The following is a 47,152-nucleotide window of genomic DNA, read 5'->3' as shown; positions in this document are numbered from 1 at the left end:
CCCCCCACCCACCCAGGGGCGCGGGGAACTGCGCGACCAGCCACGACGGACCCGCACCCGAAAGCGAACCGCTCAACTGGAGGAAGCTGTCAGAGACAGCAGATCCCGCGCCGGCCCCGCAGGCCGATGCCCCGTCGGCCACACCGCCCGCAGAGCCCGGCTGAGCCGCACATCCGCAACAGGGATCTCGACAAGGCGACGAGCGGACAGTTCCTCACCGAGGGCCAGTTCGCTCAGGACGGCCGGCCCCGCCCCGCTGACCGCGGAGGCCTTGACCGCCGTGGTGGAGGAGAGCTCGATCAACGGCCGAGCGAGCCCCCCGAGAGCCGCCTCCAGGACCTGGCGCGTCCCGGAACCCGTCTCGCGAAGAATCAGCGACGTCGCCGCCAGCTCCGCCGCGTCGAGCGGCCGACGCCGCCGCGCCCATGGATGCCCGGGCGCCGTCACCACGATCAGCCGGTCGTGGGCTATGACCGCGGAGTCGAGCCCGGTCGGCACGGACAGGCCCTCCACGAAACCGAGATCCGCCTCGTCCGCGAGAAGCCGCTCGGCCACGACGGCCGAGTTGCCGGCGAGCAGCGACACCGCCGTGTCCGGACGCTGGGTGCGCAGCGCGATCAGCCAGCCCGGCAGCAGATACTCGGCGATCGTCATGCTCGCGGCCACCCGCAGCCGTGAGTCTCGACGGTCACGCAACGCCTGGGCGCCGGCGTCGAACGCCTCCGCCGCCTCTACGATCCGCCGCGCCCAGTCCGTCACCAGTGCACCCGCGTCCGTGAGCTGCGAGCCCCGGGGCGAGCGGTCCACCAGGGCCACGCCCAGCTGCCGCTCCATCGACCGGATGCGGCTGCTGGCCGCCGGCTGCGTGATTCCCAGCTCGCGCGCTGCCCGTCCCAGGCTTCCCAGCCGTGCTACGGCGAGCAGGAGCTCCAGGGCACCGAGCTCGGGCACGCTGCGGGCCAGGCCGCCGCCTGTGCCTGGGAACTCCTGTTCAGCCACGCTCATAAGCTCACCCTATGCCTCCGGCGGTTGAGCGGTTGGGTTCGTTGTCGAGCGCGGGCTCGTTGTGGCTGGTCGCGCCCGCGCGGCGGAGCCGCAAATTGATACAGCCCCGCGCCCCTGGGTGGGTGGGGGGTGCGGGGCCGTGGGCCGGTGCGTCAGCCCGTCGCAGGGTGGGCATACGGCCCGGTGTCGGTACACAGTGCGGCTGACCTGAGACCGAACCTACGCGACGGGCATACGACGCACCGACCCACGCCCCCTCCCGCCGGTGGGCAAGTGGCGGGTGCGTGGTGGCTGAGGGCTCGTCTTTTGGCTTTTAGGGGCGCGGGGAACTGCGCGACCAGCCACAACGGCGCTGCAGCCGACAACGAACCCAACCGCTCAACCGCCGGAGGCCAGCGCCTTGCTGAGGAGGCGGGGCGCTTCCGCCAAAGAGGGCCCGTACCAAGTGAGATGGCGTCCGCTGACGAGCGCGCAGGGTCCGTCGAACGCCTCAGGGCCGTCGTCGGCCGTGAAGCGATAGGGCTCGTCGGGGAGCACGACGAACTCCGCGGTCCTCAACTCGTCGATGGGGACCCGCGGATAGCGTTCCGCGTGCGTGGCGTACACGTTGTCCACGCCGAGTCGGGCCAGTACGTCACCGGCGAACGTGTCCCGGCCGAGGACCATCCACGGGCGCCGCCAGATCGGCACGACCGCTCGGAGGCGGTGAGACGGCACCGGCAGGTCCGCCCACGCGGCCTCCGCCTCGTCCAGCCACCGTGGCCGGCCCCGGACCCCACATGCCCCGGTCACCCGCTCGAGCTGGGTAAAGGCTTGGGGCACATCCCGCACTTCTGTCACCAGGACCTCAAGTCCCGCTTCCCGCAGGGCGGTCAGGTCCGGTTCCCGGTTCTCCTCCTCGTTGGCGATCACGAGATCGGGCGCGAGCCGCACGATCCGCTCGACGTCCGGATTCTTCGTGCCCCCGACGCGTACGACGTCGAGGTCGGCCGGGTGGCTGCACCAGTCCGTCGCCCCGACCAGCGCTCCGGGCACGGACACCGCCACCGCCTCGGTCAGGGAGGGTACGAGCGATACGACCCTCACCGGCCCACGACCGGTCACCGCCGGGGATCCTCAACGGCTTCGATGTGGTCCGCGACGGCGACGACCAGCACGCGGGTGTCCGGCACGGTCGCCCGCCACCGGTGTCGTACGCCGCCCGTCATGTACAGCGTGTCGCCGCGTCCGAGCCGGTACGCGCGGCCCTCCGCCTCGACCTCGACGGCGCCGTCCGCGACGTACATCAACTCGTCGTTGCGGTGCTGGAACTCGCGGCCCTCGTCCTGGTCGCCGCTGAACTCCATGGCGTGCAACTGGTGGTGACCGCGCACCAGAGGGCGCACGCGGGGCTCGTGGGTGAACTCGGAGTCGTCGGAGCGCACGACGTCGACGCTGCGCGCCGGGTCGGCGGCGGCGAGGAGTTCGACGCAGGTCGTCCCGAGGGCGTCCGCGACGCGTTGGAGGGAGCGCATGCTGGGCCGGGCCCGCTCGTTCTCCACCTGGCTCAGGAACGGCACCGACAGACCGCTGCGCTCGGCGACGACGGCGAGGGTGAGCTCCAGTGCCCGGCGCCGCCGCCGGACGGCCGCGCCCACCCGAAGGGCATCTTTGCTGTCGTCCATCGCCTCGGCTCCCTCCTGGGCGTCGTCGGTGCATGAATCGGTGCGGGCGGTTCGGTGACGGCCCGGTGTCAGTACGTACGAGCCAATGTCTCCCGATGTTTTGTTTGCACCCTACGCATGTTCGGCAAACCGTTTCATGCGCCCGTCACAACGCCGTAAACATCGCCGTCTCGACCATGCCACGAAGCGTCACAGTACGTGCCGGTACGGAACGTCAAGGGGTCGGCACGGTCGGTGTCCAGGTCGTATGCGTGGCCCGGAAGCGCCGCGAGGGGTGGCCCTCGCCACGCCGGAATCGCTTGGTTCCCGCGGCGAAGTCCACCCCTCGGTTCGGCTGCTGCCGTGCTACCGCACTGCTATGGAGTCATCCGGCTCACCATGTCCGGGTGCTCCTTCAGCCATGCGTCGACGGCTTCCTCCTCCTTGCCCTGGCCGCGGTCCTTGATCTCCGCCTCCAGGGTGCCGAGTTCGTCCTCGCTCATCTTGAAGTTCTTGATCCACTTCGTGAGCTGCGGGTACTGCCCCGGGAACGCCTTGTTGGTGATGGTGCGGATCGTGTTCCCCTCACCGAAGGCCTTCTTGGGGTCCGCCAGCTTGGTGAGCTCGTACTCGCTGTAGGCCCAGTGCGGGGACCACAGGACGGCGATGATCGGCTCCTTCTTGGCGTACGCGCGCTTCAGTTCGGCGAGCATCGCGGGCGTGGAGCCGTCGACGACCTTGTACTCCTTGTCCAGGCCGTAGCCGGGCAGGACGTCCTTCTTGAGCAGGTTCATCTCGCCGGTGCCCGGCTCAATGCCGATGATCTTGCCGCCGAAGGTGTCGCCCTTGCCCTTGAGGTCCGCGAGGGACTTGACGTCCTTCACGTACGAGGGCACGGCGAGTTCCAGCGAGGTCGGCTGGTACCAGGTGCCCAGGTCTCTCAGGTTGTTCTTGTACTTGTCCCAGTAGTTGGCCTGGGCGTACGGCAGCCACGCGTCGAAGTTGACGTCGATGTCGCCGGTGGACAGGCCCGTGTAGACCGGGCCGACGTCCATCTGCTTGAGGTTGAGCGTGTAGCCGCGCCGGGCCAGGACGTTCTTCCACAGGTAGGTGACGGCGACGTTCTCGTCCCAGGGGAAGAAGGCGACGTCCACCGGACGCTTGGCCTCCGCCGGGCTGCCGCCCGTGGAGTTCTCGACCGGGGCCAGCTTGTCGACGACGCCGGGGTTCGCCTTCAGCCAGGCGCGTACGGCGTCCGGCTGCTTGCCCTTGCCGGCCTTGTTGATCTCCGACTCGAGGCTGGTGAGCTGCTTCTCGGTCATCTTGAAGTTCTTGAGCCACTCGCCGACGACCGGGTTGTCCTTGGCGAAGCCCTTGCGGGAGACCGTGTGCACGCCGTCGCCCTTGCCCCAGGCACCCTTCGGGTCCTTGAGCTTCGTCAGTTTGTAGTCGCTGTACGCCCAGTGCGGCGACCACAGCGTGACGACGATGGGCGCCTTCTTGGCGTACGCGCGCTTCAGCTCGGCCAGCATGGCGGGCGTGGAGCTGTCGACGACCTTGTACTCCTTGTCGAGCCCGTACTCCTTGAGCACCTTGCTCTTGAGCAGGCTCATCATGCCGGCGCTGGTCTCGATGCCGGTGATCTTGCCGCCGAACTCCGAGGCCTTGCCCTTGAGGTCCTCCAGGGAGTCGATGCCCTTCATGTAGGAGGGCACGGTCAGCTCCAGGGACGTCTGGCCGTACCAGGAGCCCAGGTCGTCGAGCTGCTTGCCGTACTTCTTCCAGTACTGCTCGTGGGTGGTCGGCAGCCAGGCGTCCGTCTGGAAGTCGATGTCGCCCTGGGCGAGCGAGGTGTAGATCGGCCCCGCTTCCATCTGCTTGGTCTCGACCTCGAAGCCGCGCTCCTGAAGGATCTCCTTCCACAGGAAGGTGGAGGCGACGCCCTCGTCCCACGGGATGTAGCCGATGCTGATCTTCTTGCCCTGGCCGACGTTCGTCGAGGCGGCGGCGGTGGTGGTCTCGGAGTTCGTACCGCCGAAGACGCCCATGCCGCCGGCGACCAGTGAGAGCACCACGACACCGATCATGGCCACGGCGGGCCGGGGGCGGTAGGACCAGATCTTCAGGCCCTGCGTGGCGCGCAGCCTGGCGAGGGCGCGGCGGCCGAGCGGCGAGACCTGGGTGCCCAGGGAGCTCGTCATGCGGTCGAGGTAGATCGCCAGGATGACGATGGCGACTCCGGCCTCGGAGCCCAGGCCGACGTTCAGCTGGCCGAGGGCCTCGTTCACGTCGCCGCCGAGGCCGCCGGCGCCGACCATGCCCGCGATGGCGGCCATGGACAGGCCCAGCATGATGACCTGGTTGACACCGGCCATGACCGTGGGCAGCGCCAGCGGCAGCTGGATGCGCAGCAGGGTGTTGCCGGGGGTGGTGCCGAACGCGTCGGCGGCCTCGACCAGTTCCTTGTCGACCTGGCGGATGCCCAGCTCCGTCATCCGGACGCCGGGTGCCAGCGCGAAGATGAGAGTGGCCACGATGCCCGCGGGGGCGCCGGTGCCGAAGAAGAGGATCGCCGGGATGAGGTAGATCATCGCGGGCAGTGTCTGCATGAAGTCGAGCACCGGCCGGACCAGGTTGCTCACCCGGTCGGAGCGCGCCGCCCAGACACCCACGGGTACCGCGATGACGAGCGCGATGATCGTCGCCACGAGGACGAGCGACAGGGTGATCATCGCGTTCTCCCACAGTTCGAGGGAGTCGATGAAGGCGAATCCCAGGAAGGTGAGGACGCCGGCGGCGGTGCCGCGCAGCCAGAACGCGATGACCGCGAAGATGCCCGCGAGGAGCAGCGGCTCGGGGGCCTGGAGGACGCCGTTGATGCCGTCGTAGGTGCCCTCGAAGATGGTCTTCAGGAAGTCGAAGAGCCAGGCCATGTGGGTGAGCAGCCAGTCGACCGCGTCGTTGACCCAGTCGCCGAAGGGGATCCTAGGCATCGGTCTTCACCGCCTTGACGACCTCGTCCCGCGGTGAGTCGCAGGCCCTGGGCTCGCCCTGTTCGTCGCCGAGGAAACCGATCAGCCGCTGCCGTGGGACGACCCCGACGAGTTTCTGTTTCTTGTCGACCACCGCCACCGAGTGCGGCACGCGGGCGCTGATCGCGCAGAGGTCCACGAAGGAGGTGTCGGGCCGCGCGGTCTCGCAGCCGCAGTCCGCTTCGTCGCCCCGTAGGTTCGTGTCCATGACGGCGTCGGCGGTCAGTACCCGGGAGCGGTCGACGTCCTTGGTGAAGGAGGCGACGTAGTCGTTCGCGGGGCGGACCAGGATGTCCTCGGCTGTACCGATCTGGACGATGCGGCCGTCGCGCATGACGGCGATGCGGTCACCCAGGCGCATGGCCTCGTTGAGGTCGTGCGTGATGAAGACGATGGTCTTCTGGAGCTTCTTCTGGAGCTCGATCAGCTGGTCCTGCATATCGCGGCGGATCAGCGGGTCGAGCGCGCTGAAGGACTCGTCCATCAGCAGCAGGTCGGCGTCGGTGGCCAGAGCACGGGCCAGGCCCACGCGCTGCTGCATACCGCCGGAGAGCTCGTCGGGCCAGGACTTCTCCCAGCCGGCCAGGCCGCACATCGCGAGGGCGTCGGTGGCGCGCGTCTCGCGCTCGGCGCGCGGCACGCCCTGTACCTCCAGGCCGTACGCGGCATTCTCGAGGACGCTGCGGTGCGGGAAGAGCGCGAAGTGCTGGAAGACCATGCTGATCTTCTTCGAGCGGACCTGGCGCAGTTCGTGGTCGCTCAGCGCGGTCAGGTCCTGGTCGTCGAAGAGCACTTGTCCCGCGGTGGGCTCCAGCAGTCCGTTGAGCATGCGCAGCAGGGTGGACTTGCCGGATCCGGACAGGCCCATGACGACGAAGGTCTGGCCCGGTTCGACCGTGAAGGACGCGTCGATCACCGCCGCGGTGGTGCCGTCGGCTCGCAGTTCCTCGCGGTCCGCTCCCTGACGGAGTCGCTCGACTGCCTTGTCGGGTCCTCTGCCGAACACCTTGAACAGGCTCTCGGCCTGCAGCCTGGATGACACATGTACCTCTCGGGTCGAACCTAAGACGGCCCGCCTCCCCCGCCGGCGGGCCGTGGAGCGACGCGGGTTCCGCCCGCATGTCCGGTCCGTATTTGTTCCGCATTTGTCATGTGTGGTTGAAAACGCGACCGGGTTCGCTCCGGGTCCGCGCCTGCCCCCGCTTATGTGGGCCAAACGCCGGAGTGCTCCAGTTCACACGGTGTTTACGTTTGACGAGTAGGGACGCTCGCCGTCGTCGGCAGTTGCTCCTGAGGGTCACTGTCAGTGGCATACGGCATGATGCGGAGCGTGACGCAGCAGACGCAGAATTCCCGCCGAATCATGCTTCTCGACACCGCCTCGCTGTACTTCCGCGCCTATTTCGGAGTGCCGGATTCAGTGAAGGCCCCGGACGGCACGCCGGTGAACGCCGTGCGGGGCCTGCTCGAATTCATCGACCGGCTGGTCCGGGACCGTCACCCGGACGATCTCGTGGCCTGTATGGACGCGGACTGGCGGCCGCAGTGGCGGGTCGACCTGATCCCCTCCTACAAGGCGCACCGCGTCGCGCAGGAGACCGAGACCGGACCGGACGAGGAGGAGGTGCCCGACACCCTGTCGCCTCAGGTGCCGGTCATCGAGAAGGTCCTGGACGCACTGGGCATCGCGCGCGTGGGCGTCGAGGGGTATGAGGCCGACGACGTGATCGGCACGTTCACGGGCCGCGCCACAGGCCCGGTCGACATCGTCACCGGCGACCGCGACCTCTTCCAACTGGTCGACGACAAGCGGCAGGTGCGGGTGCTGTATCCGCTCAAGGGCGTAGGCAGCCTGCAGCTCACGGACGAGGCGCTGCTGCGCGAGAAGTATGGGGTGGACGGACCGGGGTACGCGGATCTGGCGCTGCTGCGCGGCGACCCGAGCGACGGGCTGCCGGGGGTGCCGGGCATCGGCGAGAAGACAGCCGCCAAGCTGCTGGCCGAGTTCGGCGACCTGGCCGGGATCATGGCGGCGGTCGACGACCCGAAGGCCAGGCTCACGCCCTCGCAGCGCAAGCGCCTCGACGAGTCGCGGCCGTACTTGGCTGTCGCGCCCAAGGTCGTCAAGGTGGCCGACGACGTGCCGCTGCCGGTCGTGGACACCGCGCTGCCGCGCACGCCGCGCGACCCGGCGGCTCTGGAGGAGCTGGCGGTGCACTGGGGCCTGGGCGGCTCGCTGAAGCGCCTGCTGGTGACGCTCGGATCGTGAGCCGTCACATCCTGCACTTGTTTTTCGGACCCGACCTTTTGCCAGTTCAAAGATGTGGTCATCAACACTCCAAGCGTGGTCATCGACTTGTCGAGCGAGAGGTGTTAACTAGGGGAAGGTGCTAACTTAGGCAAGCCTTAGTGAACTTCGGGAGGCCGTCATGGCAGAGCGTCCGGCACGCAGGGTTCCCAAGCCCCACTCCGCGCGGGTCGTCCGCACGGAGCGGCTCACCCCGCATATGCAGCGCGTGGTCCTCGGCGGCGAAGGCCTCGCCGAATTCACCGCGGGCTCCAGCACCGACCATTACGTGAAGCTGCTGTTCGGGGCCGAGGGCGTGACCTATCCGGAACCGTTCGACATGACGCGGATCCGCGAGGAGTTCCCGCGCGAGCAGTGGCCGGTGACCCGTACGTACACGGTGCGTGCCTGGGACCCGGAACTGCGCGAGCTGACGCTCGACTTCGTGATCCATGGCGACGAGGGCCTCGCCGGGCCATGGGCCATGCGGGTCCAGCAGGGCGAGATCGTACGGTTCATGGGTCCCGGCGGGGCATACGCACCCGATGCCGGGGCCGACTGGCATCTGCTGGCCGGGGACGAGAGCGCGCTTCCCGCGATCGCCGCCTCCCTGGAGGCGATGCCCGACGGCGCGAAGGTGTACGCGTTCGTGGAGGTCGAGGGTCCGGACGAGGAGCAGAAGATCGCCTCCGACGTGGAGGTCGTCTGGCTGCACCGCGGCGACCGGCCCATCGGTGAGGCGCTGGTCGAGGCCGTACGGGCTTTGGAGTTCCCGGAGGGCCGGGTGTGCGCGTTCGTGCACGGCGAGGCGGGCTTCGTGAAGGAGCTGCGCCGGCTGCTGCGTGTCGAGCACCAGATCCCGCGCGAGGACCTGTCCATCTCCGGCTACTGGCGGCTCGGCCACAACGAGGACGGCTGGCAGGCGGCCAAGCGGGACTGGAACGCGCAGGTGGAGGCCGAGCAGGAGGCCTCCGGCGGTTGAGCAGGGCGCCTACGGGGAGGGTGGGGTCGGTTCGTTGGCGAGTGCCGGTTCGTTGTGGCTTGTCGCGCAGTTCCCCGCGCCCCTTACGGGGCGCGGGCCGTACGGACTTCACTCCCACTAGACCGAGCGCTGGTACGCCCTGAACGTGCGGATCGACAGCCATACCGCCGCCACCGCCAGTGCGAGCAGTGCCCCTCCCCTGGTCAGTACGTCACTCCAGTCCGGGTTCTCCGCCATGGCCGAACGGCCTGCAACCATCGCCCAGTCGAGCGGGTTGAAGTCGGCGATGTGCCGCATCCAGCCGGGCATCTGCGACGGCGCCATGAAGGCGGAGGAGAGGAACGTCAGCGGCAGCAGCAGGAACGTGTTGATGCCGATGATCGACTCCCGCTCGCGCACCAGCATCCCCACCGCGTTCGAGAGCGCGCCGAAGACCGTGCCCAGCAGTGAGGCCGCGACCACGAGGACGCCCAGGCCTGCGATCCCGCCCGGATAGTCCGCGCCGCCGAGCTTCCCGAGCAGGATGATCAGCACGGACTGCACGGCCGTGGTCAGCCCCTGCTGCACGACGTTGGCGTTCATCAGGGCGCCGCGGCTGACCGGAGTGGTCAGGAACCGGTTGAGCGTGCCGCGCTCGATCTCCTCCAACGTGCCCATGCCCGCCCACATGTTGGAGCTGAGCGCGCTCATCACGACGATGCCCGGCACGAGGTAGTCCAGATACGTGGACGTGCCGAAGCCGCCGAGCTCGACGACCTTCTTGAAGAGGTTGCCGAACAGGAACAGCCAGATCGCCGGCTGGATCAGCATGAAGACGACGTACGCGGGCTGACGGAGCACCGCCATCAGCTGACGCTGCGTCATGTACCAGGTCTGGCTGAGGGTGTTGGTGCTCTGGGCGAGGGTGCTGGTGCTCATCGGGCGCCTCCGGCGAGGGCGAGAGTCCCGGTCGTACGCGCCGCCGCTTCCGCCTCCGCGTAACGGCGGCCCGCGTAGCGCAGGTAGACGTCGTCGAGCGACGGGCGGGCCACGGTGGCCGCGGCGACGCCGACCCCGACGCGCTCCAGGGCGCCGAGCAGGGCGGGCACAGCGGCAGCACCGTCCCCGGCGCGGACGCTGATCCGGTGACCGTCGAACAGCACCTCGTGCACGCCGGGCAGTGCGGTGAGGGCGCCCGTCAGGAGCGTACGACCGGCTTCGCCGACCGCTGCGCGCAGTTCCACGTGCACGGCGTCGCCGCGGAGTTCGCCCTTGAGGACGTCCGGGGTGCCCTCGACGACGACACGGCCGCGATCGACGATGGCGATGCGCTCGGCGAGCCGGTCGGCTTCTTCGAGGTAGTGGGTGGTGAGCAGGATGGTCAGGCCCTCGTCACCCGCGAGGCGGGCGATCTCGTCCCACATCGCCGTACGTGCCTCGGGGTCGAGGCCCGTCGTCGGCTCGTCCAGGAACAGCACCTCGGGCCGGTGGACCAGGCCGAGCGCCACGTCGAGCCGGCGCTGCATACCGCCGGAGTAGCCCTTGACCTGGCGGTCCGCGGCGTCGGTGAGATGGAAGCGGGCCAGCAGTTCGTCGACGCGGCTCTTCAGCGAGCCGCCCCTCAAACCGTAGAGCCTGCCCTGGAGTCGGAGGTTCTCGCGGCCGGTGGCCACCGGGTCGGCGCCGGACTTCTGCGCGACCACGCCGATCGCGCGGCGCACCCGGTCCGGGTGGCGCAGCACGTCGTGGCCCGCGACGGTGGCGGTGCCCGAGTCGGGGCGGGCCAGGGTGGTGAGGATCTTGACGGTGGTGGACTTGCCGGCGCCGTTGGGGCCGAGGAGCCCGAAGACGGTGCCCGGCTCGACAGTGATGTCCATGCCGCTGAGGGCGGTGACGTCACCGGGATAGGTCTTGATCAGCTGGCGCGCCGCCACCGCGGGCGCATGGGTGTTCATGACGACAGCTCTCCTCAATGTGCGGATGACGACTGATCCGCGTGAAGAGCGCCGGGCTATCCTGGGTGTGCCGCACCTCGATCGCCCGGCCTGCTTCACCGCGGGTCCGGTCCGGGGTTCGAGACCCTGGCGGGGCTGCTGCAACAGCCCTGCCGGGGTCTTTCTCGTTCTGGCTGCTCTTCCTGACTACTCTTCGAAGTGACCGGCCTCCAGGTCCTGGAACTCCGGCGGCATCTCCCCTGTGTCGTGGAACGTCCGCCACTGTTCGACGCCGGGCAGCGTGCCCTCCTCGACCTCCTTGAGGAAGCCGCGGACCCACTCGGCCTGCGCCTCGACCATGTGCAACTGGTACTCGGTCTCCACGAGGAAGATCCGGGGCAGCGTCTCGTAGAGCTTCGCCAGACCGCCCCGCGCGCTCGCGGCCTGCACCTCCAGGGAGTTGAGCCGCTCTTCGAGCAGCCGCACCACCTCGTCGGGATGCAGGATCCCCATCAGCGAGAGCGCGGTCTCGAAGATCGGGTACTCGCGTGCCGGTACGGCCAGCAGATCGGACAGCCACTCCGACGCCTCCTCGCGCCCGGCATCCGTGATGCCGTAGAGCGTGCGCTCGGGCCGCCTGCCCTGCCGCTGCACCTCGGCGACCTCCACGAACCCGTGCTTCTCGAGGTTCTGCACAACGGTGTACAGCGAGCCGTAATTGATCTTCGTGGTGGTGTCCTTGCCGCGCCGCCGGAGCGTCTGGGCGATCTCGTACGGATGCATCGGCTTCTCCATGAGCAGCACCATCACGGCCAATGCCAGCGGATTGCCGAGCTTCCTGCGCTTGGTCGCCACCTGAGTCACCTCGCCTCCGAATATCCGTGGCCGAACATATCGCGAGTCGAGGTGAGCGTCAATACACACGATGTATCGCGATTCGGCGCCACTCGCAAGGGCGTGAGGACTTCGGCCCGTGGCAGACATGGCCGCGTCATGCGAGCGAAACAGCCGCTCCCTAATTTCTGTCAACCGACAGGAATTCCGCTCCCCTGTTTCCCCTGTGCCGAAGGCAGGTGCCGCCGTGACGACAACCGCCCCCTCCGACGTCCACTCCGATCCACCGCACTCCCCCGGCGACGGCTCCCTCGCCGAGTTCGGCTACCGCCAGGAACTGCACCGCAGTCTGGGCCGCTACGCCTCGTTCGCCGCCGGCTTCTCCTTCATCTCGGTGCTGACGACCGTGTTCCAGTTCTTCGCGTTCGGCTACACCTTCGGCGGGCCGGTGTTCTTCTGGACCTGGCCGGCCGTGCTGATCGGACAGTTCCTGGTCGCCGCGTGCTTCGCGGAGCTGGCCGCGCGCTATCCGATCTCCGGCGCCATCTTCCAGTGGTCGTCCCGGCTCTCCAACCTCACCTTCGGCTGGTTCGCCGGCTGGATCATGGTGATCGGGCAGATCGTGGTGGTAGCCGCCGCGGCGCTCGCCCTGCAGATGGTGCTGCCCGCGATCTGGTCCGGTTTCCAGCTCATCGGCGACGACCCGACACCGACCTCCGCGGACGGCGCGGCCAACGCGGCGCTGTTCGGCGTGATCCTGCTCGTCCTGACGACTCTCGTGAACATCATCGACATCCGCGTGATGTCAGTGATCAACCGGGTCGGCGTCACCGCGGAGATCATCGGCGCCGTCCTGATCATCGTGCTCCTGCTCACCCACTCCGAGCGCTCTCCCGGCATCACGTTCCACACCGGTACGGCCGCCCAGTCGGGCCTGTTCGGGGCGCTGCTGGTGGGTTCGTTCGCGGCGGCGTACGTGATGATCGGCTTCGACAGCGCGGGTGAGATGAGCGAGGAGACGCACCAGCCGCGGCGTACCGCGCCCCGCACGATCCTCACCGCCCTCGGTGCGGCGGGCCTGCTCGGCGGCCTCATCATCCTAGGCGGTCTGCTGGCCGCGCCCAGCCTGACCGACGGCCGGCTCGGCGTCGAAGGCCTGAGTTACGTCCTGACGAGCAGCCTGGGCGACGGCGTGGGCCGGCTGCTGCTCGCCGACGTCGTGGTGGCCATCGCGGTGGCGACCCTCGCGATCCAGACGGCGGCCTGCCGGATGCTGTTCTCCATGGCCCGCGACGGCCAGCTGCCGTTCTCCGGACGGCTCGCGAAGGTCAACCCGCGCACCGGCATGCCGAGTGCCCCCGCCCTGGTCGTCGGCGTCCTGGCCGCGGCCCTGCTGCTCCTCAACTTCGCCTCGCCGGAGGCGTTCCTCGCCATCGGCACCACGTGCATCGTGATGCTGTACCTCGCGTACGCGATGGTGACGGGCCCCCTGCTGTGGCAGCGCCTGCGCGGCAACTTCGACACCACCGGCACCGACGAGACGGGCCGCCCGTTCTTCTCCCTCGGCCGCTGGGGCGTCCCCGTCAACGCCCTCGCCCTCCTCTACGGCCTGTTCATGACGATCAACCTCGCCTGGCCGCGCGCCGAGGTGTACGACCCGGCGGGCGGGCACTGGTACTTCCAGTGGTTCACCGTGCTCTTCCTGAGCGTGACGCTCGTCCTGGGCGGCGCGTACCGGGTGTACAAGGCGCGTACGGCCGTCGCGGAGGCGCCCGCGTACGCCGCCTCAGCCTGACCGCGTGGCCTCCTGGCTGCCTGCCCGCCTGTTGACGTCTGGCTGCCTGACCGCCTGACGAGGCCTCTGCGTACCCTTGACCAGGTGAGACGTAGGACGACCCGGATTCCGCCCGCTCCCCTGCCACAGCGTGAGGGGGTGGATCCGGTGCGGGTCCGGCTGCCCGTGGAGGGGTCGTGGGGCACCGTGCGGGAGCATCTGGTGGAGCGGCTCGCGGTGGGGGCCGGGGTGATCGACGGGATGCTCGACGCGGGGCTGATCGTCGGTGAGGACGGGCTGCCGGTGGCGGCCGACGCGGCGTACGTGCCGGGGTTGTTCGTGTGGTTCCACCGGGAACTGCCCGACGAGGAGCCCGTGCCCTTCGACCTCGGCATCGTGTATCGCGACGAGCACATCGTCGTGGCCGACAAGCCGCACTTCCTCGCCACGACGCCGCGCGGCAGCCATGTCGCCCAGACGGCTCTCGCGCGGCTGCGGCGGGAGCTGGGCATTCCGACGCTCGGGGCCGCTCACCGGCTGGACCGGCTCACGGCCGGGCTTGTGCTGTTCACGGTGCGGCCCGAGGAGCGTGGCGCGTATCAGTCGCTGTTCCGCGACCGGCTCGTACGCAAGGAGTACGAGGCCGTGGCGCCGTACCGGGAGTCGCTGGTGCTGCCCCGCACCGTGCGCAGTCGGATCGAGAAGGAGCGCGGGGTGATGGCCGCGCGGGAGGTGCCGGGCGAGCCGAACGCCGTGAGCCGGATCCAGCTGGTCGGGCAGCGGGAGGACCGCGCGCGTTACCGGCTGGTTCCCAGCACCGGGCAGACCCACCAGCTGCGGGTGCACATGAACGCGCTGGGTGTGCCGATCCTCGGCGACCCCCTCTACCCGGTCGTGACGGGCCCCGTGCCGGCCGGTGACTTCCGGCGCCCGCTCCAACTGCTGGCGCGGGTACTGGAGTTCACCGATCCGGTCACGGGGCGAAAGCACTCGTTCGTGAGCGGACGAACGCTGGAGGCGTGGTCCGCGTACGAGGACTGGGCCGCCGGCGGCCCGGGCGGGTCGGGTCAGTAACCGCGCCACCAGCGTACGAAGCGCCGCCAGGCGCCGAGCCTGCGCTCCGGCACGGCAGCCGGAGCCGCGGGCTGAGGCTGGGCCGAGGCGAGTTCGCGCCGGGCAGCCGTCGGCTCCGGCTCGGGTGCCGTCGGCCGCGCTGCCGGGGCGGGTTCGGAACTCGGGGCCGGTGTGGTGACCTGCCAGTCCGGGCGGGGCTGCGGAGCGGGATGCGCTCCGGGCCGCTGCATGACGTCCTGCGCCGGTTTCGGCGCGAACGTGACCGGGAGTTCCACCAGATGCCGGGACGAGATGGACGCCGTCCAGCGCAACTCGTGTTCCTCGCAGGCGAGTTGGACGTCCGGCAGTCGCATGAGGAGCGCGTCGACGCCGACGTCGGCGATGGCGCGGCCGATGTCCTGGCCCGGGCACTCGTGGGGGCCGCCACTGAAGGCGAGGTGCGAGCGGTTGCCCTGCATGTTCGCCGTGAGGTCCGGGCGGACGCGCGGGTCGACGTTGCCCGGTGCCATTCCGAGCAGCAGTCCGTCGCCCTTGCGGATGCGCTGGCCGCCCAACTCGGTTTCCTGCTTGGCGAAGTAGCCCAGGACGGCACTGAACGGCGGCTCGTCCCACAGGGACTGCTCGACCGCCTCGGGCACCGTCATCTGGCCGCCGTTGAGCTGGGCGCGGAAGCGCGGGTCGGTGAGCACCATGCGCAGTACGTTGGCGATGAGGTTGGCGGTGGCCTCGTAGGCGGCGCACAGCACGAGGCGCAGGTGCTGGGCCACCTCGTCGTCGGTGAGCCTTGCCGGGTGCTTGATGAGGTGGCTGGTGAAGTCCTCCTGGGGATGGGCGCGGCTGCGGACGGTGAGCCGCGTCAGCACGCTCATGAGGTACTCGTTGCTGGCGATCGCAGTCTCAGTGCCCTTGATCAAGTCGCGGGCGGCGTGCACGATGCGGTCGTTGTACTCCTCGGGCATGCCGAGGATCTCGCACAGCACGGCCATCGGGAGGTGCTCGGCGAACTGGCTCACCAGGTCGGCGCTGCCCTCCTCGCAGAAGCGGTTGACCAGGAGCTGCGTCGAGCGGTTGATGTAGCGGCGGATACCGCGGTGGTCGATGGTCGACATGGCGCCGGTGACCGCGCCACGCAGCCGCAGGTGCTCGTCGCCCTCGGCCATGGCACAGATGGGCTGCCAGGCGAAGAGGGGCATCAGCGGGTGGTCGGGCCCGGCCGTGCCGTCCCGGACGGCGGTCCAGATGCGGCTGTCGCGGCAGTACTGCGAGGGCGTGCGCACCATGTGCAGGTTCTCGGTGTGGCCGAGCACCACCCAGATCGGCACGTCGTTGTGGAGCAGTGCGGGGGCCACCGCACCGTGTTCGGCGCGCAGTTTCTCGTACAGGGCTCCCAGGTCCTCCGCCTCGGGTCCGTACAGGCGGCGCAGTCCGCCGGGGCCCGTACCGTGGGCGGGGCAGCCCGGTGGCGGGCCGAGCGTGGGGTCGTCCGTGCCGGTTGGGGAGTGGGATTCAGGCGTCACGGCAGTCGCTTTCGAAGCTGAAGTGGTGAAGTGGAGATGTGGTGACGTGGTTTCGATGTCTGTCTTGGGGGTTGATGTCTGTCTGGGGAGTTGACGGGCGGGGTCAGGCGGACGCGGAGGCCATGGCGATCGAGTGCAGGAACCGCATCAGGGTCATCAGGACGTCACGGCTGGAGGCCCTGCGGCGCGCGTCGCACTTCACGATCGGGATCTCCTCGGGGAGATCGAGCGCCGAGCGCAGGTCGTCCATGGGGTAACGGGGCGCGTCCGGGAAGTCGTTGACGGCGACGACGAACGGCACACCGCGCTCCTCCAGGCGGCCGATGACGTCGAAGCTGACTTCGAGGCGGCGGGTGTCGATCAGTACGACCGCGCCCAGGGCACCCTCGAACAGGCCGTTCCACAGGAACCAGAAGCGCTCCTGGCCCGGTGTGCCGAACAGGTACAGCACCAGCTGTTCGGTGATGCTGATGCGGCCGAAGTCCATGGCGACGGTGGTGGCCGTCTTGCTGTCCGAGCCGTAGTTGTCGTCGACTCCGACGCCGGCCTGCGTCATGGTCTCCTCCGTGGTCAGCGGCCTGATCTCGCTGACGGAGCCCACCATCGTCGTCTTGCCGACCCCGAAACCACCCACGATCACGATCTTCACGGCGGCTTGCGCCGTGTGCGGAAGATGGTCCTCGGCGCGAGGGCCCGTGATGGTGTCAGAGCTTTTGAAGTCCATGCATCACCGCTTCGAGGAGGGAACGGTCGGGCAGCTCCGAGCGGACGATCGGGGCGCGCGCCTGTACCAGTTCAGCCGTCAGCAGCTCGGTCAGCAGTACGGTCACGACGCTGAACGGCAGATTGAGATAGGCCGAGAGTTCGGCCACGGACAGAGGGGTCTTGCAGAGCTGGAGCAGTGCCGAATGTTCCGGCTGGGCGGTGGGCGGCGTGTCGGCGCTCGCCACGATCAGGGTCACCAGGTCGAGCGGGGCACGATCACCGTCCTCGACCTGGCCGGTGAGGATGTACAGCCTGCCCGGGTGGGGCACCTCGCCCTGCCCCGCTCCTGCCGCCGGGGCATCCGCAGAGATCCCCTCCGGGATCTTCTCGGGGACGTGTTCCGGCGGTTCCTTGGGGAAGCGCCGTCGTCGTTGCGGAGGAGTCATACGGCCTGCCCGTTCCGCCGGGGCGGACTCGTCAGGTGGGCGCCGATCCGTACGACGAGGTCGCGCATGCGGTTGCTCATCAGCCCGGCGTCCACGGTCTCGTCCGCGAGCACGGCGAGATAGGCGCCCGGGCCCGCGGCCATCATGTAGAAGTAGCCGCCGTGGATCTCGATGATCACCATCCGCATCCGGCCGTCGGTGTCCGGGATCTCGGTGGCGACGGCCCCGGCCAGGCTCTGCAGTCCGGCGCAGGCGGCGGCGATGCGGTCGGCGGCGTCGGGGTCGCCGCCGTACCGGGCGATGCGCAGGCCGTCGGCAGAGAGCACGACGACCTGCCGGGTCCCGTGCACCCCGTCGGACAGCTCCTTGAGCATCCAGTCGAAGTTGGCTCGCTGCTGGATCACTTGAGGTCCCCCTCGTCGTCGGCCTCCGCAGGGGCCGGAGTGTTCGTCGCGCCTGGTGTCTTGTCCTTGCCGTCCTGGCCGTCCTGGTCGTCGTTTCCGCCCTTGAGGCCGGCCATGAACGCCTCGACCCACAGCCCGGGTTCGGGCTCCTCCTTCTTCGGGGCGGGCCGCGCCGCGGTGGAGGAGGCGGACCAGTCGATGACGGGGCGGCCGGCCTTGCGCGCAGCCTCCGCCTCCGCTTCGGCGGCCCGGGCCTCGGCGATCCGCTGGCTGAAGGGGATCTTGACCCGGCTGCGGCGCTGCGGCAGGCCGTTCGCCGTCCACTCGGTCACCTCGGGGACGTCGTCCTCCATCGCGGCCACCGAGTCGGGGATGCGGGGTCCTGTGGTGGGACGGCGCCGCTTGGGCTTGCGCTCCGGTCCCTCGACACCGCCGAAGTCCACCTTGGGCACGGAGGAGGCACCGATGCCGTGGGCGAGGCCGGGGGCGGGGACGGATTCCTCGGTGAGCATGTCGCGGGGTACGACGATCACGGCGCGGACACCGCCGTACGCGGACTGCCGCAGCGAGACCTGCATCTTGTACATCTGCGTGAGCCGGCCGACGACGGCCATGCCGAGCCGCGGCGTCTCGCCGAGGTCGTTGAGGTCGATACCGGCCTGGGCCTTGGCGAGCATGCCCTCGGCCCGCTTGCGTGCTTCCTCGCTGAGGCTGACGCCGCCGTCCTCGATCTCGATGGCGACGCCGGTCTGCACCTCGACGGCGGTGACGTGCACCTTGGTCTGCGGCGGCGAGTAGCGCGTGGCGTTGTCGAGGAGTTCGGCGGCGGCGTGGATGACGGGTTCGACGGACGGGCCGTTGACGTTGACCTTGGCGATCGAGTGCAGCTCGATGCGCCGGTACTCCAGGATCCGTGACATGGAACCGCGCAGCACGCTGTAGAGCGGTACGGGCTTGGGCCACACGCGGCCCGGGCGGGAGCCGCCGAGCACGGAGATGGAGTCGGCGAGGCGGCCGATCAGTGCGGTGCCGTGGTCGATGCGCAGCAGGTCGTCGAAGACCTCGGGGTTGCGCCCGTGGTCCTCCTCCATCTCGCGCAGTTCCTTGTTCTGCTGGTGGACGATCGCCTGGACGCGTCGGGCGATGTTGACGAAGGCGCGCTGCGAGGAGTCGCGCATCGCTTCCTCGTGGTCCACGATCGCCAGCATGATGCGCAACAACTCGCGCTGGGAGTTGGGGAGTTCACGGTAGGCGGGGTCGGCGTCGACGACTTGGCGGATCGACTCGTCGGGGGAATCGCCGCCGCGCAGCCGATACAGCGCGGCGGGCAGCAACTCCTTGCCGAGGTGGACGATCTGGTCGTCATGGGCGGCGATGCGCTGTTCCAGAAAGGCCGTCCGGTGCGCGAGTTCCGCGCGGACGGCTCGGATGACACGGCCGCGGCGGACCGCCTCGGCGGCGGTCGCGATCACCAGCAGCGTCGCGATGGCTCCGCACCAGCCGACAGCGATTCGGGCCGGTTCCGTCACGGCGGCGACGGCGGCCCCGGTCGCCGCGGCCATCAGTATGGCCGGCAGCAACAGCACGCGCGCGTAGGGAAGTTCACGGCCACCGGGAGGCGATTGAACACTCACCATGTATGCCCTCTAAGACAAATCGGCTGGGGATTTGGGGGGAGTTCTATGGATCTTCAGAACATTGGGGAACAAGCGCACGAATACACCGCAACTCGGTGCGCCGCGGGCGAGCTTAGTCCGACCGGATCATCGCTGAGTCATATTCAGCAAGCACCTGAAATCGCCCTGGCGACAGGAGTAATCTCGGCCCCATTTGCACGCTCGGAAGCCATTCGAACACGATGCGTAACTGCGTACGAGCACACGAAAACCCCTCGTCAGAAGGGGCGAGACCCGGCCCGTAGGGCGCGCTGAGGGGTCCCGGCTCAGATCCCCGCGATCCGCAGAGCCGCGTCCGCGGTGGCCTCGGCGAACGCCGAGACGGGCCGGTCGGGATCGGATCGGTGGACCAGGATGACACCCTCGATCAGACCGAAGACCAGATCCGTCCGCAGATCCAGCTCAGTCTTGGCGAGCGCGCCGCCCGCCGCGGTCGCGGCGAGCAACTGCCGGTAGGCGTCCTTGAGTTCGGCCCGTACGGCATGAAAGCCGGCGAAGCGTTCGGCGCGCACCTCGGGCAGCAGATAAAGGCCGCCGAGGTTGTGCGGACCGCCGCAGAGCAGCTCGACGTCCGTGCGGCACAGGTCCCACAGCCGGTCCTCCGCCGGAGTCATGTCCTCGGCGAGGAGCTGCCGTGCGTAGGCCAGCGAGGGCGTGACGGTGGACTCCAGGAGCTCGGCGAGGAGGTCCTCCTTGCCGGAGACGTAGTGGTACATGGACGCCTGACGCATGCCCGCCCGCTCGGCGACGGCACGGGTGGTCGTGGCCGCGTACCCACGCGTCGTGAACAACTCCGCGGCGGCCGTGAGGAGTTCGTCGCGCACCGAGAGACCACTGTCCGGCCGCCGCTCGGCGCGCGGCCTGCCCACTCGTCGTCCGCTGGTCCCCATGCGTTCGATCCTCGCACACGGCCCCGGACGCCGATCTCGGTGAGCCATCGGTAACCGCGCCGCAACGCCCGGGCAACGGCGCCGACCCGCCGGGCTCCTAATTTCTGTCGGGCGACAGAAATGACGTACACCGACAGACCGAAATGACCGACCACTGCCGAGCCGGAGGTCCAGCGATGGCGACAGCGACCACGTACGGAGCCCGGGCCCACGCCAGGGCCCAGGAAGGCACCAGCGCCGAGGCCATGCCCGTAGTCCCGGCGAGCGACTGGCCCGCACCGCCCTGCGAGGCGGGCCATCTGGTGTGGGCGGAGACGGTGGCGGGCGGCAACTACACGCACAGGGTGCTGGCCCGCGGCACGGAGCTGCGGCTGACCGACCTCAGGGGCGACGCCTGCGCGCATCTCCTGCTGTTCGCCGCCGACCGGCCCTGGGAGCGCCTGAACGTGGCGGACACGGTCAAGGTGCAGTGGAACGCCTACCTCGGCGAGGACCGGCTGCTCCTCTCCGACCAGGGCCGCGTCCTCGCCTCGGTGGTCGCCGACACCTCCGGACGGCACGACGCGCTGTGCGGCACCTCCACCCTCGTACGGAACACGGAGCGGTACGGGGACGGGACGCCGCAGTCCGCGTCCCCCGCCGGGCGCGAGCTGTTCAAGCTGGCCGCCGCGAAGAACGGCCTGACGGCCCGGGATCTGCCGCCGTCGCTGTCCTTCTTCCAGGGCGTGGAGGTACGCGACGACGGCGCCCTCGACTTCACCGGCTCGGCCGGTCCTGGCGCGAGCGTGACGCTCCGGGCCGAGCAGGACGTCACGGTGCTGCTCGCCAACGTGCCGCACCCGGCCGACCCGCGCGCCGACTACACCAGCACCCCGCTGGAGGTGCTGGCCTGGCGCGCCGAGGCCACCCCGCCAGGCGACCCGCTGTGGGAGGCCTCACCGGAGGGCCGCCGCGCCTTCCTCAACACCGCCGAATTCCTTGCCGCGAGGGGGATCGCATGAGCGACACAGCCACCGTCAAGTCCGTCGTCCCGGCCCGCTCCGCCTGGTCCGCGACCGTGCGGACGGGCGAGACGCTCACCCTCACCGACCTGCACGGCAACCAGGCCGTCGATTTCCTGGCGTACGACGCCCACGACACGGCCGTCCGCTACAGCGCGCCCGACACGATCCACGCCCAGGGCAACATCTTCCTGACCACCGGCAGCGTGCTGCTGTCCAACGAGCACACCCCGCTGATGACCGTGGTCGCGGACGACGTCGGCCGGCACGACACGGTCGGCGGCGCCTGCTCCAAGGAGTCGAACACCCTGCGCTACGGCCACCACACCTGGTCGCAGCACGCGTGCGTAGAGAACTTCCTGGCCGAGGGCTCCAAGTACGGCCTCGGGAAGCGCGATCTCGTCTCGAACATCAACTGGTACATGAACGTGCCGGTCGAGAAGGACGGCACCCTCGGCATCGTCGACGGCCTCTCCGCCCCGGGCCTGCAGCTCACACTGCGCGCGGAGCGCGACGTGCTCGTCCTCGTCTCCAACTGCCCGCAGATCAACAACCCCTGCAACGGCTTCGAGCCGACGGCCGTGGAGATGACCATCAGTGAGGCGGGCACTCGATGAGCGGCGGGGAAACGGCCGACGGCGGAGGAACGGCCTTCGACACGCTCCTCGTCGCCAACCGGGGCGAGATCGCGGTCCGGATCATCCGTACGGCACGTGAGCTGGGTCTGCGTACCGTCGCGGTGTACTCCGACCCCGACCGCTCGGCGCCCCACGTCCGGCTCGCCGACGAGGCCGTACGGCTCGGTCCCGCACCCGCCAAGGAGTCGTATCTCGACGCCGATCTCATCCTGAAGGCGGCGAAGGACACGGGCGCTGGGGCGATCCACCCGGGCTACGGCTTTCTCTCCGAGGACGCCGCGTTCGCACGGCGCTGCGAGGAGGCGGGAATCGCGTTCGTGGGGCCGACGCCGGAGCAGCTGGAACTGTTCGGGGCGAAGCACACGGCCCGGGCGGCGGCACAGGCGGCCGGGGTGCCGCTCGCACCGGGCACGGGTCTGCTCGCCTCCGTGGAGGAGGCCGTGGCGGCGGCGGACCGTATCGGCTATCCGGTGATGCTCAAGGCGACCGGCGGCGGAGGCGGTATCGGCATGTCGGCATGTCGCTCCGCCGACGAGTTGGCCGAGGCCTGGGAGCGAGTGCAGCGCGTCGCCGCCGCGTCCTTCTCCTCCGCCGGGGTCTTCCTGGAGCGGCTGGTCGAGCACGCCCGCCATGTCGAGGTGCAGGTCTTCGGCGACGGCACGGGCCGCGTCGTCACCTTCGGCGACCGCGACTGCTCCCTCCAGCGCCGCAACCAGAAGGTGGTGGAAGAGGCCCCGGCACCCGGGCTCCCCGCCCATGTGCGCGATCAACTGGCCTCCGCCGCCCGGGACTTGTGCTCCTCGGTCGGCTACCGCTCCGCCGGAACCGTCGAGTTCGTCTACGACGCGGCCCGCGAGGAGGCGTACTTCCTGGAGGTCAACACCCGGCTCCAGGTGGAGCATCCGGTCACCGAGGAGATCTACGGCGTCGACCTCGTCGCGTGGATGCTGCGACTCGCACGCGGCGACTCCGAGGTCGTACGCGACCCGGGCGCGCCCCGCGGGCACGCCGTCGAGGCACGCGTGTACGCCGAGGATCCCTCGCGCGAACACCGGCCCAGCGCGGGCCTGCTGACCCGGGTCGAGTTCCCGCCGGGCGTACGCGTGGACGGCTGGGTCGAGACGGGCACCGAGGTCACCACGTCGTACGACCCCATGCTCGCGAAGATCGTCGCGTACGGCTCCGACCGTGCGGACGCGCTGGCCCGGCTGGACGATGCGCTGGCCGGGACCCGGGTCGACGGCATCGAGACGAACCTGGGTCTGGTGCGTGCGGCGCTCGCGTCGGAGGACTTCCGGGCGGCCACGCACTCCACGGCGACGCTCGCGGGGGTGAGCGATCCGACGCCGCGCATCGAGGTCGTCTCCGGCGGAACGCTGACGACCGTCCAGGACTGGCCGGGCCGGATCGGCTACTGGCAGGTGGGCGTACCGCCGTGCGGACCGATGGACGACCTGTCGTTCCGGCTGGGCAACCGTGCGCTGGGCAACGACGAGGGCACGCCCGGCCTCGAATGCACTTTGCGGGGGCCGTCGTTGAGGTTCACGCACGAGACGACCGTGTGCGTGACGGGCGCTCCGGCACCGGTCACCGTGGACGGCGCGGCGGTCGCGCAGTGGGAGCCGGTGACGGTGCCGGCGGGCGGTGTACTGGAGATCGGTGCGCCTCGCGAGCACGGTCTGCGGACGTACGTGCTCTTCGCCGGCGGCCTGGACATCCCCGCCTTCCTGGACAGCGCGGCGACCTTCACGCTGGGCGGGTTCGGCGGGCACGGCGGGCGGGCGCTACGGACGGGCGATGTGCTGCACGGAGGCGCGATCGCGTCTTCGGGTGCGGCGGTCCCCGAGGACGAGCGGCCGGTGTTCGGCGCCGAGTGGCAGGTGAGCGCGCTCGAAGGCCCGCACGCCGCCCCGGAGTTCTTCACCGAGGACGACATCCACGACTTCTACGCGGCCGACTGGAAGGTCCACTTCAACTCGGCACGCACGGGCGTACGGCTCATCGGTCCGAAGCCCCGCTGGGCGCGCACCGACGGTGGTGAGGCGGGCCTGCACCCCTCCAACATCCATGACACGCCCTACGCGGTCGGCGCGGTCGACTACACGGGCGACATGCCGGTCCTGCTCGGCCCCGACGGCCCCTCCCTCGGCGGGTTCGTGTGCCCGGCGACGGTCATCAGCGCGGAGCGCTGGAAGCTCGGCCAGCTGCGCCCCGGGGACACGGTGCGTTTCATACCGGTGGACGTGGCGGGTGCGAGGCGGCCCGCGATCGTGGACGGGGGCGTACTCGCGCGGGACGGCGACGTGACGTACCGCCGCAGCGGCGACGACAGCCTGCTGGTCGAATTCGGGCCCATGCAGCTGGACCTGGCGCTGCGCATGCGGGTGCACGCCCTGATGGAGGCGGTGGCCGAGGCCCGCCTCGACGGGATCGTGGACCTCACTCCGGGCATCCGCTCCCTCCAGATCCAGACGGACCCGCACCGCCTCCCCCAGCACCGACTCCTCACCGCGGTACGGTCGCTGGTCGCGACGCTCCCCCCGACGGACAAGCTGGTCGTGCCGTCCCGCACCGTCCACCTCCCCCTCTCCTGGGACGACCCGGCCACCCGAGAGGCGATCGCCCGCTACATGGCGGGCGTGCGCGACGACGCGCCCTGGTGCCCCTGGAACATCGAGTTCATCCGCCGTGTCAACGGCCTGGACTCGGTGGAGGACGTGTACCGGACGGTCTTCGACGCCGAATACCTGGTCCTCGGGCTGGGCGATGTGTACCTGGGCGCACCGGTGGCCACTCCCCTGGACCCGCGCCATCGCCTGGTCACGACGAAGTACAACCCGGCGCGCACGTGGACGGCCGAGAACTCGGTCGGCATCGGCGGCGCGTACCTCTGCATCTACGGGATGGAGGGCCCCGGCGGCTACCAGTTCGTGGGCCGCACGACCCAGGTGTGGTCCGGCTGGCAACAGCGGGGCGCGTTCGAGCCCGGCTCCCCCTGGCTGCTGCGCTTCTTCGACCGCATCAAGTGGTACCCGGTGGAACCGGACGAACTGCTGGAGCTGCGGGCCGACATCAAGTCGGGCCGCTTCGTACCGCAGATCGAGGAGGGCGTCTTCTCACTCGCCGAGTACGAGGCGTTCCTGGCCGAGAACGCGGACTCCATCGCGGAGTTCAGGGCGGGCCAAGGCGCGGCCTTCTCCGCCGAACGGGACGCGTGGGAGGCGGCGGGCGAGTTCACCCGCGCCGAAGCGGCCGCCGCTCCGGCCACGGCCCCCGCGGAGGTGACGGTCCCGCCGGGCGGCCGCCTCGTGGAGGCCGAATTCGCCGCGTCGGTATGGCAGTTGAACGTAGCCCCGGGCGACGAGGTAACCACCGGCCAGCCCCTCCTCGCCCTGGAGGCCATGAAGATGGAGTCCAGAGTGCACGCACCGATGGACGGCGTGGTGATACAGATCCTCACCAAGCCGGGGGCCCAGGTGGAACCGGGCACGGCACTGCTGGTCGTGGGACCTACGGCTCCCTGAAACCAGCCTGGTGCTGTGTGGGCAGCCGTCCCGCCCGTCTGCGGACAGGCGTTCCGCAGGGCGGAACGGGTGGGCACAGACGGCCACCGGGCCGCACCCGACAACGAAACCCCAGAGCAAGGAGCACCGATGTCGCCCTGGTCCCAGACCCTGACCCTGACCCGAGTCCAGATGGCCTACGCCCGCATCGAGGCCGTCGACCGCCCCGAGATCTGGATCGACCTGCGCCCGCAGGCAGAGGTCGAGGCCGAGGCCCGAGCAATCGACGCCCGCCTGGCCACAGGCAAACAACTCCCCCTGGCGGGCAGCCTGTTCGCAGCGAAGGGCAACATCGACGTAGCGGGCCTGCCCACAACCGCCGGCTGCCCTTCCTACGCGTACCAGCCGAAGGCAGACGCCCCGGCGGTCGCCCGCCTCCGCGCGGCAGGCGCGATCGTCCTCGGCACCACGAACCTGGACCAGTTCGCCACCGGCCTCGTCGGCACCCGCTCCCCCCACGGCGCCGTGCGCAACGCCATCGACCCGCACAGAATCAGCGGCGGCTCCAGCTCGGGCTCGGCCGTAGCGGTAGCGCTCGGCATCGTGGACTTCGCGCTGGGCACGGACACCGCGGGCAGCGGACGCGTTCCGGCCGCATTCAACGGCATCGTCGGCCTGAAGCCCACCCGAGGCCTCGTCCCCACCGACGGCGTGGTCCCGGCCTGCGCCTCCCTCGACTGCGTAACGGTCTTCGCCCGCACCCTCCCGGAGGCAGAACAGGCTCTCACCCACATGATCTCCCCACCCGCCCGGGAACTCCCCGCGCTCCCGCAGCGCACACCGGGCCCGTGGCGCGTGGCCGTCCCGCCCAGGGAGCAGCTCGGCGAGCTGGACAAGGGCTGGGCAGAGGCGTACGAGGCAGCCGTGACCCAGCTGAGCGCATCAGGTGCGGAGTTGCGCACCATCGACCTCACCCCCTTCACGGAAGCCGCCGCGATGCTCTACGAGGGAGCCTTCGTGGCGGAGCGCTACACGGCCGTAGGGAGCTTTGTCGACAAATTGCTCTCCGAGGGCGGCGACGGCCTGGACCCGACGGTCGCCGGAATCATCACCCGCGCCCGGGACATCCCGGCCCACCAGCTCTTCGCCGACCAGGAGCGCCTGGCGTCCCTGCGCCTCCGCGCGCTGGAGTCACTCGGCGACGCGGACGCCCTGCTCCTGCCGACCGCGCCGGGACACCCGACCCTCGCCGAGGTCGCCGCCGATCCCCTGGGCACGAACGCCCGGCTCGGCCGCTTCACCAACTCCACGAACCTCTTCGACCTGGCCGCCGTGGCCGTCCCGGCGGGCCAGGTGGCGGGGCTCCCCTTCGGCGTCATGCTGATCGGCCCGGCCTTCACCGAGGAACGCCTCGCCCGGATCGCCCGCCCTCTTGAGGTGCCTCCGGTCCGGCTGGCCGTGGTGGGCGCACACCTGTCGGACCAGCCCCTGAACGGCCAACTCCTCGCGCTGGGAGCCCAGTTGGAACGTACGACCAGGACCGCACCCGTCTACCGGCTGCACGCCCTGGCCACCGACCCGCCCAAGCCGGGCCTGGTCCACGTGGACGCGGACGGGGCCGCGATCGAGGCCGAGGTGTGGCGGCTGCCCGCCGAGGGGCTCGGCCGCCTCACCGCCGCGCTCCCCCGCCCGATGGCGCTGGGCCGGGTCACGCTGGCCGACGGCAGCGACGTACCCGGATTCCTGTGCGAGCCGAGCGCGCTCGACGATGCGCGGGACATCACGGAGTACGGGGGCTGGCGCGCCTACCTGGACTCCCTCACCGGCTGATACGGGAACTGATCGCGCCGGGTCAGCCGACCGACGAGTACGCGACGACCCCACGCAGCAGCCCGTCCACGGCCTTCCGCGCGTTCTTCGCCACGGTCGACCCCTTGCCCGTCCCGGAGACCGGCGCCGCCGCCGATATCTGGCCGAGCACGTCGATGACCTGCTTGCACCACCGTACGAAGTCACCGGCGGGCATGTCGGCCTCGCGGAGCACCTCGTCGAGGCCCTTGCCGGAGGCCCACTCGTACGCCGCCCAGGCGAAGCCCAGGTCGGGTTCGCGCTGGCCGACGCCCTCGGTCTGACTGATCCGGAAATCCTCCTCCAGGGCGTCGAGGCGACCCCAGATGCGGACCATCTCGCCGAGCGCGGCCTTGGCCTTGCCGGACGGCAGCTTCGGCGCCAGCGCGTCGTCGCCGACTCGCGCCTCGTACACCAATGCCGAGACGCACCCGGCCAGTTCGGCCGGTCCGAGGCCTTCCCAGACCCCGGCGCGCAGGCACTCGCTGGCGAGCAGGTCCAGCTCTCCGTAGAGCCGGGCGAGCCGCTTGCCGTGCTCGGTGACCTCGTCACCGCGCAGATAGTCGAGCTCGGTCAGGAGCGCGACGATCCGGTCGAAGGTACGGGCGATGGTGTTCGTCCGCCCCTCGATGCGCCGCTCCAGCTGCGAGGTGTCGCGCAGCAGCCGGTGGTAGCGCTCGGCCCAACGGGCGTGGTCCTCACGGTCGTTGCACCCATGACAGGGGTGGGCGCGCAGCGCCGTGCGCAGCCGGGCGATCTCGCGGTCGTCGGCGGCCTCGGCCCGCCTCTTGCGGTGCCGGTCGGGCACGATGTGCCCGGCCTTGGTGCGCAGCGCGGAGGCCAGATCACGGCGGGACTGCGGCGAGCGCGGGTTGAACGACTTCGGGATGCGCATCCGCTCCAGCGCCTCGACGGGCACCGGGAAGTCGATCGACGCGAGCCGCTTGACCTGGCGCTCGGCGGTGAGGACCAGCGGCCGCGGCCCGTCGTGGTGCTCGAAACCGCGGTGGCCGTTGGACCGCCCGGCGGGCAGCCCTGGGTCCAGCACCAGCGCAAGCCCCGCGAACTTGCCGGTCGGCACGTGGATCACATCGCCGGGCTTGAGCTTCTCCAGCGCCACGGCCGCTTCCGCACGCCGCTGCGCCGCCCCCTGCTTGGCCAGCTCCGTCTCGCGGTCCTTGAGTTCGCGACGCAGTCGCGCGTACTCCTCGAAGTCCCCCAAGTGGCAGGTCATGGAGGCCTTGTAGCCCTCAAGTCCCTCTTCGTTGCGCTGCACCTGGCGGGAGATCCCGACGACCGACTTGTCGGCCTGGAACTGCGCGAACGACGTCTCCAGCAGCTCGCGCGAGCGGTGCCGGCCGAACTGCTCGACGAGGTTGACCGCCATGTTGTACGACGGCTTGAAGCTGGAGCGCAGCGGGTACGTGCGCGTGCCCGCCAGGCCCGCGAGGTGCTCCGGGCTCATGCCGCGCTGCCACAGCACCACGGCGTGGCCCTCGACATCGATGCCACGGCGCCCTGCACGGCCGGTCAGCTGGGTGTACTCGCCGGGGGTGATGTCGGCGTGCTGCTCGCCGTTCCACTTGACGAGCTTCTCCAACACCACCGAGCGGGCGGGCATGTTGATGCCGAGCGCGAGGGTCTCGGTGGCGAACACGGCCTTGACCAGACCGCGTACGAACAGCTCCTCGACGACCTCCTTGAAGGTCGGCAGCATGCCCGCGTGGTGGGCCGCGATGCCGCGCTCGAGACCTTCGAGCCACTCGTAGTAGCCCAGGACGTGGAGATCCTCGGCCGGTATGGAGGCCGTACGCCCTTCGACGAGCGCGCGGACCTTGTGGCGCGCCTCGTCGTCGTTCAGCCTGAGGCCCGCGTACATACACTGCTGGACGGCGGCCTCGCAGGCCGCGCGGCTGAAGATGAACGTGATGGCGGGCAGCAGCCCCTCGGCGTCGAGCCGCTCGATGACCTCGGGCCGCCCCGGCGTCCACACGCGCGATCTCTGCCGCCGCTCACGCTCGCGGTCGGCCTCGCGCATGTTGCGGCCCCGTCTGCGGTCCTGGTACGAGGGGCGGGTCGCCTCCATGCGTGCCAGACGTGTGAGGTCGGGGTTGACGGCCTTCTTGTGGCCCTCACCCTCCTCGAAGAGGTCGTAGATGCGGCGTCCGGCCAGCACGTGCTGGAACAGCGGCACGGGACGGTGCTCGGAGACGATCACCTCGGTGTCGCCGCGGACGGTGTCGAGCCAGTCGCCGAACTCCTCCGCGTTCGACACCGTCGCCGACAGCGACACCAGCGTCACCGACTCGGGGAGGTGGATGATCACTTCCTCCCAGACGGCGCCACGGAAGCGGTCAGAGAGGTAGTGCACCTCGTCCATGACCACATAACCGAGTCCGAGGAGCGTCTGCGAGCCCGCGTACAGCATGTTGCGCAGGACCTCGGTGGTCATGACGACCACCGGTGCGTCGGAGTTGACGCTGTTGTCACCGGTGAGCAGGCCGACCTTCTCGGCGCCGTAACGACGGGCCAGATCGGTGTACTTCTGGTTCGACAGCGCCTTGATGGGCGTGGTGTAGAAGCACTTCTTGCCCTGCTGGAGGGCGAGGTGGACGGCGAACTCGCCCACGATCGTCTTGCCCGAGCCGGTGGGCGCGGCCACCAGCACACCCTTGCCCGCCTCGAGTGCCTGGCAGGCCTCGATCTGGAAGGGATCGAGGCCGAAGTCGTACATCTCGCGGAAGCCCGCGAGCGCGGTGGCCTGCTCGACAGCGCGCTGCCGCGCTGCCGCGTACCGCTCGGCCGGTGAGAGATCCTCTGTCATCGTGCTTTCGAGCGTACCGGGAGCCACTGACAACAGGACGATCAATATCCGGATCGTTGGGTTCGTTGTCGGCTGCAGCGCCGTCGTGGCTGATCGCGCAGTTCCCCGCGCCCCTAAAGGGGCGCGTCCCCGAAGCCCTCAGCCACCACGTGCCCGCAACTTGCCCACCGGCGGGAGGGGGCGTGGGCCGGTGCGTCGTATGCCCGTCGCGTAGGTTCGGTCTCAGGCCACCCGCACCGTGTACCACCACCGGGCCGTATGCCCACCCTGCGACGGGCTGACGCACCGGCCCACGGCCCCGACCCACCCACGAACCCAGGGGCGCGGGGAACTGCGCGACAAGCCACAACGAACCCGCACCCGACAACGACCCCTCAGGTCACATCGTCATAACCGTTAACGCGATCCCGATCGCGTTCCCCGGCGGAGTCGGCCTGCGCCGGCAACGCCCGACTAGCCGACACAGGCTCGATCTCACCGACGTCCTCAGGCGTGAGGTCGAGCTCGGACGCCTCGTCATCGCCAGGACCCGCGGCCTCACGACGAGCCCTACGGCGGTCGTTGATCAGAGAGAAGGCGATCGCCGCAAAGTACAGGACCCAGATGGGAGCGGCGAGCGCGATCATCGTCAGCGGGTCCGTGCTGGGCGTGGCGATCGCGGCGAACAGCGTGATGCCCATGATCATGCCGCGCCACCAGCCGGCCATGCGCTTGCCGGAGATCGCCCCGGTGATGTTGAGCATCACCAGGAGCAGCGGCAGCTCGAAGGAGAGACCGAAGACAAGCACCATGCGCGTGACGAGGTCCAGCAGATCGTCCAGCGGCAGCAGGTTGTCGATGTCGGACGGCGTGAACTCGATCAGAACCTTCGCGGTGGTCGGCAGGACCATGTACGCAAAGAAGGCGCCGCCGAGGAAGAGCGGGACTCCCGTGCCGACGAACGCGTAGGCGTACTTCTTCTCGCCCTTGTGCAGTCCGGGCGCGACGAACGCCCAGAGCTGGTAGAGCCAGATCGGCGAGGCGAGGACGACGCCCGCCATCAGGGACACCTTCAGCGCCAGGGTGAAGGGCGTGATCAGACCGTTGATGGTGATCCGCGCGCAGGGGTTGCTGTCCTCGGACGCCCTCGCCAGCTGCTCGAAGGATTCCGCGCAGCCGACCTCTTTGAGCATCGGCTCGGTGAAGAAGTTGATGATGTCGTTGTAGAAGAAGGCGGCGACGACCGTGACGAGGACGATGGCCAGCATCGCCTTCGCGAGCCGGTTGCGGAGCTCACGAAGGTGCTCCGCGAGGGGCATCCGCCCCTCCGGATCCTTCTCTTCCTTCTTGCGGGCAGACTTGAGCAACCCACGTTCCCATCTCGTGCAGCGGGCCGGAGATCACCGGCCCTGCGTCAGCGCTTCGTCGTGTCCGTCGGCTCGGTGACCGGACGGGAGCTGGTCACATCGCCGGGCGCGGCCTGGATGGTGCGCTGAGCCGGGGGCTGCTGGTCGTCGTGCGGCGGACCGGCCGGAGTGGCGCTGTCGTCCTTGCCCTCCGTCTTCATCGCCTTGGCCTCGCTCTTGAGGATGCGAGCAGACTTGCCCAGGGAGCGGGCCATGTCCGGAAGCTTCTTCGCGCCGAACAGCAGGATGATGACGACGAGGATGAGAATGATCTCGGGAGCTCCGAGCCTTCCGAACATAAGTCTTTACCTTCTCACCGAGGCGACGTGGGCGGGGTGCCGTCCGACCCGTCGGACGTCTGTCCGAGGGTCGTGCTGACAGCGATCGTAACGCTCAGGGGTGAACGCGAGGCAATCCCTGTGCGTACTCCCGGTTTGCGGCCCGCGCCTCGTTCTCCGGGCCGCGTCCAGCAGCGTACCTGCCGATACTGCGAAGTTGACAGGTCAGAGTGACTCAAAGCGCCCGTCCGCGGCGACTCACAGCACGTCCGCAGAGCGTGCCGCGGCCGCGGAGGCCCGTTCCAGATCCTCGGCGGCGTGGTTGATCCGCCGAGCGGAATCGGCGACTTGCCTGCTCAGGCGCTCCGCCTCCAGGAAGACCCGGACGGCGAGCACGCCGAGAACGGCGATTCCCAGAAAACTCACAGCGATCGCGAGCATCGGCCAGAACATGCGCCGAGCCTAGACGGTGGAGTGCAGCCGCAGGGTCCGCACCCCTCCGCCGGTAAGGAGTTCGACGATCCGCTCGCCGGCCGGCTTGCGCACCGCCGCGCCGCATTCCGGGCAGGTGAAGGAGTAGAAAGTGGTCCGAGGTGTGGCGCCGATCGCCAGCCGCAGCGCGTTCGCGGGGAGTTCGAGCCGGGCGCGGCAGTCGGGGCAGGCGGCCTTGAACACCACGGGATCCACTCTCGTCATGCCCGAGAACGCGGACGTCACGGACATTCCCTGGGTGCCAGACATCGCCGACCTGCTCACAGCCCTTGCTCCTGCCTGCCGTACAGCCCGTCCTGAACTCCGTGCGCTCCCTCGTGCGCACTCGCCTCCCCCACTCTCGGCTCTGCTCGAGCGGGGGGACCCCCATCATCGGCCGGTGCGTCGTACGCCGCGAGCGCCTCACGCGCCGCCTTCTGGGCGCTGTCCGCGACCTCCCGCGGCGACACGATCCGGCCGTCCCGCCCGAGCCGCAGCGCAAGGCGCCGCAGCGAGCCGGGATCGGAGGCACGCAAGGTGATACGCAGACCGCCGTCGGGAAGTTCATCGGCGCTGTCGTGCGGGTAGTACTCGGCAACCCAGCGCCCGCCAGGACCGACCTCGACGACCACCTCAGGATCCTCGGCGGCGGGCTGCACCAGCCCCTCGGACAGGTCTCGCAGCTCGATCTCGGGCGGCGCGGACGGCTCGTCCAGGATGCGGATCTCCGCGACCCGGTCCAGCCGGAAGGTGCGCCGCGCCTCGGAGCGGCGGCACCAGGCCTCCACGTAGGTGTGGCCGACGCTGACCAGGCGGATCGGGTCGATCTCGCGCTCGGTGAGTTCGTCGCGCCCGGGCGAGTAGTAGCGGATCCACAGCCGGCGCCGCTCGGAGATCGCCCGGTCGACGTCCGCGAAGACCCCGCCCTCGGACTCGAACGTGACCGAAAGCCGGGCACTGGCGCCCGCGGCCTCGCCCGATGCGGCCTCCACCTTGGCGGTGGCCCGCAGCAGCGCCTGCCGGTCGCCCTCACGCAGTCCGGGCAGGGTCGCCACGGCCCGGGCGGCCACCAGCAGCGCGGTCGCCTCGTCGGCAGCCATCCGCAGCGGCTCGGCCGCCTCCGCGCCGAGGGCGCCCGGATTGCGCCACCAGATCCGTTCGCCGTCGGTGTCGATGTCCAGCAGATCGCCGCCGCGGAAGCTGGTCCCGCACAGCGGCAGCACGTCGAGGTCGGAGATCAACTCGTCCTCGGTGATCCCGAAGGCCCGGGCGACATCGCCGACCCGGGCGCCGGGACGCTCCCGCAGATACGTCACCAGGGACAGCATCCGCCGGGTCTGGTCGATGGCGCTCACGGTCCTGACCGGTTTTCCCACCACTTTCTTACGCCCCCTCAGCCCTTGGCCACGGCGCGCAGCCGGTCCACGACATCGGCCCGCAGCTCGGCGGGCTCCAGGACCACCACATCGGGCCCGAACTCGACGAGCCAGGCGTCAAGGCCGTGCCCGTACGGGATCTCCAACTCGTCCCAGCCGTCGCCCAGTTCCCGTACGGAGACGGCCTTGGCGCGCAGTGGGTAGCCCGCGCCCGTACGCAGCCGGATCAGCGCGGAGCGGTCGGCGGTCTCTCCGGCCCAGCTCGCGACGGTCTCACGCACGGTGACGACGTCGGGCACCTCGGCCGTGAACTTCCCGCTCCGGGTACGGACCTTGCCGGTGATCCGCGACAGCCGGAAGACGCGCTCGGCGCCCCGGTCACGGTCCCAGCCGGCCAGGTACCAGTGGCCGCGCCAGCATTCCAGCGCCCAAGGCTCGACGATGCGGGGCTCGGGGTGGGCGGCGGTGGCCTTGCGGTAGTCGAAGGCGACGGGGCGGCGGTCGCGGCAGGCCAGCATCAGCGGTTCGAAGGCCGCCTCGTGCACGGGGATGTGCGGTTCCAGGGCGCCATGGGTCTCGTACGGGTCGACGTCCTCGGGCAGTCCGGCCGCGCGCAGCTTCTGCAGGGCGCCGCTCGCCGCACCCGCGAGGCGGGCCTGCTGCCAAACCTTGGCGACCAGGCCCAGGGCGGCGGCCTCCTCGGCGTCGAGCGCGATGGGCGGCAGGCGGTTGCTGTCGCGGCGGGCCAGATAGCCGATCTCGCCGTCGAGGCTCTCCACCGTCTCGATGACCAGGCCGAGCTCCCGCAGATCGTCCTTGTCGCGCTCGAACATCCGGTTGAAGGAGTCGTCCGAACCGGCTGCACCACTTCCCGGCCTGAAGGCCTCGACGTAAGCCTCGATGGAATCGCGCAACTCGCGCTTGCTGAGCGGCCGCCGCGTCCCGAGCAGACACAGCGCCAGGTTCATCAGCCGCTCGGCCTTGGCAATGGCCATCGACGCCCTTCCCTATGATGCTTCCGATCGATGACCGTACCGCTCCGGAGTGTCGTGGCAAAAGCCGAGGGCCCATGCCCGGACAGGCATGGGCCCCAGGTGATCGGGTCCGGTCGGACCACGATCACACGGCGTACGAGGACCGGGCGGCGAGCCGATCGCGGCCGGACCTCGCGCAGATCAGACGGCGACCAGGTCGCAGACGAAGATCAGCGCCTCGCCGGGCGCGATACGGCCGCCGCCGGCACCGCGGTCGCCGTACGCGAGGTGGGAGGGGATGGTCAGCTGACGGCGGCCACCGACCTTCATGCCCTGTACGCCCTGGTCCCAGCCGGAGATGACCTGGCCGACACCGAGCTGGAACTCCAGCGGCATACCGCGGTTCCAGGAGGCGTCGAACTCCTCGCCGGTGGAGAAGGCCACGCCCACGTAGTGGACCTTGACGAAGTCACCGGCCTTCGCGACCGGGCCCTCGCCCTCCCAGATTTCCTTGATCTCGAGGTCCGCCGGGGGCTCGCCGCCCGGGAAGTCGACCTCGGGCTTGTCGATGCTCACTTCATTACTCCTTGTTACGCGGCCTGTGTCCCGGACGGTGTCATCGGCACCGTGGTCAGACCGTTCCGAGAATATCCACGACGAAGACCAGCGTGTTCTTCGCCAGTTCACTGCTGGGGGTGGCGCCGTAGCCGAGCGAGGGCGGGATCACCAGCAGGACGCGGTCGCCCACGTTCTTGCCGACGAGCCCCTGGTCCCAGCCCTTCACCACGGATCCGTTGCCGATCTGGAAGCCGATGGCACCTCCATGGTCCCAGGAGGAGTCGAACTTCTTGCCGTCCTCCCACTTGACCCCGGTGTACTGGGCGATGAGCCCCTGACCGGCCTCGACCTTGTCACCACTGCCCTTGATCAGCACCTGCTGTTCGAGGCCCTTGGGAGCCTTGGCGCCCTTGGGAACGGTGATGGTCGCCGCCTTCTGCGAGGGAGCCTTCACCTCGGGCAGGCCGGCCTTGGTGGCGGCCTGCTCGCCCTTGACCTCCGCCTTGGAGGCGACGGAGGCGGTACCGACCGTGTCGATCACCCAGACCAGGACGTCCTTCGGAGAGATGCCCGCCGAAGTGTTCAGCGTGTCGCCGAACAGGTCACCGGCCGTGCCCTGCACCAGGACCCGGCTGCCCTGCTTCTTGCCCTTGACGGCGTCCAGCACCTTCGCGGGCATCTGCTGACTCTGCTGGCCGATCCGCTCCACGGCCTGCCTACGGGGCGTCCCGCCCTCCGCGGCCCAGGTACTGCCGAGTTCCTGGCCGCCCTCCCACTTCTCGACCGTCCAGTCGAGGCGCACGAAGTCGGAGTTCTTGATCTTGGCGCCGTCGCCCGTCGAGAGGGCCTTGGTCACCGTGGTGGCCGACGGCTTCGCGTCCTTGGGGACGGAGATCTCGGGCTTCTCCCCGAACTTCCCCTCGACTTGGGCGACACCGCTCGTCGTGTCATCACCGCTGTCGTCGTCCGATCCGCACGCGGCGGTGAACAGCAGGGCGGGCACGGCCAGCAGCGCGACGGCACGGCGCTTCACGTTGTAGATCATCAGTCCAACTGGGGGATCGGGGCCAGGGCAATGGCCGCCACTCTACGGCGTGGGCGCGGCCGTGTACGGATTGCCGCCACACACGCCTACCCCGCCTGCCAGGGCGCCGGCGCCTGAGCCGCGGTTCCCGGCAGCTCAGGCGCGGGGACACCAGGAAACGCCCGATGCCCGGAGGCAGTACTGCCTCCGGGCATCGGGCGTTTCCTGCCGACGTTTCCTGCCGACGCGGCGCCTGCTCACATTCCGGCGATGAGCTTCTCCACCCGGTCGTCCACGGAACGGAACGGGTCCTTGCACAACACCGTGCGCTGTGCCTGGTCGTTCAGCTTGAGATGGACCCAGTCGACGGTGAAGTCGCGACGCTGTTCCTGCGCCCGCCGGATGAAGTCACCGCGCAACCGGGCCCGAGTGGTCTGCGGCGGCACGGACTTGCCCTCGAAGATCCGCAAGTCGTTGCAGATCCGGGCGGCTTGCCCCTTCTTCTCCAGCAGGTAGTACAGACCCCGGCGACGGTGAATGTCGTGGTAGGCGAGGTCTATCTGCGCGACGCGCGGATGCGACATCGTCATGTTGTGCTTGGCGCGGTACCGCTCCAGAAGCTTGTACTTCATGACCCAGTCGATCTCGGTACCGATCCGGTCGAGGTCCTCGGCCTCGATCGCGTCCAGCGTGCGGCCCCACAGTTCCAGGACCTGCTCGACGGTGCCGGTGCGGATGCCGCGGCGCTCGCAGAAGTCCACGGCCTTCTCGTAGTACTCGCGCTGCACTTCCAGGGCCGAGGCCTCGCGGCCGCTGGCCAGGCGCACCTTGCGGCGGCCCGTGATGTCGTGGCTGACCTCGCGGATGGCCCGGATCGGGTTCTCCAGGGTCAGGTCGCGCATCACCGTGCCCGCCTCGATCATGCGCAGCACCAGGTCGGTGGCGCCGACCTTGAGCAGCATGGTCGTCTCGGACATGTTCGAGTCACCGACGATGACGTGCAGCCTGCGGTAGCGCTCCGCGTCCGCGTGCGGCTCGTCCCGGGTGTTGATGATCGGCCGGGAGCGGGTCGTCGCCGAGGAGACGCCCTCCCAGATGTGCTCGGCCCGCTGACTGACGCAGTACACCGCGCCCCGCGGGGTCTGCAGCACCTTGCCGGCACCGCAGAGAAGCTGCCTCGTGACGAGGAACGGAATGAGGATGTCCGCGAGCCGGGAGAACTCCCCGTGGCGGGCCACCAGATAGTTCTCGTGGCAGCCGTACGAGTTGCCCGCCGAGTCGGTGTTGTTCTTGAAGAGGTAGACGTCGCCCGCGATTCCTTCCTCGTGCAGGCGTCGTTCGGCGTCTACCAGGAGTCCTTCCAGAATGCGCTCGCCGGCCTTGTCGTGGGTGACAAGTTCTGTCACGTTGTCACATTCCGGTGTGGCGTACTCCGGATGTGACCCCACGTCGAGATAGAGGCGGGCGCCGTTTCGCAGAAAGACATTGCTGCTGCGGCCCCATGACACGACACGGCGGAAGAGGTACCGCGCCACCTCGTCGGGAGACAGGCGCCGCTGTCCCCTGAACGTACACGTGACGCCGTACTCGTTCTCCAGCCCGAAAATGCGGCGGTCCATGACTGAACATTACGCCTGATGCCCGGTGCTGAAACGGGGTTCGGCTGCACCGTTTCGATCATTTTCCGATGCGGCTTCAACCACCGCACCGCTGCCCGTAGCTGCGAGGACCCGCCCCGTGGCCAGCAGAACAAGCAGCGCGGCGGCCCCCGCGACCCCCGGCAGAGCGAAGCCCCACACCGCTCCGCCCCACTCGACGACCGGGCCCGCGATACCCGTTCCGACCGACGCACCCACCGTGAACGTCGTCACAAGCCAGGAGAACGCCTCGGTGACGGTGCCCCTCGGCGCATGCCCGTCGACGAGGACGAACGCACAGGCGATACAGGGCGCGAGGAAGACTCCGGCAAGCACGGTGAGCGCCGTCATGGCCACCACGCCGGGCATGAGCGTCAGCGGCACGTAGAACACCGCCAGGAGCGCCACGAGCACACGCAGTCGCCGCTCCGGCGCACCACTCCACTGCCGCGCCCCGTACGCCGTACCGCCGACGAGCGCACCGAGCCCGATGGCCGCCATCAGCCAGCCGTACGTCGCGTCCCCGCCGTTGTCGTCCGCGTACGACAGACCCGCGACCGTGATGGAACCCAGCGCGATACCGACGAAGAGGAACGCGCCCAGCAGGGCGAGCAGCCCGGGCGAACGCAGCGCCCCGAGCCAGTGCGCCTCGCGCGGCGCCGAACGCCACGCGCGCGAGGGCCGCGAGACCACCACGGACAGCGCACCCAGGACGCCTATGACGTTCAGCACCAGCAGCGCGGCCTGCGCGGACCACAACGACACGCACAGCGTGACGAGCAACGGCCCGACGGTGAACATCACCTCCTGCGCGACGGCATCCATCGCGTACGCCGTGTGCACCTGGTCCTCCCTGCGCAGGACAGCGGGCCACAACGCCCGCAGACCGCCCTCCAGAGGCGGCGTGAAGAACCCGGCGACCACCATCAGGACGTACGCGAGCGGGAGCGCCTCCGTGCCCGTGAAGGCGAAGACGGCCATACCGAGGGCGGAGACGAGCGCGGCGGGCAGTTGCACACGCGGCTGCCCGTAGAGATCCACCAGACGGCCCAGCACCGGCTGTCCCACGGCATTCGACACCCCGTACGCCGCGGCGAGCGCACCGGCCAGGCTGTAGGTGCCGCCCTCCGCGCGGATGAACAGCACGACGGCGATCGCGGCGGTGGCGCTCGGCAGCCGCCCCACGAGGGTGCCGACCAGCAGTCGTGCGGCGTGTCTCGTCCTGAGGATCTCCAGGTAACGCGCGGCCATGCCATGCCCTTCTTGTAGCCCGAAGCAGCTGAGGTTTTACGTATAACTTCCTCGGTCATACGTACCATGTGCCCAGTCCGCGAGTCCAGCAAGAAAGAGCAGGCCGACGGTGGCACGAAGCAGCACGCGCCCCACGAGCCGTGACGTCGCCCAGGCCGCCGGGGTGTCACAGGCCGCCGTCTCACTCGTACTGGGCGACAAATGGCGCGGACGCGTCTCCGAGGCCACGGCGGAACGAGTACGCCAGGCAGCGCGGGAACTCGGCTACCGGCCGAACCTCGCCGCCCGCAATCTGCGCCTCGGCCGCACCCGGACAGCCCTCCTGGTCGTACCCGCACTGACCAACGAGTTCTTCGCAGCCGTCTACGAAGGCGCAGCCCGCGTCGCCGCGAAACACGGCTTCGGCGTCGTCCTCTACCCCTCACCCGAAGGCATCGGCCCCGCCCCGGACCCGTTCCCCTCCGCCCGCGCCGCCCTCGACGGCGTCATCGCCTCCTCGATGGCCTCCGACGCCCTCACCACAATCCGGGGCGACGACCTCCCCCTCGTCATGCTGGACAGCGACCCGGCGAACAGCCTGGGCGCCGCAACCGTCAACCTCGACATCACAGACGGCATGCGCCAGGTCACCGAACACCTGCTGACACTGGGACACCGCCGGTTCCTGCACCTCGCCGCGGACATCGACTCATGGACCTTCGACGTCCGCGCCCGGGAACTCGCCGCCCGCGTCGGACAAAGCACGGACACCGAGGTACGCACGGCGAAAGCACCGATCACCATCCAAGGTGCCCTCGCAGCGGCCGAGGACGCACTCAACGGCCCCGGCCCCCGGCCGACCGCCCTCATCTGCGACGACGACAAACTCGCCGTCGGCGCCTACAAAGCCGCCCGCCGCCTGGGCCTGCGCATCCCCGACGACATCTCCGTCACCGGTTTCGACGACCTGGCCCTCGCCACGGCGATCGAACCAGAACTCACCACCGTCCGCCTCGACGCCGGCCTCTTCGGCGAGCGCGGCATGGCAGCCCTCCTCGCCGTCCTGGAGGGCGACACACCACCGGAGGGCGACATCCCCGTAGAACTGGTCGTACGGGGCTCCACAGCGCCACCACGCCCCTCCTGAACGTCCTGCGCCCCGGTCCGCCTCCTCGAGGCGGACCGGGGCGCAGGACGTTCAGAGCGGGACTACTTCTCGTCAGACCCGTCCGACCCATCGGACTCGTCCGACCCATCGGACTCGGCAGCCTGCGCGGACCCGTCCCCACTGCCCCCCGCCAACAGACGGGACAACTGGCCGCCCACAATCCGCTTGAACTTGCGCTGCTGCGGACGCGTACGATCCAGAACCGCCACCTCCAGGCGCTCCGCGGGGATCTCCCGCTCACTGCCATTGGTGTCGCGGGACAGAGCCTGAACAGCCAGCTTGAGCGCCTCAGCCAGCGTCATGCCCTCCCGGTGACGCTGATCGAGATAAGTGCTGATCTGCTCTGCATTGCCGCCGACCGCGACCGAACCGTGCTCATCCACGATCGACCCGTCATGCGGCAGCCGATAGATCTGGTCACCGTCGGGCGTCTCCCCGACCTCGGCAACCACAAGCTCCACCTCATACGGCTTCTCAGCCGCGCTGGAGAAGATCGTGCCGAGCGTCTGGGCATAGACATTCGCAAGACCGCGGGCGGTCACATCATCACGGTCGTAGGTATAGCCCCGCAGGTCGGCATAGCGGACACCGCCGATCCGGAGGTTCTCGTACTCGTTGTACTTGCCGGCGGCCGCAAAGCCGATCCGGTCATAGATCTCGCTGAACTTGTGCAGCGCACGGGACGGGTTCTCGCCGACGAAGACAATGCCGTCGGCATACTGCAGCACGACCAGGCTGCGGCCACGGGCGATGCCCTTGCGCGCATACTCCGCCCGGTCGGCCATGGCCTGCTGGGGTGAGACATAGAACGGCGTCGACACCGGCTATCCGTCCCTTTCTGTCGAAGTCACTGGATCACCTGAAAAAGAGGGGCCTGGAAGGGCCGTAGTCAGAGCAGCGCGGCCCGCGGGCCGTCGGGCTGCTCCAGGCGCCGCTCCAGAATCGAGCGGGCAATCTCGGAGGACTCCTCATCGGTGAGCCGACGGAACCCCTCATCGGTGATCACGGTGACGAGCGGGTAGATCCGGCGGGCGACATCGGGGCCACCGGTCGCCGAGTCGTCGTCAGCCGCGTCGTACAACGCCTGCACAACGAGCGTCGTCGCCTGCTCCTCGGTCATGTCCTCGCTGTACAGCTTCTTCATGGCCCCACGCGCAAAGACCGAACCGGAACCCGTGGCAGCGAAGCCGTGCTCCTCCGAGCGGCCACCCGTGACGTCGTACGAGAAGATACGGCCCTTCCCGCGGTCCACATCGAACCCCGCGAAGATCGGCACCACGGCCAGGCCCTGCATGGCCATGCCGAGATTGGACCGAATCATCGTCGACAGACGATTCGCCTTGCCCTCCAGGGACAGCTGAGCACCCTCCACCTTCTCGAAGTGCTCCAGCTCCAACTGGAAGAGCTTCACCATCTCGACAGCCAGACCCGCCGTACCGGCGATCCCCACCGCCGAGTACTCATCCGCCGGAAACACCTTCTCGATGTCCCGCTGCGCGATGACATTGCCCATGGTGGCCCGCCGGTCACCGGCGAGCACGACGCCACCGGGGAACGTCGTGGCCACGATCGTGGTGCCGTGCGGCGCCTCGATCACTCCCTTGACGGGGGGCAACTGCCGGTTCCCCGGCAGCACTTCGGGCTGGTGCGCGGACAAAAAGTCCACGAAGGACGACGACCCAGGCGTCAGGAAGGCAGCCGGTAGACGCCCGGTGCTACGAGTGTTGGCTTCCACGCGTTTCCTTCCAGGTAGTCGGCAGCTCGGTTGATCGCTTCGGGGTCATCCCTCAACAGGCCGAGGCCGGAATTGCAGTTGAAGCACAGTACGCCACGGACCCTACCCGTCTTGTGGCAGTGATCCACATGAACGGCCGGAGCCTTTAGACAGATCGCGCAGAGCCCCATCTGGGAGGCGATCAACTCGTCGCGCTCGGCTTCGGTCATGCCGTACTTACGCAACAGGTGCCGTGCAGGCGCGACGGCCGCTTTGCAAGCCTTGCAGCGGCTGGCCATGCCACCGCCCTTCCGATGCCACTCCCTGAGCGGCTTCGCTTCGCCGCACCCACGGCAACGCTTATGCCCTGCGGGGCGAAGGCTGCGCGCGGCCTGTACTCACCGCACCGCACGCAACGCTTCACGGCCTCTTCGCTCGACATCCCGAGGACCCCCCGTCACCTTCGATTCGAAGGTTACTCGCCGCCTTTCTGAACGAAACTACGAACGAAGTCCTCCGCATTCTCCTCGAGGACATCGTCAATCTCGTCCAGGACGGAGTCCACGTCGTCGCTCAGCTTCTCCTGGCGTTCCTTGAGGTCTTCCGATGCCTGCGCGTCCTGCGCAGTCTCCTCGACCTCCTCGGTGGAACGCGTTGCCTTCTGCTGTCCGCCGCCGGTGTCCTTGGTCGCCATAACCCTCACCCCGCTCGGTTCGACGTTCTTGATCAGACCCTACAAGCAGGGTCCGACATCGGCCCCGCAGTTGCTACAACGTCCGGGCACCACCTTCATGATTCCCGGACGCTGTCTTTTTCCACCCTGCCCGGCCCGTTCCGCTGGTGGGGCCGGCCTGGCCCGTTCAGCCGCCTGACAGGACCCTGACCAGGTCTTCTGCGGTTCGGCAGCGGTCCAGGAGCTCCTTGACGTGATTACGCGTTCCGCGAAGCGGCTCGAGGGTTGGTACACGCTGGAGGGAGTCCCTGCCGGGCAGGTCGAAGATGACCGAGTCCCAGGAGGCCGCGGCGACGTCGTCGGCGTACTGCTCGAGGCAGCGTCCGCGGAAGTAGGCGCGGGTGTCCTCCGGGGGCTTCGTTCGAGCCCGTTCCACGTCCGCGTCGTCGAGGAGGCGCTTCATCTTGCCGCGTACCGCGAGGCGGTTGTAGAGGCCTTTTTCGGGGCGTACGTCGGCGTACTGGAGGTCGACGAGGTGGAGTCGTGCCGCGTCCCAGTCGAGGTTGTCGCGGCGTCGGTAGCCTTCCATGAGTTCGCGTTTGGCGACCCAGTCGAGTTCGCCTGCGAGGCTCATGGGGTCGCTTTCGAGGCGGCCGAGGACGTCTTCCCAGCGGGTGAGTACGTCCTTGGTCTGTTCGTCCGCGTCGGAGCCGTACCGCTCTTCGACGTATTTGCGTGCGAGTTCGTAGTACTCCATCTGGAGCTGGACTGCGGTGAGTGTCCGTCCGCTGCGGAGGGTGATCAGGCGTTTGAGGCCGGGGTCGTGGGAGACCTGGTGCAGGGTGCGTACCGGCTGGTCCACGGCGAGGTCGACGGCGATGAAGCCGTCCTCGATCATGGACAGGACCAAGGCGGTCGTGCCCAGCTTCAGGTATGTGGAGATCTCCGACAGGTTCGCGTCGCCGATGATCACGTGGAGCCTGCGGTATTTCTCGGCGTCTGCGTGTGGTTCGTCGCGTGTGTTGATGATGGGGCGCTTGAGTGTGGTTTCCAGGCCTACCTCGACTTCGAAGTAGTCGGCGCGCTGGCTGAGCTGGAAGCCGTGTTCGTGGCCGTCCTGGCCGATGCCGACGCGGCCGGCGCCGGTGACGACCTGGCGGGACACGAAGAAGGGTGTGAGGTGCCGCACGATGTCTGAGAAGGGGGTTTCCCGCTTCATCAGGTAGTTCTCGTGGGTGCCGTAGGAGGCGCCTTTGTTGTCGGTGTTGTTTTTGTAGAGGTGGATCGGCTGGGCGCCGGGGAGCTGGGCTGCGCGTTCGGCGGCTTCCGCCATGATGCGCTCGCCGGCTTTGTCCCACAGGACGGCGTCTCGTGGGTTGGTGACTTCTGGTGCGCTGTATTCCGGGTGTGCGTGGTCTACGTACAGTCGTGCCCCGTTGGTGAGGATGACGTTGGCGAGGCCGATGTCCTCGTCGGTGAGCTGGCTGGCGTCGGCGGCCTCGCGGGCGAGGTCGAAGCCTCGTGCGTCCCGCAGCGGGTTCTCCTCCTCGAAGTCCCACCGGGCGCGGCGCGCCCGGTGCATCGCCGCCGCGTAGGCGTTGACGATCTGGGACGAGGTGAGCATGGCATTGGCGTTGGGGTGGCCGGGTACGGAGATTCCGTACTCGGTTTCGATGCCCATTACTCGCCGTACGGTCATGCGGCCCTCCTTGCCCGGCGGCGCCCTCGGTCGGGGGCGCAGCTCAAGTACCGCTGGTTCTCCGGTGCGTGTGCGGTGCCCGTCCCCGCACTGCGCGACTCGGCGGTATGGAAGAGCCTAGAACGCCTTTGCGCTGGTGGGGAGATCATTTGCGTCATTGCTCCGCTCCGGCTTTGCCCTGAAAAACAGTCGACTGCGGGTACCCAGTGTGGGCACCCGCAGCCGCCCTGTCTTTTACAGGTACTGACCGGTGTTCGCCACCGTGTCGATGGAGCGTCCGGTGTCTGCGCCCTGCTTTCCGGTGATGAGGGTGCGGATGTAGACGATCCGTTCGCCCTTCTTTCCGGAGATGCGGGCCCAGTCGTCCGGGTTGGTGGTGTTCGGCAGGTCTTCGTTCTCCTTGAATTCGTCTACGCAGGCCTGGAGCAGGTGGGAGACCCTGAGGCCCTTCTGGTTGTGCTCGAGGAAGTCCTTGATGGCCATCTTCTTGGCGCGGCCGACGATGTTTTCGATCATGGCGCCGGAGTTGAAGTCCTTGAAGTAGAGGACTTCCTTGTCGCCGTTGGCGTAGGTGACCTCGAGGAAGCGGTTTTCCTCGGACTCGGCGTACATCTGTTCCACGGCGGTTTGGATCATGCCCTGGACGGTGGACTTCTTGTCGCCTCCGTGCTCGGCGACGTCGTCGGCGTGCAGCGGGAGGCGTTCCTTGAGGTATTTCCCGAAGATGTCCTTGGCGGCCTCGGCGTCCGGGCGCTCGATCTTGATCTTCACATCGAGTCGTCCGGGGCGCAGGATGGCGGGGTCGATCATGTCCTCGCGGTTGGAGGCGCCGATGACGACCACGTTCTGCAGGCCTTCCACGCCGTCGATCTCGGCGAGCAGCTGCGGGACGATGGTGTTCTCCACGTCCGAGCTGACGCCGGAGCCTCGGGTGCGGAACAGGGATTCCATCTCGTCGAAGAAGACGATGACGGGTGTGCCTTCGCTGGCTTTCTCGCGTGCGCGCTGGAAGACGAGGCGGATCTGCCGCTCGGTCTCGCCGACGTACTTGTTGAGAAGCTCGGGGCCCTTGATGTTGAGGAAGAAGCTCTTGCCTGCGGCTTGGCCGGTGACTTCGGCGACCTTTTTGGCCAGCGAGTTGGCGACGGCCTTGGCGATGAGTGTCTTGCCGCATCCGGGGGGCCCGTAGAGCAGCACGCCCTTGGGTGGCCGCAGTTCGTGTTCCCTGAAGAGGTCGGGGTAGAGGTAGGGGAGCTCGACGGCGTCGCGGATCATTTCGATCTGGCCGCCCAGACCGCCGATCTGTTCGTAGCCGATGTCCGGGACCTCTTCGAGGACGAGTTCCTCGACCTCGCTCTTGGGAACGACCTCGTAGACGTAGCCGGAGCGGGGTTCGAGCAGGAGGGCGTCGCCGGGGCGGATGGTGACGTCCATCAGGGGCTCGGCGAGGCGTACCACCCGTTCCTCGTCGGTGTGCCCGAGTACCAGGGCGCGCTCGCCGTCCTCGAGGATCTCCTTGAGGGTGACGATGTCCCCGACCCGCTCGTACTCCATGGCTTCGACCACGTTGAGCGCTTCGTTGAGCATCACTTCCTGGCCGCGCCTGAGCTCTTCGAGGTCGACGCTGGGGCTGACGTTCACCCGGAGCTTGCGTCCGCCGGTGAAGATGTCGGCCGTGCCGTCCTCGTTCGCCAAGAGGAAGACGCCGAAGCCGGCCGGCGGCTGTGCGAGCCGGTCGACTTCTTCCTTGAGGGCCACGATCTGGTCGCGGGCCTCGCGGAGTGTGTTGGCGAGCCGCTCGTTCTGCGCGGACACGCCGGCCAGGTTGGTCTGCAGCTCGACGATCCGCTCTTCGAGAATCCTCGTGTGTCGCGGAGAGTCGGCGAGCTTGCGTCGCAGGACGGCGATCTCCTGCTCAAGATAGGCAATCTGCCCGGCGGGGTCGTCGGACCCTCGTCCCGGGCGGATGCCGCGGTTCATGTCGTCGTCGTGGGCTGCCACGGTCCTCACCTCCTCCAAGGGGAGCTGGACGCTTCCAGACCCTACCTGGGTGGGTGTCGATTGAAACCCCTAGATCACAAAGACTGTCGGGGTGTGTCCGATCTTCACCCTTGCGCTCTCCCTCACGCCAGGGAAATACCCACCGAACATGATTGGGAAGCGGGCGCAGGTAGGGTCGAAGTGTTCAACACCCGTCAGAGCTGCGCCGACTTACGTTTTATTCCGGTTCGCTCGGCACAGGAAACGGCAGGAGTCATGAGCGTTCAGCAAGAGGCCGGCGTCGGCGGCGAGGACCTGGAGGTCTGGATTGATCAGGACCTCTGCACCGGCGACGGCATCTGCGCCCAGTATGCACCTGAGGTCTTCGAGCTCGACATCGACGGTCTGGCCTATGTGAAGGGCTCCGGGGAGGAGTTGTTGCAGGCTCCGGGTGCCACGACGCCCGTTCCTCTGACGCTTCTGCGTGATGTCGCCGACTCCGCGAAGGAGTGTCCGGGCGAGTGCATCCATGTGCGTCGAGTTTCGGACAAGGCGGAGGTGTACGGCCCGGACGCGGAGTAGTTCGATGGTCACGTCAAGTCACTTTGCGTTCCGGGCCGTTCCGCTTTGTCTGTTTGGTCACACGCTCTGGGCGCCAGGGGGGACAGAACGGACGAATGTGCCGTTTTTCCACTGCCACTTGGCGCGTTCGTCCACGTCGGGGCAGCAACGCGGGACGTCGGGCGAGGAGTAGCCGAGCAGGGTGGCGGTGACGGATGCGTCACGTACGGCGAAGTCTGTGACGGTGATGCGGTCTTTCGGGTCGACCAGGGTGGCCACGATGCGGGGTTCGGTGGCGTCGGCGGCTTCCTGCTGCGCGCCATCGGCGACCACGGCATGCTGCACAGCTACGAACGCCGCGAGGACTTCGCCGAGATCGCCCAGGCGAACGTGGAGCGCTACTTCGGCGGCCCGCACCCCGCCTGGCA

At 69.0% G+C, this 47,152-nt stretch carries 41 protein-coding genes and 2 pseudogenes; 11 read left to right on the top strand and 32 right to left on the bottom strand.

Going from position 1 to position 47,152, the window contains the following annotated elements; genetic code table 11:
- Positions 1-72: 72 nt before the first annotated feature.
- From G5C60_RS21725 to G5C60_RS21705, 5 genes are all read right to left on the bottom strand, one after another.
- Positions 73-1,005 carry a LysR family transcriptional regulator gene (locus G5C60_RS21725; protein ID WP_165261783.1) on the bottom strand — a complete coding sequence of 311 codons (933 nt, stop codon included), beginning with the start codon at positions 1,003-1,005 and terminating at the stop codon, positions 73-75.
- A gap of 378 nt (positions 1,006-1,383) precedes the next feature.
- Entirely contained in the window at positions 1,384-2,091 is a 708-nt protein-coding gene (locus G5C60_RS21720) for a helical backbone metal receptor (protein ID WP_165261791.1), read from the bottom strand.
- 14 nt (positions 2,092-2,105) lie between these two features.
- The gene (locus G5C60_RS21715; protein WP_165261781.1) at positions 2,106-2,669 is read right to left on the bottom strand and encodes a helix-turn-helix domain-containing protein; all 564 of its coding nucleotides are present in this window, start codon (positions 2,667-2,669) and stop codon (positions 2,106-2,108) included.
- A 356-nt stretch (positions 2,670-3,025) separates the two neighbouring features.
- Positions 3,026-5,641 carry an ABC transporter permease/substrate binding protein gene (locus G5C60_RS21710; protein WP_165261779.1) on the bottom strand — a complete coding sequence of 872 codons (2,616 nt, stop codon included), beginning with the start codon at positions 5,639-5,641 and terminating at the stop codon, positions 3,026-3,028.
- Positions 5,634-6,722 (bottom strand): betaine/proline/choline family ABC transporter ATP-binding protein, encoded by a 1,089-nt coding sequence (locus G5C60_RS21705; RefSeq protein ID WP_165261777.1) that lies wholly within the window; start codon positions 6,720-6,722, stop codon positions 5,634-5,636. The genes G5C60_RS21710 and G5C60_RS21705 overlap by 8 nt, the downstream gene beginning before the upstream one ends.
- Before the next feature lie 279 nt (positions 6,723-7,001).
- On the opposite strand from G5C60_RS21705, the gene G5C60_RS21700 reads away from it, so the two are divergent.
- Complete coding sequence (locus tag G5C60_RS21700) at positions 7,002-7,949, top strand: 5'-3' exonuclease (protein WP_165261789.1); 948 nt, start codon at positions 7,002-7,004, stop codon at positions 7,947-7,949.
- 160 nt (positions 7,950-8,109) lie between these two features.
- A complete protein-coding gene (locus G5C60_RS21695; protein ID WP_165261775.1) occupies positions 8,110-8,949 on the top strand; it encodes a siderophore-interacting protein in 840 nt (279 codons plus the stop codon).
- A 117-nt stretch (positions 8,950-9,066) separates the two neighbouring features.
- On the opposite strand, the gene G5C60_RS21690 is transcribed toward G5C60_RS21695, so the two are convergent.
- The 3 genes from G5C60_RS21690 to G5C60_RS21680 all read right to left on the bottom strand — a co-directional run bounded on the left by G5C60_RS21690 (position 9,067) and on the right by G5C60_RS21680 (position 11,717).
- On the bottom strand, positions 9,067-9,867 hold the full coding sequence (locus G5C60_RS21690; RefSeq protein WP_165261773.1) for an ABC transporter permease: 801 nt from the start codon (positions 9,865-9,867) through the stop codon (positions 9,067-9,069).
- Entirely contained in the window at positions 9,864-10,883 is a 1,020-nt protein-coding gene (locus G5C60_RS21685; protein ID WP_165261771.1) for an ATP-binding cassette domain-containing protein, read from the bottom strand. Before G5C60_RS21685 ends, G5C60_RS21690 begins: the two co-directional genes overlap by 4 nt.
- Positions 10,884-11,069: 186 nt before the next feature.
- Positions 11,070-11,717 carry a helix-turn-helix transcriptional regulator gene (locus G5C60_RS21680; RefSeq protein WP_165261769.1) on the bottom strand — a complete coding sequence of 216 codons (648 nt, stop codon included), beginning with the start codon at positions 11,715-11,717 and terminating at the stop codon, positions 11,070-11,072.
- 226 nt (positions 11,718-11,943) lie between these two features.
- Between G5C60_RS21680 and G5C60_RS21675 the strand changes: the two genes are divergently transcribed.
- A complete protein-coding gene (locus G5C60_RS21675; RefSeq protein ID WP_165261767.1) occupies positions 11,944-13,491 on the top strand; it encodes an amino acid permease in 1,548 nt (515 codons plus the stop codon).
- Positions 13,492-13,575: 84 nt separating this feature from the next.
- Positions 13,576-14,544, top strand: a complete 969-nt coding sequence (locus tag G5C60_RS21670) for a pseudouridine synthase (RefSeq protein ID WP_165261765.1) — start codon at positions 13,576-13,578, stop codon at positions 14,542-14,544.
- Here G5C60_RS21670 and G5C60_RS21665 read toward each other — a convergent pair.
- The 6 genes from G5C60_RS21665 to G5C60_RS21640 all read right to left on the bottom strand — a co-directional run bounded on the left by G5C60_RS21665 (position 14,538) and on the right by G5C60_RS21640 (position 20,182).
- The gene (locus G5C60_RS21665) at positions 14,538-16,061 is read right to left on the bottom strand and encodes a cytochrome P450 family protein (protein ID WP_165261763.1); all 1,524 of its coding nucleotides are present in this window, start codon (positions 16,059-16,061) and stop codon (positions 14,538-14,540) included. The genes G5C60_RS21670 and G5C60_RS21665 overlap by 7 nt on opposite strands.
- 103 nt (positions 16,062-16,164) lie before the next feature.
- On the bottom strand, positions 16,165-16,785 hold the full coding sequence (locus G5C60_RS21660) for a GTP-binding protein (RefSeq protein WP_165261761.1): 621 nt from the start codon (positions 16,783-16,785) through the stop codon (positions 16,165-16,167).
- Entirely contained in the window at positions 16,766-17,212 is a 447-nt protein-coding gene (locus G5C60_RS21655; protein WP_165261759.1) for a DUF742 domain-containing protein, read from the bottom strand. Before G5C60_RS21655 ends, G5C60_RS21660 begins: the two co-directional genes overlap by 20 nt.
- Positions 17,209-17,616: a roadblock/LC7 domain-containing protein gene (locus tag G5C60_RS21650; protein WP_165261757.1), complete on the bottom strand. Its 408-nt coding sequence runs from the start codon at positions 17,614-17,616 to the stop codon at positions 17,209-17,211. The genes G5C60_RS21655 and G5C60_RS21650 overlap by 4 nt, the downstream gene beginning before the upstream one ends.
- Positions 17,613-19,253, bottom strand: a complete 1,641-nt coding sequence (locus tag G5C60_RS21645) for a sensor histidine kinase (protein WP_165261755.1) — start codon at positions 19,251-19,253, stop codon at positions 17,613-17,615. The genes G5C60_RS21650 and G5C60_RS21645 overlap by 4 nt, the downstream gene beginning before the upstream one ends.
- 305 nt (positions 19,254-19,558) lie before the next feature.
- Positions 19,559-20,182, bottom strand: a complete 624-nt coding sequence (locus G5C60_RS21640) for a TetR/AcrR family transcriptional regulator (RefSeq protein ID WP_165261753.1) — start codon at positions 20,180-20,182, stop codon at positions 19,559-19,561.
- Positions 20,183-20,358: 176 nt separating this feature from the next.
- Here G5C60_RS21640 and G5C60_RS21635 point away from each other — a divergent pair, with 176 nt between their 5' ends.
- The 4 genes from G5C60_RS21635 (at position 20,359) to atzF (ending at position 27,154) form a co-directional block, all read left to right on the top strand.
- Positions 20,359-21,183 carry an urea amidolyase associated protein UAAP1 gene (locus G5C60_RS21635; RefSeq protein WP_165261752.1) on the top strand — a complete coding sequence of 275 codons (825 nt, stop codon included), beginning with the start codon at positions 20,359-20,361 and terminating at the stop codon, positions 21,181-21,183.
- A complete protein-coding gene (locus G5C60_RS21630) occupies positions 21,180-21,800 on the top strand; it encodes an urea amidolyase associated protein UAAP2 (RefSeq protein WP_165261750.1) in 621 nt (206 codons plus the stop codon). Before G5C60_RS21635 ends, G5C60_RS21630 begins: the two co-directional genes overlap by 4 nt.
- The gene (locus tag G5C60_RS21625; protein ID WP_165261748.1) at positions 21,797-25,345 is read left to right on the top strand and encodes a 5-oxoprolinase/urea amidolyase family protein; all 3,549 of its coding nucleotides are present in this window, start codon (positions 21,797-21,799) and stop codon (positions 25,343-25,345) included. The genes G5C60_RS21630 and G5C60_RS21625 overlap by 4 nt, the downstream gene beginning before the upstream one ends.
- Positions 25,346-25,474: 129 nt before the next feature.
- A complete protein-coding gene (atzF, locus tag G5C60_RS21620; protein WP_165261746.1) occupies positions 25,475-27,154 on the top strand; it encodes an allophanate hydrolase in 1,680 nt (559 codons plus the stop codon).
- A gap of 22 nt (positions 27,155-27,176) precedes the next feature.
- Here atzF and G5C60_RS21615 read toward each other — a convergent pair whose 3' ends face one another.
- The 11 genes from G5C60_RS21615 to G5C60_RS21565 form a co-directional block, all read right to left on the bottom strand.
- Positions 27,177-30,041: a DEAD/DEAH box helicase gene (locus G5C60_RS21615; RefSeq protein WP_165261744.1), complete on the bottom strand. Its 2,865-nt coding sequence runs from the start codon at positions 30,039-30,041 to the stop codon at positions 27,177-27,179.
- Positions 30,042-30,370: 329 nt separating this feature from the next.
- Positions 30,371-31,342 carry a twin-arginine translocase subunit TatC gene (gene tatC, locus G5C60_RS21610; protein WP_165261742.1) on the bottom strand — a complete coding sequence of 324 codons (972 nt, stop codon included), beginning with the start codon at positions 31,340-31,342 and terminating at the stop codon, positions 30,371-30,373.
- A gap of 47 nt (positions 31,343-31,389) precedes the next feature.
- Positions 31,390-31,680 carry a Sec-independent protein translocase subunit TatA gene (tatA, locus tag G5C60_RS21605; protein WP_165261740.1) on the bottom strand — a complete coding sequence of 97 codons (291 nt, stop codon included), beginning with the start codon at positions 31,678-31,680 and terminating at the stop codon, positions 31,390-31,392.
- A 237-nt stretch (positions 31,681-31,917) separates the two neighbouring features.
- The gene (locus G5C60_RS21600) at positions 31,918-32,112 is read right to left on the bottom strand and encodes a hypothetical protein (protein ID WP_165261738.1); all 195 of its coding nucleotides are present in this window, start codon (positions 32,110-32,112) and stop codon (positions 31,918-31,920) included.
- Positions 32,113-32,121: 9 nt separating this feature from the next.
- Positions 32,122-32,400 carry a hypothetical protein gene (locus G5C60_RS21595; RefSeq protein WP_165261736.1) on the bottom strand — a complete coding sequence of 93 codons (279 nt, stop codon included), beginning with the start codon at positions 32,398-32,400 and terminating at the stop codon, positions 32,122-32,124.
- 11 nt (positions 32,401-32,411) lie between these two features.
- Positions 32,412-33,509, bottom strand: a complete 1,098-nt coding sequence (locus G5C60_RS21590; protein ID WP_165261734.1) for a WYL domain-containing protein — start codon at positions 33,507-33,509, stop codon at positions 32,412-32,414.
- Positions 33,510-33,523: 14 nt separating this feature from the next.
- Positions 33,524-34,501 carry a helix-turn-helix transcriptional regulator gene (locus G5C60_RS21585; protein ID WP_165261732.1) on the bottom strand — a complete coding sequence of 326 codons (978 nt, stop codon included), beginning with the start codon at positions 34,499-34,501 and terminating at the stop codon, positions 33,524-33,526.
- 180 nt (positions 34,502-34,681) lie between these two features.
- A complete protein-coding gene (locus G5C60_RS21580) occupies positions 34,682-35,056 on the bottom strand; it encodes an FKBP-type peptidyl-prolyl cis-trans isomerase (RefSeq protein WP_165261730.1) in 375 nt (124 codons plus the stop codon).
- 55 nt (positions 35,057-35,111) lie between these two features.
- On the bottom strand, positions 35,112-36,083 hold the full coding sequence (locus tag G5C60_RS21575) for an FKBP-type peptidyl-prolyl cis-trans isomerase (RefSeq protein WP_165261728.1): 972 nt from the start codon (positions 36,081-36,083) through the stop codon (positions 35,112-35,114).
- A gap of 236 nt (positions 36,084-36,319) precedes the next feature.
- Positions 36,320-37,681: a Pup--protein ligase gene (gene pafA, locus G5C60_RS21570; protein WP_165261726.1), complete on the bottom strand. Its 1,362-nt coding sequence runs from the start codon at positions 37,679-37,681 to the stop codon at positions 36,320-36,322.
- Positions 37,682-37,690: 9 nt separating this feature from the next.
- The gene (locus tag G5C60_RS21565) at positions 37,691-38,950 is read right to left on the bottom strand and encodes an MFS transporter (protein WP_165261724.1); all 1,260 of its coding nucleotides are present in this window, start codon (positions 38,948-38,950) and stop codon (positions 37,691-37,693) included.
- Between the two features lie 109 nt (positions 38,951-39,059).
- On the opposite strand from G5C60_RS21565, the gene G5C60_RS21560 reads away from it, so the two are divergent.
- The gene (locus G5C60_RS21560) at positions 39,060-40,076 is read left to right on the top strand and encodes a substrate-binding domain-containing protein (protein ID WP_165261722.1); all 1,017 of its coding nucleotides are present in this window, start codon (positions 39,060-39,062) and stop codon (positions 40,074-40,076) included.
- Positions 40,077-40,138: 62 nt separating this feature from the next.
- Here G5C60_RS21560 and prcA read toward each other — a convergent pair whose 3' ends face one another.
- From prcA to arc, 6 genes are all read right to left on the bottom strand, one after another.
- Positions 40,139-40,918: a proteasome subunit alpha gene (gene prcA / locus G5C60_RS21555; RefSeq protein WP_165261720.1), complete on the bottom strand. Its 780-nt coding sequence runs from the start codon at positions 40,916-40,918 to the stop codon at positions 40,139-40,141.
- A gap of 68 nt (positions 40,919-40,986) precedes the next feature.
- Positions 40,987-41,832: a proteasome subunit beta gene (prcB, locus tag G5C60_RS21550; RefSeq protein ID WP_165261718.1), complete on the bottom strand. Its 846-nt coding sequence runs from the start codon at positions 41,830-41,832 to the stop codon at positions 40,987-40,989.
- Positions 41,784-42,110: an endonuclease domain-containing protein gene (locus G5C60_RS21545; RefSeq protein WP_165261716.1), complete on the bottom strand. Its 327-nt coding sequence runs from the start codon at positions 42,108-42,110 to the stop codon at positions 41,784-41,786. Before G5C60_RS21545 ends, prcB begins: the two co-directional genes overlap by 49 nt.
- A 176-nt stretch (positions 42,111-42,286) precedes the next feature.
- The gene (locus tag G5C60_RS21540; RefSeq protein WP_033323361.1) at positions 42,287-42,505 is read right to left on the bottom strand and encodes a ubiquitin-like protein Pup; all 219 of its coding nucleotides are present in this window, start codon (positions 42,503-42,505) and stop codon (positions 42,287-42,289) included.
- Positions 42,506-42,671: 166 nt separating this feature from the next.
- Positions 42,672-44,183 carry a depupylase/deamidase Dop gene (gene dop / locus G5C60_RS21535; RefSeq protein ID WP_338145886.1) on the bottom strand — a complete coding sequence of 504 codons (1,512 nt, stop codon included), beginning with the start codon at positions 44,181-44,183 and terminating at the stop codon, positions 42,672-42,674.
- A gap of 234 nt (positions 44,184-44,417) precedes the next feature.
- Positions 44,418-46,184, bottom strand: coding sequence for a proteasome ATPase (arc, locus tag G5C60_RS21530; RefSeq protein ID WP_165261714.1), 1,767 nt, complete (start codon positions 46,182-46,184; stop codon positions 44,418-44,420).
- A gap of 255 nt (positions 46,185-46,439) precedes the next feature.
- On the opposite strand from arc, the gene G5C60_RS21520 reads away from it, so the two are divergent.
- Positions 46,440-46,745: a ferredoxin gene (locus G5C60_RS21520; RefSeq protein ID WP_165261785.1), complete on the top strand. Its 306-nt coding sequence runs from the start codon at positions 46,440-46,442 to the stop codon at positions 46,743-46,745.
- A gap of 57 nt (positions 46,746-46,802) precedes the next feature.
- On the opposite strand, the pseudogene G5C60_RS21515 reads toward G5C60_RS21520, so the two are convergent.
- Positions 46,803-47,030 (bottom strand): annotated as a pseudogene (locus tag G5C60_RS21515) (hypothetical protein); the annotation flags it as partial.
- Here G5C60_RS21515 and G5C60_RS21510 point away from each other — a divergent pair.
- Positions 47,025-47,152, top strand: a pseudogene (locus tag G5C60_RS21510) (tRNA (adenine-N1)-methyltransferase); the annotation flags it as partial. The pseudogenes G5C60_RS21515 and G5C60_RS21510 sit on opposite strands and share 6 nt — an antisense overlap.

This window comes from Streptomyces scabichelini, from assembly GCF_011045015.1.
GTDB classification, from domain to species: Bacteria; Actinomycetota; Actinomycetes; order Streptomycetales; family Streptomycetaceae; genus Streptomyces; species Streptomyces scabichelini.
The sequence above is the reverse complement of the archived record's forward strand: the minus strand, read 5'-3'. Positions and strand labels throughout refer to the sequence as shown.

Bases quoted from the DNA above. Each gene is read 5' to 3' on its own strand.
- G5C60_RS21725 (WP_165261783.1), bottom strand. From the start codon at position 1,005: ATGAGCGTGGCTGAACAGGAGTTCCCAGGCACAGGCGGCGGCCTGGCC.
- G5C60_RS21715 (WP_165261781.1), bottom strand. From the start codon at position 2,669: ATGGACGACAGCAAAGATGCCCTTCGGGTGGGCGCGGCCGTCCGGCGG.
- G5C60_RS21710 (WP_165261779.1), bottom strand. From the start codon at position 5,641: ATGCCTAGGATCCCCTTCGGCGACTGGGTCAACGACGCGGTCGACTGG.
- G5C60_RS21700 (WP_165261789.1), top strand. From the start codon at position 7,002: ATGCGGAGCGTGACGCAGCAGACGCAGAATTCCCGCCGAATCATGCTT.
- G5C60_RS21695 (WP_165261775.1), top strand. From the start codon at position 8,110: ATGGCAGAGCGTCCGGCACGCAGGGTTCCCAAGCCCCACTCCGCGCGG.
- G5C60_RS21690 (WP_165261773.1), bottom strand. From the start codon at position 9,867: ATGAGCACCAGCACCCTCGCCCAGAGCACCAACACCCTCAGCCAGACC.
- G5C60_RS21685 (WP_165261771.1), bottom strand. From the start codon at position 10,883: ATGAACACCCATGCGCCCGCGGTGGCGGCGCGCCAGCTGATCAAGACC.
- G5C60_RS21660 (WP_165261761.1), bottom strand. From the start codon at position 16,785: ATGGACTTCAAAAGCTCTGACACCATCACGGGCCCTCGCGCCGAGGAC.
- G5C60_RS21655 (WP_165261759.1), bottom strand. From the start codon at position 17,212: ATGACTCCTCCGCAACGACGACGGCGCTTCCCCAAGGAACCGCCGGAA.
- G5C60_RS21645 (WP_165261755.1), bottom strand. From the start codon at position 19,253: ATGGTGAGTGTTCAATCGCCTCCCGGTGGCCGTGAACTTCCCTACGCG.
- G5C60_RS21640 (WP_165261753.1), bottom strand. From the start codon at position 20,182: ATGGGGACCAGCGGACGACGAGTGGGCAGGCCGCGCGCCGAGCGGCGG.
- G5C60_RS21635 (WP_165261752.1), top strand. From the start codon at position 20,359: ATGGCGACAGCGACCACGTACGGAGCCCGGGCCCACGCCAGGGCCCAG.
- G5C60_RS21630 (WP_165261750.1), top strand. From the start codon at position 21,180: ATGAGCGACACAGCCACCGTCAAGTCCGTCGTCCCGGCCCGCTCCGCC.
- G5C60_RS21625 (WP_165261748.1), top strand. From the start codon at position 21,797: ATGAGCGGCGGGGAAACGGCCGACGGCGGAGGAACGGCCTTCGACACG.
- atzF (WP_165261746.1), top strand. From the start codon at position 25,475: ATGTCGCCCTGGTCCCAGACCCTGACCCTGACCCGAGTCCAGATGGCC.
- tatA (WP_165261740.1), bottom strand. From the start codon at position 31,680: ATGTTCGGAAGGCTCGGAGCTCCCGAGATCATTCTCATCCTCGTCGTC.
- G5C60_RS21600 (WP_165261738.1), bottom strand. From the start codon at position 32,112: ATGTTCTGGCCGATGCTCGCGATCGCTGTGAGTTTTCTGGGAATCGCC.
- G5C60_RS21595 (WP_165261736.1), bottom strand. From the start codon at position 32,400: ATGTCTGGCACCCAGGGAATGTCCGTGACGTCCGCGTTCTCGGGCATG.
- G5C60_RS21585 (WP_165261732.1), bottom strand. From the start codon at position 34,501: ATGGCCATTGCCAAGGCCGAGCGGCTGATGAACCTGGCGCTGTGTCTG.
- G5C60_RS21575 (WP_165261728.1), bottom strand. From the start codon at position 36,083: ATGATCTACAACGTGAAGCGCCGTGCCGTCGCGCTGCTGGCCGTGCCC.
- pafA (WP_165261726.1), bottom strand. From the start codon at position 37,681: ATGGACCGCCGCATTTTCGGGCTGGAGAACGAGTACGGCGTCACGTGT.
- G5C60_RS21565 (WP_165261724.1), bottom strand. From the start codon at position 38,950: ATGGCCGCGCGTTACCTGGAGATCCTCAGGACGAGACACGCCGCACGA.
- G5C60_RS21545 (WP_165261716.1), bottom strand. From the start codon at position 42,110: ATGGCCAGCCGCTGCAAGGCTTGCAAAGCGGCCGTCGCGCCTGCACGG.
- G5C60_RS21540 (WP_033323361.1), bottom strand. From the start codon at position 42,505: ATGGCGACCAAGGACACCGGCGGCGGACAGCAGAAGGCAACGCGTTCC.
- dop (WP_338145886.1), bottom strand. From the start codon at position 44,183: ATGACCGTACGGCGAGTAATGGGCATCGAAACCGAGTACGGAATCTCC.
- G5C60_RS21520 (WP_165261785.1), top strand. From the start codon at position 46,440: ATGAGCGTTCAGCAAGAGGCCGGCGTCGGCGGCGAGGACCTGGAGGTC.